Consider the following 57671-nt stretch of genomic DNA (forward strand, 5'->3'; position numbering starts at 1 on the left):
CCCTCGGAACCGGGGGTCACCGGAACGCCCGCCGCAAGAGCCGTCTGGCGGGCCTGTGTCTTGTCGCCCATGGACGAGATGGCGTGGGCGGAAGGCCCCACGAAAGTAATACCGCGCTGCTCGCAGATGGCTGCGAGTTCAGCGTTCTCCGACAGAAAACCGTAGCCGGGATGCAGCGCATCGCAGCCGGTTTCCACCGCCATGTTCACAATATGATGGGGATTGAGGTATCCCGACAGGGGATCCTTGCTGATCTGATAGGCTTCGTCGGCTTTCTTGACGTGCAGGGAGTACTCGTCAGCCTCAGAATGAATGGCAACTGAGCGAATACCCAGTTCACTACAGGCCCGGGCAATCCTGACCGCAATCTCTCCGCGATTGGCGATCAGCAGCTTCCGTATAGCCATGGAATATCCTCCAGGTGGTGGAAGTCGTTCGTTTTCGAGAGGTCGATGTGAGCGGCAATGACGCCACCCGATGACTGGCCGTCAGGCCAGGGGCGGTGCCTGGGGCAGCACCAGAAGTATCACAAACTCTGGCGCAGGGAATCTGGCGTTACTTGGGGCGTCCTGCATGGGCGTCCTACGGTATGACGAAAGTCGTACGTAGTTTCACGTGATCAAGACCAGTCTTCAATACGGTTTTCTGGGTCCAATGCCTCGATTTTTTCGAACTATTGCCAGAGGGAATCTCGGTTTTTATTTCGAAAGAATTGGAAAAAGACTAGAAAAACCCGGCTCGGGGGAGCGTGAGCCGGGGTAAGAAAATGCAAAGCACCTGAGGCATCATCCACCTCAGAGAGGGGTCTTGGCGATCAGAAGCTCAGCTTCGCCGAAGCCATCACCTGCTCATATTGCTCGCTGCCGGTGGTCGCGATTTCCCCGAAGTCCCAATAGGCATACTCGAGGCCCAGAGTCAGGTTCTTATGAGCGGACCACAACAGGTTGGCGTGGACCGAAGTGGAGCTATCGAAATAGCTGAGGGTGCCTTTCGGAGAGAACTCCAGGTCATCCACGATCTCGGTGTGGGAAAGTACCAGGGAAGAGCGCCAGGCTGGCGACCAGAAATGGCGGTAAGCCGCCGTGGCGCCGTAGGTTTTCAGGGGTTCGACTTCTCCGGCGGCCAGTGCGCCGAGGTCTACGTCGGGATAGGTCAGAAGCCCCATATAACGGCCCAGCGCTCCATAGCTGTACTGCAGACGGAGGTCATCCCGACCAATGGTGGGAATGCGTGCGCTCAGTGATACAGCGCCGGCCACTTTGGTCTCGTCGGCGGCGTCGTCCTCGATGTTGCGCAGGACACCCGCAACGGAATAGAAGCCATAGTTTCCACGGATCTGGTAACGGGCGGTAAGGTCCGGGTAGGACTGGTCATCATAGGAGTTGCCGTAGTAACCATCTTCAGGGTTCTCCAGCGCCATCATCAACTTGCCCCCTGGTGCCGCCATGTTGTAACGAAGCATGGGTTGGGTCACATAGATGAACGCGGCCTGTTTGCCCTGGTTCAGGATTTCCGGCATCGCCGCCAGATCCGTAAAGGTGGTGTAGGTCTGGCCGAAATCCCAGCCATTCCATGACGCGTAGGCCTGGCGCAGGCGTGGCGAATAGCTGTTGGAGACGATTTCGTTGCCGGTTTCACTGAAACCGTCGTTCAGGTCCTGGTTGAAGTCCATCTCGATGTAGGTGGTGAGATTATGGCCAACGACATCCTCGGTTTTGGTGCCGATACTGATCCGGGATTCCCGGGCACTGAAGCCGGTCTTCCAGTCACTGCTGCCGTTCGCGGCCGCTTTGGCAAAGGTCCGCGGCAGGCCGATCGAGTAACTGTTGAGGGAGCCATTGCCACCGGAACCGAAGATGGCATCCGCCTTGATGAAACCGCCGAAGGAAATTGTGGTGTCGCCAATCTTGATGCCATCACCATCTCGCAGCAGGTAGGTGTTGTCCTCCTGCAACTCGGGCGCCGTTGATACCGCGCCGGCGAGCTTTTCTTCAAGTTGCTGCACCCGGACTCGCAGCTCCTGCAACTCGCTGTTGTCCTGGGCGGTTGCGGTCGCTGCGGCCATCAGCATCAGGGGGGCACCGGCCAGGGCGACGGCGCGGGCAAGTGGACGGGTGTTGAAGGGTGTTGTTGTTGTCATCTCTTGACCTCGTATCGGAATCGGTTGATGTCGTTGTTGTTGGTCTTTCCGGTGCCGGCCTATACCAGAAGAATTCAAATCTGATTTCGCAGAGCGATATTTATATGATTTATTATTCCGCTGAGCAGTACCAGCTTCCGAGTGAGACAATATAGACAAGCATCTCTGCATCAACAAGGAGCGAAACTAATTTTTATGAAATTGATCGTCCGCTAGGTGTTTTCGTATTTCACTTATCATTGACACAGCCCCGGAAATTGCAGGATCATTGAGTAATTCTGCTATGCGGTATATATTTTCGCTGTAATGCAAAAGAGGCTATCCCATGAACATGAACTACACGGCCGAGGAACTGGCCTTCCGTGACGAAGTGCGCGCGTTCCTGGATGAGAAGTTACCGGCGGATATCGCCGCCAAGGTGAAAGGTTTCCGGCGGCTGTCCAAAGAGGACCATCAGCGCTGGCAGAAAATCCTGAGCGAACAGGGCTGGTACGCCACTCACTGGCCGGAACAATACGGCGGTGTGAAATGGACTCCGGTTCAGAAGCACATCTGGGATGAAGAATCCTGCCGGTACGGGGTACCTCGCTCCATTCCCTTCGGCGTCAACATGGTCGCGCCGGTGATCATCAAGTTCGGCACCGAAGAGCAGAAACAGACGTACCTGCCACGCATCCTGAGTGGCGAAGACTGGTGGTGTCAGGGTTACTCCGAGCCGGGTGCCGGCTCCGATCTGGCGTCCCTTAAAACCCGAGCCGTGCGCGATGGCGACCATTACATCGTCAATGGCCAGAAAACCTGGACCACACTGGGCCAGCACGCCAACATGATTTTCTGCCTGGTGCGCACCAACACCGAGGTGAAAGCCCAGGAAGGCATTTCCTTCCTGCTGATCGACATGAATACACCGGGCATCACCGTGCGGCCGATCATCACCCTGGACGGCGAGCACGAGGTCAATGAGGTGTTCTTCGAGGACGTGAAAGTGCCGGTGGAAAACCTGGTGGGCGAGGAGGACAAGGGCTGGACCTATGCCAAGTTCCTGCTGACCTATGAGCGGACCGGCCTGGCCGGGATCGGGCTGTCCAAAGCCGCCCTGCAGCACCTGAAGGAGCTGGCATCCCGCCGTCTGAAGAACGGCAAGCCACTGATCGAAGATACCGCCTTCAGCCAGCGTATTGCCCAGGTGGAAATTGACCTGATGGCGGCGGCGATCAGTAACCTTCGCATCATTGCCTCCGTCGAAGGTGGCGGTGTTCCGGGAGCGGAGAGCTCCATGCTCAAGGTGCGTGGCACCGAAATTCGCCAGTCCATCAACGACCTGGCCCGCCGCGCAATCGGCCCCTACGCGATTCCTTTCGTGGAGGAGGAACTGGATCTGGACTACGACGGCGACTACCTCTCAGACGAGAACGCCGCACCGCTGGCCGCCCAGTACTTCAATAACCGCAAGCTGTCGATTTTCGGCGGATCAAACGAGATCCAGAAGAACATCGTGTCGAAAATGATTCTCGGGCTTTAAGGAGGCGACCATGGATTTCCGACTCAACGAAGAGCAGCAGATGCTGCAGGACACCGTGGCCCGCCTGGTACGCGGTGAGTACAGTTTTGAAAAACGCCTGGAGTACAGCGAATCCGAGCTGGGCTTCAGTGAGGATTTCTGGAAACAGCTTGGTGAGCTGGGCCTCACCGCCGTGCCCTTCCCCGAGGAGCTGGGCGGCTTTGGCGGCAGCGGCGTGGAAGTGCAGAGTGTGATGACCGAACTCGGTCGTGGCCTGTGTATCGAACCCTACCTGCAATCGGTCGTCCTGGGCGGCGGGCTGATCGCCCAGGCCGGTAATGACCAGCATAAAGAGCAGTGGCTCGGCGGCATTGCCAGCGGTGAAACCCGGGCGGCTGTGGGTTTGCAGGAGCCCCAGAGCTTCTACGATCTGAACGATGTGGAAACCCGCGCCGAAAAATCCGGTGACAACTATGTCCTGAACGGCCGCAAGGCCGTGGTTATCGGCGGTCACTGCGCTGATGTACTGGTGGTCTCGGCCCGCACATCCGGTGACAGCCGGGATGCCGACGGCATCAGCCTGTTCCTCGTACCCGCCGATGCCGAAGGGCTCGAGCGTCGCACCTACCCGACCATCGATGGTGCCAAGGGCTGCGACCTGTTCCTGAACAACGTCACCGTTGGCGCGGATGCACTGCTGGGCGAGGAAGGCCAGGGGGCCGGAGTTATCGAGTACCAGGCCGGTCGCGCGATCGCTGCCCTGTGCGGCGAAGCTGTAGGCGTGATGGAAGTGGCCTGTGATCTGACCCTGGAGTACCTGAAGCAGCGCAAGCAGTTCGGTGTGCCCATTGGCCGGTTCCAGGTTCTGCAGCACCGCATGGTGGACATGATGTCGGAACTGGAGCAGGCCCGTTCCATGGCCATCCTGGCGGCCAGCGTGGCCGATGAACCTCAGAGCGACGAGCGGCGCCGGATTCTGGCCGCAGCCAAGAACGTGATCGGCCGCAGTGGCCAGTTCATTTCCGAGCAGGGCATCCAGTCCCACGGTGGTATCGGCATGACCTGGGAATACAACTTCGCCCATTACGCCAAACGCCTGATCATGATCAACCACCAGCTCGGCGATGACGATTTCCATCTGGAGCGTTACGCCACCCTGTTACAGGCCAGCTAACCCCCTTCTTAAGTGAGCCTGGGGCCTCTTGCCAGTCAGAGGCCTTTTCGGGGGTGGCCCAACAGCCATCCCCTTTTTTGTTTCCGGGCAGCGGCCGGCGTGTCTGCTGTCCTCTTGCAGAGGTGATAACCATGACAACAGACACCGCACCCCAGGACCCCGCAGACCTGAAAAAAGCCGAATGGAAGGTGAGAACCGAACTGGCGGCCGCCTACCGGCTGGTTGCCCTGTTTGGCTGGGATGACCTGGTCTTTACCCACCTGTCGGCTAGGGTACCCGGCCCGGAACACCACTTCCTGATCAACCCCTACGGCCTGCTATTCCATGAAATCACTGCCTCCTCACTGGTGAAAGTCGATCAGAATGGCGAGGTGGTGGAGTCCGGCAGTATCAGCCGAGTCAATCCGGCCGGGTTCACCATTCACAGCGCCGTCCATATGGGGCGGGAGGATGCGGGGGCCGTCATGCACCTGCACGCCGCCGATGGCGTCGCCGTCTCGGCCCACCGGGACGGACTGCTGCCGTTGAGCCAGACCGCCATGCTGTGCCTGGAGCACCTGAGCTATCACGAATACGAGGGCGTTGCCCTGAACCTGGATGAACGGGAGCGCCTGATCCGGGACCTGGGCGACAAATCGATGATGCTCCTGCGCAACCACGGCGTACTGACCGCCGGCAAGGATGTGCCCGAGACCTTCACCTACCTGTATTTCCTGATGAAGGCCTGCGAGATCCAGGTCAAGGCCCAAAGCTGCGGCCCGGTCCATATGCCCTCGGACCAGGCAATCCGGACGACCGCAGATCAGTCCCAGTCCCTGGGTATGGCTGCCAAGCTGACCTGGCCGGCTCTGGTGCGCCTGCTGGACAGCAAGAATCCCGGCTACGGCGTGTGATTCCTTCGCCAACCGACTGTCAGGAGAATCCCATGGTTTCAATCGCGATCAACGACCTGGAGAACTACAAGGGTGTGGTCATCGGCCATAGCCCCTGGACCACCATCAGCCAGGACATGATCAACGCGTTTGCTGATGCCACCGGCGATCACCAGTGGATCCACGTGGATGTCGAGCGGGCGAAGCGTGAGTCACCCTGGAAAAGCCCGGTGGCTCACGGCTACCTCACCGCCTCCCTGATCCCCATGCTCAACAGTCAGGCGCTGAAGGTCACCGGCACTGCCGCCACGATCAACTATGGCCTGGACAAGCTGCGCTTCCCGGCGGCGGTAAAGGCGGGAGCGGAAATCCGCAGCAAGGTGGAGCTGAAGGACCTGACGCGGGTTGACGACAGACGAGTGCTGGCGACCTACCGCACCACCATCGAAATCCGCGGCGAGGGCAAGCCCGCCTGCGTGGCGGATAACCTGGCTATGTACGTCCTGGAACCCCGGAAACAGTAAAAGGAACAGCTAATCCGGGGTCACAGTTCCCCGGGGCCAGAAATTCGGACCAAGCCTGATGTAAAAACGGGGTCAGAAGAAAGCGTTCTTCTGACCCCATGTCTGGACCAATCAAGCGCCGTTAGATTCAGCTGGCCAAAGAGGCCTCGTACTCCCGAATCATTGAGTACAGCTCGTCTTTCAGATGCAGGCGCTGCTTCTTCTTGTCCTCCAGGTATTCATCGGAGGTGTTCTCAGAACCGCTCTCGATGCGATGAATCTCATGATCCAGTTCGTGATACTCATCGAACAGCTTCGCGAAATGCGTGCTGCCGGTTTTCAGCATGTGGATCGCGTCGCGGGACTCAGGCAGCTCGTGGATCAGATCGTGTTTTTCAAGGGACATGGTTGGCTCCTGCCAGGGTGAAAGAGGTTCTTTTATCCAGTCTATGAAACCATGGTCAGTGCCATCTTGATGCCGGTCAACATCACTGTGGCGAAGCCGCTTCCGGCTCATCCCGCCGAACCCGCAGAAAGCTGGCAAAGCGGGGCAAGCCGGTTGCTGTGTAGCCGTGGTGTTTGAAGGTGATCTGCTGCCCCGGTTGCGGCGGGTTGGCCCGCTCCTCGTCCGAAAATCCGGAACCGATACGGAACCTGCGACCATCCGGCAATTCCACCAGCAGCGATCCCAGCAACCCCTCGTATTTGCCCTGCCCTTCGATGTGCTCCACGACCACCGCCTCGGCATCCTGGAAAGTTTTCACTTTCAGCAGGTCATCCGACCGCCCTGCGAGATAGAGGCAAGCCTTGCGTTTGAGCATCAGCCCTTCGCCGCCGGCCGCCACGACTCGGTTCAACTCCACGACCAGGGCCTCGTGACTGGAAATCGGCGTCTGCTCCACCAGCCTGAGATAATCTGACTCAGAGGCCCGGACCAGTCGCTCCAGTTTTTCGTAGCGCTCAAAGAAAGGAGTATCTGTCACAGGGATATCAAACACATGGAAGGCTATCTTTCGCCAGTTCGCCTCGTCCGGCCTGGCGGTGCGCACAATGCCCGAGAGCTCGGCAAACCGTCCCCGCCCCAGCCACAACTCACCGTCGAGCGGATGCGTCGGAAAATCCCCGGTGAACCAACGCGGGGCTTTATACACGTGCCCTCCCCGGGACCACAACTTTTCCCCATCCCAATAGGCCCGAACACCATCAAGCTTTTCACTGACCCAGTAGTCGGCGAGATTTACGCCCTTCTGGTAGACATTCGCCAGTGGCAGGGGGCGAGGTTCCGGATAGGCGTGATCGGCAACAAACACCAGAAGCAGTAACAGGGCCGCGATGCACCTCACACCATGGCTCCGGCGTTCAGATTCGGAACACTGTCCTGCATCCGGTCCCGCAACTGATTCCACGGAAACTCCCGGATGGCATTGAGATGGGCGGGATACCCTTCCTTCTCCCACCACTCAAGGTCCAGCGTGGCCCAGTAGTCTGCCGGGCGGCCACGATTGCCGGCGGCGTCGTGCTCTGCAGTGGTGGGATCCAGGTGCCGATAGGGTTCCAGAGCCGGAATATCAGGCAGCGGCTGGCTCACATCCATATAACGTTGCAGCTCGTCCCAGTGGGCATAGAGTTCATGCTTGAGGGTGGAGTGCACAGACGCCACTGCGGTCTGCCACCCGGTGTACCTGTGTCGCAACTGGAGCTTGCAGCTGGTGGGGCCTTTGGGGTTCACATGAAAGGAAATGTAGGGATCAAACTCGATAAACGGCGCCTCGAAAGTTTCCTCGCGCCAGGTACGGAATTTCACCATCCCGGTCGGGCGAAAGAAACCGCAGCCCAGGTCCTTGACGATAAAGTCGGGGTGGCGTTCGAGGAACCAGATGAAGGGATAGCGAAAGAAGAGGTGTAGACACACAATGGCTATTATCGGAGACGTGGCGTGGATGAACGCAGCCACAATGCCGGCCTGAATCGCCGCAGCTAAAAAAGTGACAATGGCACAGAACATCCAGAACCCGAACATGTAGTAATCAGCGAAACCGCCAGCGAACATCAATAAAAGCTGCCACCGGGTTTTGATGAAGTCCGTTGGCATGGCTTGATGCGTCCACTTTGGGCCTGCCAGGCGCGTTGCTCCGTTACCCTTTGCTCTTTTCTGGTAAATCCCGACTGAGCTGGGCTTGAGATTAATATCCAGTCCAGCGTAATGCCCCCAAGGCAGACGCTCTATGAAATCTCCGCCCTCCAATGCCTTGGCAAAACCGCCAGGATCTTCAAGTGGCTGTTGTAACGGGATGGCATCGGCTCGGAAGGCATTATCGTTATACTCATCCACTCGCTCCGCCAAACTACTTTTGCCACTCGACATCCAGGTCCTCCATGGTGTGGGTCACTCTCCGGGTTGTGTATTTCTGTGTTTCTCGATGCCAGACATCCAGGGTAAAGGTGAGCGACAATCGCTCGACGCGGTAGCGAGTAGTTAGCCGCTCATAACGTCCTCTGGGTCTCAAATCCGACAACTGAGTGCCAGCTATCAGGAAATCGATAGCCTGACGATCAGCGTCGTAACGCTCTTCAATGCCCCGACCGATTAGACCAGAACGGGTGGCCAGGGTCTCGGTTTGCCAGCCACCAGCCGGATTCGGGCCAAGGATGCGATACAGTTTCTGTTCAAAGACGATATCCAGCTCAATGTCGGCGGGCTCACCGGTTATCGTCAGGGCGGGACTGGCAAAGGTCAGAACACTCTGTGCATGCCCCTCCCATGCGTTTAGCCTATGAGCATTCAGCCATTCGGACATTCTCTCGTTTTCAATACGTCGAAACGCCACGGGAGTCATTGCCTTGACCAGTTCGATATAGGCAACTCTCTCATTCTCAAACGCGTCATCCCTTTCCTTCAGGTCGCCCGAAAAGGGGCCGGCCCTGAGCCATTGACTGACAGCATCATCTTTGAGGCGATAGTAGGCGGCCTCTCCCAAGACATAGGCCGCAAACCCCAATGCCGTAACATAACCGGATGCTACCGTGCCTCCCCAGCTCGCAGCCGCGGGTATCAACCGCCCCAATGCTGCTTGAACAGCCTTAACCGATGACCTTTCAACAGCTCTGCGACCTGCAGGAGTTAAAATTCGCGCTGCTATAATATCCGCGCTGGTCGTCGTGGCCACACCAGACGCCTGGATTACCTGAGCCGCTCCGGTTCCCCAGCGCTGATGCAGAAATGAAGTCACGGCGTCACTAAGGATCAGTGCTGTGGTGAACATACCGGCCAGCCAACCGCCGGCTTCGACGTGATTACGCACAACTGAATTGGCCAAACGGTCGTTCGTACCAAATTGCTCTGCAAGATTGGAAAACCATCTCGCTTCCGTTTTCCATTTCGAGACTTCGAGTGCAAGTCTCCGGGGTTGGTTTGGGACCAAAGCAATAAGTTGCGCAGCACTCACTCCCAGATCTGAAGCAGCACTGAGAAAGCCCATTACATTCCGGGAATTCGGAGCATTCAGTGAGGCAAACGCCACCCCCAAATTCCACAAATCAAAAACCACCAGAATCCCCGGCAACCCCACCGGGCTGGTGGTACTCTGATGCAGCCAGTGCCGTACCCTTTGGTCCTTGACGGTACCATCAAAAGCGTCAGCCTCCGCCAGCCTGAGGGACGCTCCCACCGCCGCCCCGGAAGTCAGGGTCTGACCACTTTCATCCACAACCTCGAGCACCACGAACGCACGACCTTCTTCCGTGCCTTCCAGCTGGACCCGGGTGCGGCCTGGAATCGCCGCCTGGGCAAAACCCTCAAAAGCCCCCTGGATCCGGCTGACTTCCGCACTGAATGTGGCGCCTTTCCGCTGGAGTTCTTGCTGGATCGTCCCCAGCCACCATTGGGCTACGCCGCCAGCTATACCTGAAAAAGCACTGCTCGCAGATCTTGTCGCAGCGAGGACCGTGGCGGTATCAGGCCCTCGGGTCTCTGATTGGTGATCAGCCAGTTCCCGGACAACGTTGCCCTCCAGCACGCGCAGGCTCTGGCTTCGGTCCTCCAGGGCAGCAACCATGGCCCGGAGGGTTTCAGCGGTGGCATCGCCAATCCGGCATTCCTGCCGATTGTTGTTGAATGGCAGCAACATTGCCCCCACCGGGTGCTCACCCCGGGCGATGCGGAGCGCCAGCATTTCAGCACTCTGCTCCGCCTCCTCGTCAACTTCCTGGGGCAACAGTAGGGGATCAATGCGACCCGCGGGCAACGACAGCACCTGAAGGATAGACACCGTCTGGTAGAAACCGGCGACAGCATTGCCAGACTCAAGGGCAAACAGGTCACGGAGCACCGCGGTCAAGCTCTCTGGTTGCGTATTCTCCAGCATGCGGACAATCGCCGCCTGTGCCTCTTTCACAAACTCGCGTATCGCCCTTCGTTCAACGTCATACATGGTTCGGCAGAGACGGCCCTCATCGCTGTCATCCAGCCGGTTGTCGAACCAGCCACCGTCGATGTACAGCGGATTGTCTCTGCCGTCGGGAAGCACACTGCGCCGGAAGTTGTTATGGAACAGCTCCGCCGTGATACCGAAAGGCCGTTCCTTGATGTTATCCACCAGGGCCAGCAACAACGCGAGGGAGGCATTGACCTGCCCCACTAGATGCCGGGCAGACTGAAGAGGATCACGGAGGTGTAGAGTGAGCAGATGGCGATTCCGGAGTGATTCGAACCCATCGGTCCCTTCGGTAATGTCCGGGAGCCTGGCGCCGCGGAGATGGGTGTGACGCCAACCCGGAAACAGGGATGGTGTCTCAATAAAATAATCAGCGTCGACGCTCGCGTCGTCTGACTCAATGGCCTCACGTTGTAGCACCAGTGCCTGCTGAGCCGCACGTGCTTCCTTGCCCTCAACATCACGCAACCAGTGTCCGGGGCAGGTGTGATCGCGTTCGATTGCTTGCTCTCTTGAGCGCATCGGAGGCATGTCATCCAACCGGCACCAGTCGCTTCCGGGATGCCCCCGATGCCGCTCCAGGAATGCCCGAACCGCTCGGGCGTCACGGCATCGCTGATTACAAAGTGACTGATCCTTCTCCAGGGCCTGGACATAATCCCAGGACCATTGCGTCTCGCTGAACGCCAGCTGCACCTCATCCCAGACATCACACCCGAGAAGTCGAGCGGGCACATGGATCACGTCGATTTCCGGCCCGACAGGTGCACGGTCGTTCGCTCGATCCGGAGTACTCGCCCGGACTGAAGCGAGATCGGTGTCACGCATGACCGGCGCTCGATCCTCTAGGGTCATGACGGACACTTCACGCCACAGCCGGCCACGGAAAAAGACATAGATCCAGCCGGTGCGCATGGGCGCCGGGATAGCTTCATCAAAGCCGCTAACCGGACGATTCCGGGTCAGCTCGCCGGCATCACAGAACAGCGTCGGATGTACGGCAACCATCAGGTTGTCCTGGTATTCCCGTTGATGCGGTTTCAGAGCCTGCGGGCCAATTTCCTCACTCTCGATTACCGGAATCACGACCTTTTTGCTGTCACCCTGGAGTTCCAGCACAAGTGACCGCTTTTTGGATGCTTCCAGATGACCAGCCAGGATGGGGCCCATTCGGCCGCGCCGGTCCGTGCACGGCTCCATGAGAATCACGTCTTCATGATCGCCGTTCCGCTCATGGAGGCAGTAGTGATGGCCTGCGAGAGACTGCTCTCCGGTCAGTTCCAGCCAGAAGGTACTGGACGGTGAACAGGGTGGTGCCTTGATGGCTGACATTGTTGAAGTTCCTTTTCTTAAGGCCCGCACATCCTGCGCGGGCCGATCCTGACAATTAGCGGGAAAACCCGCGCACCGAGGCCAAGAGCCGTTCAAAGGCGGCATCCTGCTCATAATTCAGGCCACGGAAGTCTTCCTTGATACCGACCGTACTCGACCAATCAACCTCGCCTCCGTGATCAATACTCCACATCAGCAGATCCCCTTTTCCAATCAGGCTGACGACCGCTTCAGGCCGGCACGCGGCCATCATCTCAAGAAAACGGCTGTCATAGGGGCGCAGGAAACACGGCCCGTAATGCTCCAGCTGAACCATCAGACTTTGCCGGAAGCCGGCCAGCGCCTCATCCGGTTCCCGCCCGGACACGAGCACCAGTACTGCTTCATCCGCCGCCCATCCGGTGGCGGCGTGCTGACAGAGCAAGCTGTCGGGAGTGGTCGCCACCACAATGGGACCGGCGTCTCTGTCCTGCTCAAATGGCGTTTGATCAAACAGCCAGCACCAATCCGGATCATCGTCCAGGGTGTAAATCTGCCGGAGCACCTCCCCCTCTTCATACCTCGCGGCATCAATGATCAACAGGCAACCTTGGTCCCGGGCAGTCCGGTGACGATCAAGCATTTGTTGGAAACCCGGCAGCATTTCAGACATGGCTGGTACAGGGGCAGTTGCGGACATCGCAGGTTCCGTCGAGCTTTCTTTGACAGAGTTGCTGCGCTGGCGCTCTTTCCGAAGCTGCCGTCAACAGAGCACTCCTGAAGCCGGGGGAGGCAGCCGCGTCCGATCGCTGGCTGACATCGGCAAGCTGAGCAGGTACCACGACGATCCTTTGCTCCCTGACCACTTCCGGCATCTCCGCCATCCGGACCTTTTGCCCGGAACCTTTACCTGGCGAGCCACCGGCATTCATCCTGATAGCCGCGCCTCCCATGGCAACGCCACCGGGGTCGATCTTCATAAAACTGCCCCCGGCCTTGAGCGTAATCTCGGCACCGGCCTCGATAACCGCCTTCTGACCGGCCCTGATGTGCAGTTCGGTGCCGGACTCACTGAGCCAGGCGGTGCCAGCTCTCAGGTGGAGGGTGCCGGTTACGCTGAAGCTGTGGTCCTTGCCGGTCTGTTCGCGCTTTTCACCGTCCACGGTGTGATGGCTGCTGCCTTTTATGTGGCTGAAAAAGTCTTTCTCTACGGTCAGGTGATTGTCGTTACGGATGACCTCGGTGCGGTTGTGTTCGGTGAGCAGGTCCAGGTCTTTCTGGGCGTGGAGGTAGATCTGTTCTTCTCCGGCCTCGTCTTCAAAGCGCAGTTCGTTGCTGCCCTCGCCCTTGTGAGTTTTGGTTTTCAGGGTGGTGCGGGTCTTGTGCGCCGGTAGTTCGTATGGTGGCTGATTGGTGGCGTGGTAGGTTCGGCCGGTGATGATGGGCTGATCCGGATCGCCGTCCAGGAAGCTGACGATCACCTCGTGGCCGATCCGGGGTAGTGCCATCAAGCCGTATTGGCCACCGGCCCAGGCCTGGCTGACGCGGAGCCAGGCGCTGCTGCGGTCATTGTTGTTGGAATAGCGGTCCCAGGGGAAACGGACCTTCACCCGGCCGTGTTCGTCACAGTGGATTTCCTCGCCCTCCGGACCGGTGACGATGGCGATCTGGGGGCCGTCCATGATTGGCTTGTGGCCTGTTCTCGGTCGCCAGGTTCTGTCCGCGGGCACCACGTTGAAGAAATTGTGGTACGTGGTGGGCTCCTGGCCGCCTTCCTCTTCCAGGGCCTGGGGTTGCTTGCCGGTGTGGGTGACGGCGGTGATTAACCACTCCCGGTTCAGGGCCTCGTTATCGTGGTCGGTGAGCAGCACTTTCGCGCCGGGAGTGAAATCCGGGCGGTTGCTTTCGCCGTCGCCGGTGGCGGCGTCGTTTCTCAGGGCGTCCAGGCAGGCCTTAGTAAAGGGCCGGCCACTGGCGTCGGTCTTGAAGCGGCCGGGGTAGTCGTAGTGCTGGTAGTCTTCGCGATGGTTCAGGTCGGCCACGCCCTGCTCGTGCATCAGGGCGTAGGCGGGGTTCTTGAAGGTGTAGTCCTTGAGCGCGACGGACGCGGCGCGGACCCGTTCCTGGTACTTGAAGCGGAAAATACAGGGCTGGCGAGTACTGCCACCGGCCCGGCCGTTGTACGGTGCCGGCTCCAGTTTCGGGGCATCACCGTGGTGATCGGCAAAGACCAACGCCGGTTGCTCTTCCCCGTCCACGCTGCCGTGCTGGTAGCGGTAATGCCAGCCTTCTTCCGCCGCCAGCCTCTCGATAAAGGCCAGGTCGCTTTCCCGGTGCTGGACGCAGTATTCCCGCTCTTCCGGGGCTCGTTTCAGATCGAAGACCGTATCCACGATGCCTCGCTCTTCCAGCAGGGTGCGGATAATGGCCTCGGGACTCTGGCCCTGGAAGATGCGGCTGTTGTGCATCAGGCCCAGGCGCCACAGGGGGGGCTGGAAGACAACTTCATAGCGGGTGCGGCGATGACCGGTGTCGCCCCGGGCGAATTCGTTGACCACGCCGGTGCAGCGGCGCCGGGGCTGGCCATCCTGCCAGACCACCAGGTCGACGGGTTGTTCCAGCATGGCTTCGGCGGAGATGTCGGGGTCGGTGCTGGCCAGTTCCAGTCGGCCCTGGAACAGCTCGGAGAGGCTCTCGGTCAGCGCGAAGGCGACCACGGCGAAATGATCAGAGGGGAAGTCACCGACACGGGCGGTGAACTGCAATCCGCTTGCCTGGGGCATGTCTTCAGTCCTTGAAGGGTTGATTCGGTCCGTTGAATCGGTGCGGGGAAACTAGCCATCGGATCCTTGATGGGTGGTCCCGCAGAGTTGGGAAAGGTACCAGTGCGTTTGGAGAAAATCCAGAGTTGGGAGATGAGATTGAAGATGGGGTCAGATGAACAAGTTCATCAGACCCCTGAGTATGAGCTGACCCCGGCTTTAGCCGATAGCCTGGGGTCTGAAGAAAGCCTTCTTCTGACCCCGATTTTGACCGAGAGCTTGTGAAGTGAACTTGGGGTCAGATGAAGGTTTTCATCAGACCCCTGAGCAAGATCCCTGAGGCTAAGCGCCCAGGCAGGTTACTCGATTGCCTCGCGCACGATCTTGCCGTCTTTGACCACGGCCAGGGTGGTTTCGGTGACGAAGCCGCCCTTGTCGGTCACGTCGGTGACCTCGTACGGATTCTTGCTGGTCTCCATGTCAGCCAGGGCGTTGCCGATAGCGCCGCGGATCACCTTCGGGTCGGTGGACTCGGTGGCGTCCATGGCTTCCACCAGGCCGTGCAGCGCGAGGTAGTTATAGGCGGCCTCGGAGCCCGGCATCTTGCCGTATTTGTCCTGATAGCGCTCGATGAAGCTCTTGGCTGCTTCGGTCTCGTAGACGCTCAGGGGTACCACGCCGATGGCGCCTTCTACCATCTCCATGCCACCGGCAACTTCCGCCACTTCGTCAATCTTGGCCTGGTCCATGACGATGAAGCCGCCCTGGAAGCCCATCTGGCGCGCCTGCTGAACCACCAGCCCGGTCGGCTCAGAGGCACCGCCAACAAACATCACCTCCGGATTCTCGGCGATGATGCGGCTCACGCCGGTGAAGAAATCGGCGGACTTGTTGTAATCCATCGGGTTGTTGGCTACTACCGTGCCACCCTTGGAGGTCCACTCTTTCTCGATCATTGAGGCCCAGATCTTGGCGTACTCGTGGGTGGCGCCCGCCATACCCAGGGTGGTTCCCAGGTTCTCCAGGGCATAATCGGTGAAGGCACGAACATAGCCGTCAAAGGTGGGCGGAATCCGCAGGGTAAGAGAGTTACCTTTCTCGGTGACCGTCGGCACACTGGTATAAGCCATGACCAGGAAGTTGTCTTCTTCGTTGAAGTCCTGCAGGGCAAAAACGCCGCCGGAGTGGGGAATGAAGATGGCCGGTACGTTGGATTCCTGCGTCAAACGCTTGGCGTTAGTAGCCGCCTGTGCGGGCGAGTACCGGTCGTCCAGGGCCACCAGGTTGATGGTTGTCTTCTCGCCATCCAGGTCAAAGCCCCCGGCAGCATTGATTTCCTCGGCAGCCATGCGCAGGCCGGACAGCGTATTTTCCCCGTACAGGGCGGCACCGCCACTGAGCGGGCCGGTGAAACCGATATTGACCTCACCGGCCATAGCGCCGGCAGTCATAGTCATACCGAGGGTTGCCGCTGCGACAGCCTGACCCAGTGCTTTTACTTTTTTCATTGTTTTCTCCTGGTTTGTTGCGCTCGTCGTTGGTTCCTGTCCGGAGCCATCAAGCTCCGATATAGGCTTTGCGTACTTCTTCATTGCCCAGCATGGCTTCCCGATCGCCTTCCATGACCAGGCGGCCGTTCTCCATCACGTAGGCCCGGTCGGCGATCTTGAGAGCGGCAAAGGCATTCTGTTCCGCCAGCAGCACCGTGGTGCCGAGGCTGTTGATCTGGCGGATGGTCTCGAACATCTGCCGGACCACCAGCGGGGCGAGGCCCAGGGAAGGCTCGTCCAGCATCAGCAGCCGGGGCCGGCTCATCATGGCCCGACCAATGGCCACCATCTGCTGCTGGCCACCGGAGAGGGAGCCGGCCGGCTGGTTGGCCTTGTCTTCGAGAATGGGGAACAGTTCCAGTACTTCGTTCAGGCGTTTCTTGTTGCCCTCACGATCCCGGCGATGGACATAGGCGCCCATCATCAGGTTCTGCTGCACACTCATCTGCGGGAACAGCTTCCGGCCCTCGGCGCATTGCACCACGCCGGAGGAAACCACGGCGCTGGGTTTCATACCATTGAGATGCTTGTCCTCGAAGCGGATATCACCGCCCGCCGGTTTGACCAGACCGCTGATGGCATTGAACAGAGTGGTCTTGCCGGCACCGTTGGCGCCGAGCAGCACCACCAGCTCACCGGTATCGACGGTCATGGAAATGTCGGTGAGGGCCTTGAAGCTGCCGTAGCAGACATCCACGTTCTCAAGCTGCAGCATCTTCATCACCTCCCAGGTAGGCCTCGATCACGACCGGATTGTTACGCACTTCCTCCGGCGTGCCCTCGGCGATCTTCTCGCCGTGGTCCAGCACCATGATCTTGTCCGCCAGGCTCATGATCATGTCCATCTTGTGCTCGATCAGGCAGACGGTCAGGCCGTTATCCACCATCTTGCGCATCAGGGCGGCAAAGCCCTCGGTCTCCTCGGGGTTCACACCCGCCGCCGGCTCATCCAGCAGGACGATCTTGGGATCGGTGGCCAGCGCCAGGGCAAAGGCCACGCGCTTACGTTCTTCCTGGGTAATATCGGCGATGAACTGACCGGCCACGTGGTTCAACCCGACAAAATCCAGGGCCTCCATGGCCTTGTCCCGGGCCGCCTTCTCCTCCCGCTGCAGGCGCTTGCTGTTGATCAGCACGTCCCACAGTCCGGAGCGGGTACGCAGGCGATGGCCGACGATCAGGTTATCCAGCACCGTCGCCTGCTCGAACAGGTTGGTGGTCTGGAAGGTGCGGCCGACGCCCAACCGGGCCACCTGATCGCAGGGCATACAGGTAACATCCACGCCATCCAGCAGGATTCGCCCGGAGGTGGGCTGATGCAGACCGGAAATCAGGTTGAAGAAGGTGCTCTTGCCGGCACCGTTGGGGCCGATGATGGCGTTGATCTTGCCGGCCTCGAAATCGACGGACACATCGTTGACCGCCGCCAGGCCGCCAAACATCTTGGTGAGGTGTTCTACCTTAAGCATTGTTCTCGGCCTCCCGTGCGCTGGCTGTCTGGACCTTGCTCGCCTTCTGTTTCTTGCCCGGAGCAAGGGACTGGGCCTTGTGGTGCATCCAGGTCAGGAACTGCCCGGTAATGCCCCGCGGGAAGAAGATCACCAGAATCACCAGCAGCGGGCCGAAAATGATCATCCGGTACTCCTCCAGGAACTGCAGGGACTGGGTAATCCAGACAATGCCCACGGTGCCCAGCAGCGGACCGGTCAGGGTGCCAATGCCGCCCACCAGCAGGTAGGTAATCATGTCGAAGGTGTGGTTGATGTTGGCCTCTTCCGGCCCGATGAACCGCACCATGCCGGCATACAGGGCACCGGCCAGACCGGCGTAGGTGGTGGACAGCACAAAGGCCAGCACCTTGTTGCGCATCAGGTTGATACCCAGGGACTGGGCCAGCTCATCCCCATTGCGAATGGCAATGAAGGTGCGGCCAAGCAACGACCGGGACAGCCGGCCCATGAACCAGATGGAGAACACCAGGAACGCCAGTACCAGGTAATAGAAGGGCGTGGTCTCGGTGAAATCGACCAGGCCGAAACCGGAGGGCGCGGCAATATCCCGGACCCCGATCGGGCCGTGGGTCAGCTCCTCCCACTTGTCGATCAGCAGGTAGATGATGAAGCCCACGCACAGGGTGAAGATGGCGAAGTAGTGCTCCTTGAGCCGCAGGGAGACAATGCCCACGAAGAAACCGAGCACCGCGGTCATCACCAGTGCGGCCACAAACGCCGGCCAGAAACTCCAGCCGGCATCGGCGGTCAGCAGGCCCAGGGTATAGGCGCCGATGGCAAAGAAACCGCCATGGGCCAGGTTCAGCTGACCGCAGTAACCGGTGATGATGTTGAGGCCATAGACCGCGATCGCCCAGACGAAGGCGGAGGCCATGACATAGACCTGGTATTCGTTAGCCGCCAGGAACGGAAACACAAGTGCGAATGCCAGCAGCGCCATCTTGGCACCGGGCTTCATCAGCAGACTTCCAAGCTTGAACAGCATGATCAGTGCGCCCCCTTCGCAAACAGCCCCTGCGGGCGGACAGACAGAATCAGCACCAGCAACCCGAAGGCGATGATGTCCTTGTAGGCGGTGGAGATGTAGAAGCCACCGAACGCCTCGGCGAAGCCGATGATCATGCCGCCGGCAATGGCACCGGGAATGCTGCCCATGCCACCGAGGATGATGATCACGAAGGCCTTCATGATCACCAGGTGCCCCATGGCCGGGTACACCAGGTTGATGGGTGCGTAGAGGCTGGCTGCCACTGCCGCCAGCACACCGGAGATGGCGAAAGTCATCATGGCGACGCGGTTGGCGTCGATACCCACCAGGAACGCGCCCTCACGGCTCTGGGCCATGGCGATGATGGTGGCGCCGGTCATGGTCTTGCGCAGGAACAGCTGCAGGGCGATCACCAGGGCGAAGGCGCCGACGATGATCAGCAGCCGCTGCTCCGGGATGATCAGGCCGTCGAAGTTCATGATGCCGGTGAACGGCGAAGACAGACGGCGGAAATCGGAACCCCAGAACATCTGCACCACCGCTTCCAGGAACAGCAGGATGCCGATGGCGGCAATCTTGTCGTGGATCGGCGGGGAATTGCGCAGGGGGTGGAAGACCAGGCGTTCACACAGGATGGCGAGCACCGCGACGACCGCGGCCGAGCCTGCCATGGCAATCCAGTAGTGCATACCCAGATCCGTCATGAAGAAGTACGACATGAACGCGCCAACCATGTAGAGCGCGCCATGGGCAAAGTTCGGAATGTGGAGAATTCCGTAGACCAGGGTCAGGCCGAGGGCTACGAGACCGTAGATGCTCCCCAGGGTTAACCCGTTGATGATTTGCTGGAAGAAAAGGTTCAAGTCTGCCCCTCCGGTGTTTGTTGTTATCGGGCGTTATTGAGGCTTCAAACCGCAGGGCCGAATGGCCCTGCCGTCTTGTATGGAACAATTACACTGATCGTCTCAACTGTCAACATTTTAAAATGGTGTTTCGCTGTGCGATCCTCAATTGCTTCAAAGTACCGCTATTGAGACTCCTTCTTCCACTCTTCCTCCTGCAAGGCCCGCCACATCAGCTTGCCGGTGGGTGATTTCGGCAACTCATCGACGAACTCCACGATGGTCGGCACCTTGTAGGCCGCCATCTGCTCCTTGCACCAGGCAGTGATGTCTTCGGCGCTGGTCTTGCCCTCGGCTTCCGGTGTCAGCACGATGCAGGCCTTGACGGTCTCGCCGCGCTTGGGATCAGGAGCTGAGATGATGCACACCTCATGGATCGCCGGGTGACGGTACATCAGCCCCTCAACCTCGGAGGGCCAGACCTTGAAGCCGGACGCGTTGATCATGCGTTTGACCCGGTCGACCATGAAGAAATAGCCGTCGTCGTCGTAGTAGCCCAGATCGCCGGTGCGGAAGAAGCGCTTGCCATCGATCTCGACAAACGCCGCCTCGGTCTCCGCCGGCCGGTTCCAGTAACCGATGGTGACCTGTGGGCCACTGGAGACGATTTCCCCGGTCTCACCCGGGCCTTTCTCCTGCAGGGTGTCCACATCGATGATGCGGCTGTCCACATCAAATACCGGGATGCCCAGGCACTGAGGCTTGGGATGGGCAGTGGGATTGATGTGAGTGGCAGCCATGGTCTCCGACAGGCCATACCCCTCGATGTAGTCCAGCCCGGTCATCCGCTTGAGCTTTTCGGCCACGGCAACAGGCATGGCGGCACCACCGCCCCCGATCATGTTCAGGCTGCTGAGGTCGTACTTGCCGATATCCGGGTTGGAGAGGAAATCCACCGCCATGGTGACGATGTTGGTCCACCCGGTGACCTTGTAGCGCTCGATCAGTCGTGCCGCCGTGGTGCGCTCCCAGCGGGTCATGATCACCGAAGTCGAACCGGTGAAAATCGGGCCGTTCATCGATCCGGTCATGCCGGTGACATGGAAAAAGGGCAGGGTCGCAAGCTGGACACTGTCCGGCGTGGTCAGGTTCCAGAACACCCGGTGGACCGCCGTTGCCATCACCGAGCGATGGGTGTGCATGCAGCCCTTGGGCGCACCGGTGGTGCCGGAGCTGTAGGGAATCACCGCCAGGTCCTCGGGCGTTGCGGTGTGAGGGGCCGGGGTATGACCCGCTGCCATCGCCGCCTCCCAGGTGACCACACCCGGAACCTCTTTGGACCAGGCCGGGGCCGCCACCTCGGCGGGCAAGTCCAGGTCGGTCTCCGGATCGATGTAGGTGTTATAGGAAGCGACCACCACCTGTTCGAGGTTGGTTTCACCGATCATGGGCACGATGAAACCTGCCAGCTCCTGCCCGGCCAGGCACATGGTGGCGCTGGTATCGGCAATAAAGTGCTCCAGTTCCGCCGCCCGGTTCATGGGATTCACCGGAATGACCACGGCATCGGCGCGCAGGATGGCATAGTAGGAAATCACGTACTGCGGGGAGTTCTGCATGTACAGCAGCACCCGGTCACCCTTGCTGATGCCCTGGGCCTGCAGGTAGCCGGCCATGGTTTCCACTTCCTCGTTAAGACGCCGGTAGTTGATGGGCGCATCGTAGAAAATGATGGCGGTGTGGTCGGGATAGCGTCGTGCCGAAATCTCCAGGTTGGTATACACGCTGGTTTTCGGCAGGGTCATGGTTTTGGGCAGTTCCTTGGGCCAGACCTTGTAATGACGTTCAAACATGGTTGTTATTCTCCCCAGGGTGAATCATTCAGCCGCTTCAGCGGACAAATCAAAGGTGTCAGTACCCCCTGGCAGGGGGTCTTCATGTCGTAAGGGTGTGATGGCCACGGCTTTGTCCCGGAGCACGGTGACATCGGCATCCGGGGCCACAATGTGACGGGAGCTGCGCTCAAAGCCGAGCCACCAGTACGGCAGGCTGCGGGCATCACGCCCAGCCAGCAGCTTCGGGCGCTGGATAGAGCCGGTGGACTGCCGGCACCAGCGCGCCGTAGTGATCTCGCCGGCATCGCAGGCCGGGAAATTGACGTTCCAGGCCCGGGCCTCGCCGGGCTGGTAGAGTTTTCGGATCAGGGCTTCGCCGTGGGTCTCCACCGGCGACCAGCGGATGCCGTCCCGGGTCAGGAATGCCTGGCTCAGGGCGATGGCCGGAATATTCATATGCAGGGCACTGAGCACCGCCCCCACGGTGCCGGAGTACTGCACCGAATCGCTGATATTGGCCCCGCAATTGACCCCGGACAGCACCAGATCCGGCGGCGTTTCCCCGAACCACTCGGCCAGGGAATAGAGCACACAATCCGCCGGCGTACCGGAGACGGCATACCGCTTCGCCCCGGTTTCATAGACCCGCAGCGGGCTGTGAATGGAAATGCTCTGGCCGGCGCCACTGCGATCATGTTCCGGCGCGACCACCCAGACCTCCTCCGCCAGTTGTCGGGCGATGTTCTCCAGGATCGCCAGCCCCGGCGCGTTGATGCCGTCGTCGTTGGTGATCAGGATGCGTTCGCAAATCGGACCGTTCATAGTCTTTCCTCAGTTTCGTCCGTTCCGGGGACCATCACTGGCAATCTTCCAGCCGATATCCGCCAGCAGGCTTGCGCGCTTGCCCACCTGCAGGGCATTGGCATTGGCGGCATTCCCATCCAGGGCACGCTTGTAGACTCCCTGCAGGATGGCGGCGAGCCGGAACAGGGAAAACGACAGGAACACGTGCCAGTCGTCGATGCCTTCGCGACCGGTCTTTGCGCAGTAGCGAGCAATGGTCTCCTGCTCATCAGGAATGCCCAGCGCCTCGAGATCCTCGCCCTGCAACCCCCGCATACCCTCCATATCGGAAGGCAGGTAATAAGGAAGGCAGTAATAGGCCAGATCCGCCAGCGGGTGGCCCAGGGTCGAGAGCTCCCAATCGAGGATGGCGATCACCTCCGGTCCGTCCGGCGCCAGCATCAGGTTGCCGAATCGGTAGTCACCGTGGGCAATGGCGGTCTCGTCTTTCGCCGGCAGATTCTCCGGCAGCCAGGCCATGAGCTTGTCCATGGCGGGCAACTCATCGGTCTTGGACGCCAGGTACTGCTTACTCCAGCGGGCCACCTGGCGAGCCACATAGCCCTCGGGCCGGCCGTAATCGCCGAGGCCCACGGCGTTCACATCCACCGCGTGCAGGGCCGCCAGGGTATCGATGGCGGAGTGGTGAGCTGGCAAGCGATCCTGGCGATCCAGCGCGCGGAGCGCAGAGTGGCTGATGATCCGGCCCTCCAGGAAATCCATGACATAGAAGGGCGTGCCAATGACGTCGCTGTCCTCGCACAGTACCCGCACATTGGGTACCGGAACGTCTGTGTGGTCGGAGAGCGCCTTCATGACGCGGTACTCACGCTCGACCATGTGGGCGGACGGGAGGGTCTTTCCGGGCGGTTTCTTGCGCAGGACGTAGCGGCCGCTGTCGGTGTCCAGCAGGAACGTCGGGTTGGACTGGCCGCCCTGGAACTGCTTCACCTCCAGGCGATCGCCTACCCCGGGCAGCTCCCTCTGTAGCCAACCAAGGAGCCTTTTCTCATCAAACTTGTGCGCTGGCAGAACCTCTACCAACTCTGGCGTCATACTCATTATTCGATTCAGCCTTACTTAATCGTTACGTGTCGCCCGCCGGCCACCCACCAATTCATGGAGGCATGCCTCAACAAACTGTTTCGCCGCCATCCGCTACGATGACCTGGCCGGTGATGTAGGCGCTTGCCTTCGTGGACAGGAACACGGCCAGACCGGCGATATCGACCGGGTCACCGATGCGCCGGAGTGGGGTTTTGTCCTCGGCGCGTTTGACGCGGACGGGGTCTTCCCAGAGGGCCTTGGCGAAGTCGGTCTTGATCAGGCCCGGGGCGATGGCGTTGACGCGGATGCCTTTCGGGCCCCATTCCACAGCCAGGTTTCGGGCCAGGGCGGCCTCGGCGGCCTTGGAGACGCCGTAGGTGCCGATCACGGTGTTGCCACGCAGGCCGGCGATGCTGGAAAGCAGCACCACGGCGCCCTCGCCTTTTTCCGCCATCTGCGGCAGCACCATGTTGGTGAGCCAGAAAGTGCCTTTGACGTTGGTGTCCATGATCTTGTCCCAGGCGTCATCGGTCATTTCAGACGTGGGACCATAGACCGGGTTGGTGGCGGCGTTGCACACCAGTACGTCGATGCTGCCCCAGACTTCGTTGGTTTTGTCCACCAGGTTCTGCAGGTCTTCTTTCTTGCCGACGTGGCAGGGAACGGCCATGGCCTCGAAGCCCTGTTCCCTCAATTCACCGGCCACCTGCTCACAGGCATCGGCCTTGCGGCTGGAGATGACGACTCTGGCCCCACATCTGGCCATTTCCTCGGCGATGGAGCGGCCGATGCCCTTGGTGGAGCCGGTGATGACAGCGACCTTGCCGGTCATATCAAAAAGGGGATTACTCATTGTTCGATCCTCATGCTTAATGCTTGGGGAACGAACGGGGAGGCACCTGCCGGGACTGTGCAAAACATGGATGTTTTGCTCAAGCCTACAGGGACGTATTCACGGCGTGTCCCGGCAGGTGCCTCCCCGTTTGTTCATGCACCCGTATTAACGGGCCGGGCAAAATCAGCGGTATTGGCGAAGCTCCATCTTGGCAACGGAATCCAGGTGGACCTCATCCGGTCCGTCGGCCAGGCGCAGCGTACGAACCTTGGCCCAGGCGGAAGCCAGGAAGGTGTCCTGGCTGACGCCGGCACCGCCGTGGACCTGGATCGCCCGGTCGATGACCTTCAACGCCATGCTCGGCGCCACCACCTTGATCATGGCGATTTCCTGACGGGCCACCTTGTTACCGACGGTGTCCATCATGTGCGCCGCCTTCAGGGTCAGCAGGCGCGCCTGCTCGATCTCCAGCCGGCTGCGGGCAATGTCCTTGCGGATGGAATCAAAGTCGGACAGCTTGCGGCCAAAGGCCTCGCGGGCATTGGCACGTTTGCACATGGCTTCCAGCGCCCGCTCGGCCACGCCAATGGTGCGCATGCAGTGGTGAATCCGGCCCGGCCCCAAACGGCCCTGGGCAATCTCGAAGCCACGGCCTTCACCCAGCAGCATGTTGCTGGCAGGAACCCGCACGTTGTCATACTGGATCTCGGCATGGCCGTGAGGCGCATGGTCGTAGCCGAACACGTGCAGCGGGCGGATCATCTTCACGCCGGGGGAATCAAGCGGCACCAGGATCATGGATTGCTGCTTGTGCTTCTCCGCGTTCGGGTCGGTCTTGCCCATGACAATGGCGATCTTCGAAGTGGTGGTCATCGCTCCCGAGGACCACCACTTGCGGCCGTTGATGACGTACTCGTCGCGTTCGCGCCGGATCTCGCAGGCAATGTTGGTGGCATCGGAGGAGGCCACATCCGGCTCGGTCATGGAGAAACAGGAGCGAATTTCGCCAGCCAGCAAAGGTTTCAGCCACTGGTCCTGCTGCTCTTTGTTGCCGTAGCGGGCGATGGTTTCCATGTTGCCGGTGTCCGGCGCAGAGCAGTTGAACACCTCGGGGGCCATCTCGGAGCGGCCCATGATTTCGCACAGGTGGGCGTATTCGAAGTTGGACAGGCCGGCACCGAACTCGCTGTCCGGGAGGAACAGGTTCCACAGACCGGCGGCTTTCGCCTTCTGCTTCAGCTCTTCAATGATGGGAACCGGTGCCCAGCGATCCTCGGCTTCTTCCACCTGATGGTGATGCTTTTCTTCGTTCGGATAGATGTAGGCATCCATGAACTCGGTTAACTCGGCCTGCAGCTTTTTAGCCTTGTCAGAAAGCTCGAACATGTCCGTTTCCTCTCGTTGATTGTGTCCTGACTGCCCCCTCTTGCGCGGCAATCGTGGTGGTTTGAATCCGGCCAATCAGATTGGCACGCCCTCGGGTTTATCGCTCCCGGAGCGGATCCGGAAGGTGCCCTCGCCAATGGCAAGCAGGTTGCCCTGATCGTCATGCACTTCGCCGGTGCTGTTGAAAATGCGGGTACCGCCAGCCCTTTTTCGGCCGGTTACCCGGATCACACCGCCGGAGCACTGGCCGGTGAAGGTGGTGGTCAGGGACAGCGTGATCGCTTTGCGCATGCGGCCGGGGTACGGGCAATAAGTACCGGCCTGGGCCAGGACGATATCCAGCAGGGAGGTCAGAACGCCGCCGTGGATCACGCCCCCCAGGTTCAGGTGCCGGGGCTCCAGCGCCAGCTCGATCACCGCTTCGTTCTCTTCCCAGGACACCTGGCGGTAGCCCAGCAGGCTGTGAAAACCGGGCAGGTCCTGACCTCCGGTAATGTGCAGCTTTTCCTCACTCATCAGACTTTCATTCCTGGCAGGTTAAGGGAGGCGGTATTGCCGCCATCCACCGCCAGGGCCTGGCCGGTGATGTAACTGGCGTCGTCGCTGGCAAGGAACAGGATGGCAGCGGCAATCTCCTCGGGATTGCCGTAACGGCGCAGCTCGCACCGGGAGCCCAGTTTGTGGGCTTTCTCGTGGGCGCGGGCGTAATCGAAGACGGCGCGGGTCATGCCGGTTTCCACCAGGCCGGGACAGACGGCGTTGACCCGGACATTGTCCCCGCCCAGGTCACAGGCGGCGGTCATGGTCAGATTGATCACCCCGGCCTTGGAGGCACTGTAGGCATTGCCCCCGGCACCGGAGCGGATGCCGGCCACCGAGGCGGTGTTGACGATGGCACCGAGCTTGCGGGCCTGCATGTGCGGCGCCACGTACTTGATGAACAGCATGGTGCCGATGAGGTTGACCGCCAGCACCTTGTCCCACTCCTCACGCTCGTTGCCGGTCACCGGAGGGTGCCCACCGGAAGTGCTGGCAATACCGGCGATGTTACAGAGCACATCGATCCGGCCAAAGGTATCCATGGTTTCGGCCACCAGATCCCTGACCTGGCTTTCGTCGGATACGTCCACCAGATGGCGCTGGTAACGGGCGTCCTCGGGCATCGCGCTCTCGGTCTCAAGCAATCCGGCCTCGGACACATCTGCCATTACCACCGAGGCGCCCTCCCGGGCCAGGCGGACGGCGGTTGCACGGCCAATCCCGCTACCGGCTCCGGTGACGATGGCTATGCGCTGGTCAAATCGCGCCATGGAATCGCTCCTAGTTTTCCGTATTTGTTGTTGTGATCGTGTGCTTATCGTTTTGATAATTTGTCACGCCTTCCGGTTTTGAGTCAATATATTCGAAAGGAAATTTCATCTAGCAAAACACAGCAACGCCGGAAGACAGGAAAATGAAAAATACAACTAATGACATGCCGGTCTACGCGCCGGTCACCGCCGGTGAAACCATGGAAGCCATCGGTCACAGGATTCAGGACTATCGGGAGAGCCAGGGGGACAAGACCGCCCTGATCGATGAACGGGAAGAGGTGACCTGGGCGGACCTGATCAACCAGGTAAACCGGATTGCCAACCGCCTGCAGCAGGCCGGTCTCGAGCCGGGCGACTGCGTGGCGGGTCTGTCGGAAAATACCCGGGAATACGTCGCCCTGTATCTCGGCACCCTGGTGGCGGGCGGCTGCATGGTGCCGCTCTCGGGTATGGCCAGCGGCGAGGCCCTGTCGCTGATGATCCGGGATTGCGGTGCCCGATTCCTGTTTGTGTCCGGTAAGAACCGGGAGCTCTGGTCCAGCATCCGCGAGTCCGTGGACCTGCCGGCAGAGAATGTGGTCGGCCTGGATACCGGGGAGGTTGGTCAGACACTGGCGCAATGGCTGGGCGATGTGTCCGATCAGGCCACTCCGGCACCGGTCACCCTGGACGACCCTTTCAACATCATCTACAGCTCGGGCACCACCGGCACGCCCAAGGGCATCCTGCACGACTACCGGTTCCGCCAGCGCCAGATGGTCCGGATGAGCCGGTTCGGCCTGGACGGCGACGCCATCAATCTCGTTTCCACGCCCCTGTATTCCAACACCACCCTGGTCTCGGTCTTACCGACCCTGTTCCACGGCGGCACCCTGGTACTGATGGCGAAATTCGATGCCCACCGGTTCCTGGAGCTGGCAGAACAATATCGGGTGACTCATGCCATGCTGGTGCCGGTGCAGTACCAGCGCATCCTGGCGGTACCGGATTTCGACCGCTTCGACCTGTCCAGTTTCAAGCTCAAGCTGTGTACCAGCGCGCCGCTGCGGGCGGGTGTGATTGCCGAAGCCATGCGGCGCTGGCCGGGCAATATCCGTGAGGTCTACGGCCTGACCGAGGGCGGCATCTCCACCAGCCTGGACTGCGCAGCCCATCCCGACAAATGGGATTCCGTGGGTGTGCCCACCGAAGGCGCCGAAGTCCGGGTGATCGATGACGAGGGCCGGGAGCTACCCCGGGGCGAAACCGGGGAAATCGTCGGCCGGGCCATTTCCATGATGCGCGGTTACGTCAACCGCACCGAACAGACCCGGGAGATGCTCTGGACCAGCCCGGAAGGCCTGGCGTTCTACCGCAGCGGGGATATGGGCAGGATCGATGAAGACGGGTTTATCTACATCCTCGACCGTCGCAAGGACATGATCATCTCCGGCGGCTTCAACATCTATGCGGTGGATCTGGAAAAGACCTTGCTCGGCCACCCCGCCGTCGCCGATGTCGCGGTGATCGGCGTACCCAGCGAGCAATGGGGCGAGACGCCCCTGGCTCTGGTGGTCAAGGCTCGGGGTCACCCGGAGACCGACATGGAGTTGCTGGACTGGGCCAACCATCGGCTGGGCAAGACCCAGCGGCTGGCGGCAATCGAGTTCCGGGAGGAACTGCCCCGCTCCACCATCGGTAAAGTACTGAAGCGGGAACTCAGGGAGCCCTACTGGAACCGCTAGCGGCGCTCCATTCTCGCCAGAGCCTGCCGGCAATCGTCGGAGCGCAGGCGCTCGGAGAACACCGCGCGCTCGCGCTCCAGTGCTTCCCTGACCTGATCCCGCCAGGGAGCCCGGATCAACCGCTTGCTCGCCCTGAGCGCCTCCCGGGGTTTACCGGCCAGCCGCTGCGCCAGTTCCAGCGCGGCGGCCACTGCAGTACCGTCATCCACCACCTTGCTGACCAGGCCACAGTCCCGGGCCTCGATACCGTCCATGACCTCCCCGAACAGCAGCAGTTCTGCCGCCCGGCGGGCACCGAGGTGCAGGGGCATGGTGACCGTGGAGGCCGCCTCGGGCACCAGACCAAGATCGACAAAAGCGGTCTTGAAGGTCGCGGATCTACCGGCAATCACCGAGTCGCAATGCAGAAGCAGAGTCGTGCCGATGCCGATGGCAATCCCTTCCACGGCGGCAATGACCGGCGTATCGCAGTCCATCAGGGTTTCGATAAAGGCCAGGCCCGCCGAGGACTGCGGATTCGGGTCCGTGGCGCGGGCACGGAAATCGTCCAGGTCATTACCGGCGGTGAACACATCGCCATGCCCGGAGATGACGATGGCGTTAACAGTCTCGTCATCAGCGGCTTCGCGAATACGTCGGCTCAGCAGCCCGTACATCTCGCGGGTCAGCGCGTTCTTCTTCTCCGGGCGGTTGATGGTGAGATGGACCACGGCCTCCGCCTGATGCATGTCGATCATTGAGCTATCCTTCCAGAAGATTACGTTGTTGTTTGAGGTAAAAACATCCTATTGCAAAAGCCCGACGTTGTGATAGATTCAGAGAACATAAATTCACCCTGCAGTTAAGAGTTCTGCAGAGTGAAACTAGAAGCAAGGCCAATACAACAACGAAAGAGGCACAGTCATGAACCTCATAATGCAAGCACGCAAGAAGCTGACCGTTTACGCGTCCGCCCTTACCCTTGGCGTTTCTGCCGCCCTTGCTGCCACACCGGCAGCGGCCCAGGACACCGTCACCTGGAAGGTGCAATCCCACTGGCCGGGTTCCAGCAGCTCCTACGAGGACAGCCTGGGCCGGCTGAAACGGGTTCTGGAAGAACGCACCGATGGTCGCCTGAAACTGCAGTTGTTCGAAGCAGGCGCCCTGTTCAAGGCCAAAGACACCTTTGATGCGGTCAGCCGCGGCATCCTGGAAATGGGTACGATTTCACCCTCCTATGCCCAGGACAAGATTTCCCTCGCGGGCATCGCCTCGGGCCTGCCGTTTGCATTCCGCAACGTCTGGGAGGCAGCCTATTTTCACCAGAACATGGGTTTTGAAGCCATGCTCCGGGAAGAAGCAGCGAAACACGGTGTGTACTGGGCCACCGACAAGGTCTATCCCACCGAAATGGTGGTCAAGAAGCCCATCAATAGCTGGGAGGATTTCACCAGCCTGAAGATCCGTTCTTCCGGGGCCCTCCAGAAATTCCTGACCGAAGCCGGTGCCGCCGCCTCGTACATCCCGGGCAGTGAACTGTATTCGGCACTGGACTCCGGCATTGTTGACGGTGCCCATTGGGGCGCATCCCAGGGTGCTCTCAGCATGGGTCTCTATGAAGTGGCCAAATACCACGTCAAACCTGCACTCAACATTGCCGGCACAGACGTGATCATTGTCAGCCAGAAGGCCCTGGACAAACTGCCGGAAGACATGCAGAAGATCGTCAAGGATGCCCTGGCCGAGCAGTTCTGGGTGCGCACCAACGAGTACCTTTACAAGGAACAACTGGCTCTGGCCAAAGCGCAGGCCGAACACGGTGTTGAGGTGAACACCCTGCCCCAGGACGTACAGCAGAAGCTCGCGCAAACCGCCCAGGAAATGTGGGACGAAGAAGGCAAGCGCAGTGAACAGGCCGCGAAGGCACTGGAGATGCTGAAGAGCTTCCTGAGCGACCTCGGCTACCTGTAAGAGCGGCCAGTCGCCAATTCCGAGCCGGGGCACGCCCCGGCTTTCTTTCCTCTGAAAACCAATGAGTTACCGGAGCGTGTCATGAGTGTGCTGACAGCATTCATGAGAGGGGTCACCCGTCTCAATGATCTTATCGGGCGCGGGATTGCGCTACTGGTGTTTGCGATGTTCGGTTTCCTGCTGCTGGAGGTCGGGCTTCGTTACCTTTTCAATTCGCCGACGGTCTGGACCAATGAACTGTCACAGATGCTGTTCGGTATCTATGCGGTGATGTCCGGCGGCTACATTCTCGCCCATCGGGGGCATGTGAATGTGGATCTGCTCCATTCGCATCTGGCGCCCCGAAAGCGCGCAGCACTCGACATCGTCACTTCCACGATTTTTTTCATTTTTACCCTGGCCCTGCTCTGGTTCGGCATTGATGTCGCCAGTGAATCCATCGCCAGCTGGGAAACCTCATACTCTGCCTGGAACCCGCCGGTGTGGCCGGTCAAGCTGGCCATTCCCGTCGGCACTGGCTTGCTGGTGCTGCAGGGCCTGGTGAAATTGCTCGAAGACATCGCCATCGCATTCAATCTGGATTATTACCAACCGGCACAGGAAGAGTCTGAAGGAGATTACCTGTGAGCATTGAAATACTGACTCTTCTGTTCTTTGGTTCGCTGCTGTTTTTCCTGCTCCTGGGCTTGCCCCTGGCTTTTGTCCTGGGCGGTGTATCCGTGGTGTTCCTTTATTTCACCTGGGGTTTCGAATCCTTCTTCATGGTGGTCTCGCAGATCTGGGGCACCATGGGCAGCTTCACCCTGGTGGCCATTCCCCTGTTCGTGTTCATGGCGATGGTGCTGGAGCGCACCGGGGTGGCCAAGGATCTCTACCGCATGATGCACCTGTGGTTCGGTGGCCTGCGGGGCGGCCTGGCTCTGGGAACCCTCGCCATCTGTGCGGTATTTGCCGCCATGGTGGGCATCAGTGGCGCGGCCGTGGTGGCCATGGGCACCATCGCCCTGCCGTCCATGCTGGAGCGGGGCTACGATCGCAAGATGGCCCTCGGCGTCATCAATACCGGGGGCGGCTGGGGCATTCTGATCCCGCCCAGCATCCTGATGATTCTCTATGCCCTGATTACCGGGGTATCTGTTGGCCAGATGTTCGCCGCCGGCATCATGCCCGGGGCGCTGCTGATGGTGCTCACGTTCATCTACATCATCGTGCGCGCCACGCTACAGCCGCACCTGGCACCGGCCCTGCCACCGGAAGAACGCGGCACCTGGCCGGAAAAGCTGCGCGCCCTGCGGGCGGTGTTGCTGCCGATCGGGGTGGTGGTGATGGTTCTGGGCTCGATTATCGGCGGGATCACCACACCCACGGAAGCCGCCGCCATGGGCGTACTGGGCGCGCTGATATCGGCAGCCGTCTACGGTGAATTCAAGTGGTCGGTGATGCAGGAGGCGGCCATCCGCACCTTCAAGCTGACCGGCATGATCATGTGGATCCTGTTCGCCGCCCACGCCTTCAGCGCCGCCTACCAGAGCATGGGGGCCCAGGAACTGATCGAGGGCCTGATGAACATGGTTCCCGGTGGCCCCTGGGGCATCATCATCGCCATGATGGTGATCGTGTTCCTGCTCGCCATGGTGCTCGACCCGGTAGGCATCATGCTGATCACCCTGCCGGTGTTCATGCCCATCGTGAAATCCCTGGGCTTCGATCCTGTCTGGTTCGGCATCCTGTTCGTGATCAACATGGAAATCGGCTACAAGACCCCGCCCTTTGGCTTCAACCTGTTCTACCTCAAGGGCGTGGTACCGCCCGGTATCACCATGAAGGACATTTACACCTCGGTGATTCCGTTTGTATTGATCGAGATTCTGGCCATTGCCATCATCATGGTCTTCCCTGAGATTGCCACCTGGTTGCCGGATCTGTTCTTCTGATCCGATCAGCCTGACAGGCAACAAAAAAGCCCGGCGGATATCCTCCACCGGGCTTTTTCTGTTTCCCGCCCGGCCCGAAGACAGTAATCGGGGCGGGCGTTAAAGCGGGGTCAGATGAAAGCGTTCAACTGACCCCTGGTTTGGCGGCAACTGGGGATCACGCCATCAGGTTGTAGATGAACACGATCACCACGGCAATCGGGGTCACGAACCGGATCAGGTTGTACCACAGGCCGAAGGCGCCGCCGGTCAGGGCCAGGTCGGACTTGAGTGACTCCCGGGCTACGAACCAGCCCACAAACAGGGCCGTGAGCAGGCCGGACAGCGGCAGCATGATGTTGGCTGTGATGTAGTCCAGCAGGTCAAAGATGGTCTTGCCCTCGAACCGTTCGAACATGCCCAGCGGTGTGATATCGGACCACACATTCAGGGACAGGATCGAGGCAATGCCCAGAGCCCAGCACAGCACACCCACCAGCACCGCGCTGCCGGTACGGGCAAGGCTGGTCTTCTCCTCGACCCACTCGACCACCGGCTCCAGCAGGGAAATGCCGGACGTCCACGCCGCGAACAGCAACAGCACGAAGAACAGGGCACCAAACAGGCTGCCAAAGGGCATGTTTCCGAACGCCAGCGGCAGGGTCTGGAAAATCAGGCCGGGGCCGGCACTGGCTTCCAGGCCATTGGCAAACACCACCGGGAAGATGGCCAGGCCCGCCAGCAGGGCAACAGCGGTATCCATGATCGCGACGCTGATGGCGGTACGCCCGATGGACACGTCCCGACCCAGGTAGGAACCGTAGGCCATCATGATCGCCATACCCAAGCTGAGGGTGAAGAAGGCATGACCGAGGGCAACCAGCACACCGCTGACGGTAAGGGCGCCGAAATTCGGACTGAACAGGAAGCTGACCGCCTCACCGAAATGGCCGGTAGTAGTGGCATAGCCCACAGCAACCAGCAGCAGGATGAACAGGGCCGGCATCAGGATGGTGGCCGCACGCTCCAGACCACCTTTCAGGCCCCGGGAGACCACCAGTACAACCAGCGCCATGAACACGGTGTGCCAGATCAGCAGTTGCACCGGGCTGCCGAGCAGGCCGCCGAACAGGTCACCTATGGACTCGGCGGTACCGCCAGTGAAGTCGCCGGCGGCGGCGTGGCCGATGTAGGACGCGGCCCAGCCACCAATCACCGAATAGAAGGAAAGGATGATGAAGGCGGCAAGCATGCCCACGATCGCCGAGATCCGCCAGACGGGAGAGGCAAGGTTACGCTCGGCCACCAGGCGGAAGCTGGTGATCGGGTTGTGCCGGCCGTTCCGGCCGATGAATACCTCGGCCATCATGATGGGAATACCGATGATGGCGATACAGAGCAGGTATACCAGAACAAAGGCACCACCGCCGTTCTCACCGGTGACGTAGGGGAATTTCCAGACGTTGCCGAGGCCAACGGCAGAACCGGTAGCCGCCAGAATGAACGCCAGCCGGGACGACCAGAGGCCACGGGCAGTGTAATCGCCGTTACCCGACACAGAGTTGGATTGAGACATGTTGATTTCCTGTGCTTTTGGCTAAGGAATTGAAAGAGGATCGAGCGCCCGGGGCAGGCCCGGGCTGTTGGGGCGCGATTCTGCCAGCACTGGCGTAACGATGCCAGTGCTGGCGTGTATCAGGCAGTAGCCGCCAGACGGGCCCGGGGATGGAAGCGGGCATTCACCCACAGGGAAAACACGATGACTGCACCACCGATGGCCAGCCGGAGCAAATCGGCATCCCGGTTCCAGATCAACAGGTTGACCAGCAGGCCGGCGGGAACAAGGGCATTGTTCATGATTGCCAGGGTGCCCGCATCCACCTTGCAGGCACCCCGGTTCCACAGGAACAACCCGAGGCCGGAGGCGGCAAAGCCGAGCCAGGCCAGCACGCCCCACTGCAGGCCGGTGGACGGCAACCGCTCGGGATTGCCGAAGATCAGGAACGAAGGCAGAGCAATGATCAGGGCGCCGAAGAAGAAATAGCCGAAGGTCCGGAACGAGCCCAGATCCAGCGGATACCGCTGCATGACATGCTTGTAGCCCACCTGGCCGGCGGCAAAGGTAAAGTTGGCCACCTGCAGCAACAGGAAGCCGGTGACGAAGTCCTGACTCAGGCCGTCATACCGGATGATCCCCGCCCCAACCGTGGCAATCGCCGCCGCCAGCAGAGCCACCGGCGAGAAACGCCGGAAAAGCGCATCATCGAGCAGGGTCACGTACAGGGGCGTGAAAATGGTGAACAACAGGACTTCCGGAACCGTCAGGTAGCTGAACGAGCGGTAGAGACACAGATAGGTCACCCCGAACTGCAGCATACCGGTCACCAGAATACCCAGCTTGAGCCCGGAGGGCACACCGCGCCAGCGGGTAAAGGGCAGGAAAATCAGTGACGCGATCAGTACCCGGGTCAGTACCGCAAAATCACTGTCCACCTGGCCGGCGAGGAACTCTCCGATCAGGCTGAAGGAGAATGCCCAGAGAACCGTAACAAAAATCAGCAAACCCATGTTGATAATCTCTCCCATTAACCGAGGCGCGTACTGTAACCGCTTTTCGGGTAGGATGCAGGCCTGTTTCACATGGAGACCCGGGGACCAAGCGCCACGATGGACGAAACCCACCAGCCATTACCCGAAGCCCGGCAACCGCTACTGAGCCGGGTGTTTACCGAATGGCGCACCCTCGCCATTCTTGGCGGACCGATCCTCATCGCCCAGGTTGCCCAGATGGCGAACGGGGTGATCGATACGGTCATGGCCGGCCATGCCAGTGCCGAGGATCTCGCCGCCGTGGGTATCGGCAGCAGCCTGTGGATGCCGCTGTTCCTGTTCTTCATGGGGGCGCTCAGCGCCCTGCAACCGATCATCTCCGGCTACAACGGCGCGGGCAACCGCGAAAAGATCATGCCGGCCACCTGGCAGGGCCTCTACCTGGCCGCCGGCGGTTCGGTGATCATGATCCTGCTGCTGATCAATGTGAAGCCGGTGCTCACCCTGCTGGAGCTGGACGCCAACACCACCCGCATCACCCAGGGTTACCTGGATGCCTTTGCCTGGGGCGTTCCGGCCATGCTGCTGATGGCCGCCTTGCGCGGCCTGACCGATGGCCTGGGGCACACCCGGGTGATCATGGTGTTCTCGGTGCTCAGCACCCTGATCAATCTGCCCCTGAACTACATCTTCATTTATGGCAAGCTCGGGCTCCCTGCCATGGGTGGTATCGGCTGTGGCTGGGCTACATCGCTGTCCAATGGTTTTGCCGCAGTGGCAATGCTGGTCTACCTGAACCGCAGCCGCGTGTACCGGAGCTTCCACCTGATTGCCGATTGGGCTGCCCCGGACCGGGCAGGCCTGGGTTATATCCTGCGTATCGGCGTGCCGATCGGTTTCACCATTTTCGTCGAAGCCAGCATGTTCGCGGTCATTGCCCTGTTCCTGGCGCCTCTTGGCCCGGTGGTGGTCGCGGGCCACCAGATTGCCCTGAACGTGGTGTCGCTGCTGTTCATGTTGCCGTTGAGCCTGGGCATGGCTCTGACCCTGAGGGTGAGCTTCCTGATCGGGGCCCGGGCGCCGGACAGCGCCCGCCTGATTTCCCGCAGCTCGCTGGTACTGGCGGCGGCCATTGCGCTGGTTTTTGCCACCCTGCTGTACACCTTTTCCCCGGAGATTGCCGCCCTGTATTCGGGCGAGGCCGATGTCCGGGCGGTCACCGTGGCCCTGCTGGGCTTCGCGGCCCTGTTCCAGGTCGCCGATGTGGTGCAGGTGACGTGCATCAGCGCCCTGCGGGGGTACAAGGACACCCGTATCCCCATGTTCATCATGCTGTTTTCATTCTGGGGGATCGGATTGCCGCTGGGTTACGCCCTGACGTTCACCGACTGGATCGTGCCCGCCATGGGGGCTGCGGGATTCTGGGTAGGACTGACCTGTGGCCTTACGTCCGCCAGCCTGCTGCTGGGCTGGCGCCTGTTCTGCTTTACGCCGGATCAGGCTGACTGAAGCAAGGCGCGAATACGGGGCTCCGCAAACACTGCCCGGTCCCGGCCGGTTTCCTTTGCCTGGTACAGGGCGTCGTCGGCTCGGGCAAGCCAGCTGTCCACGCGCTCGCCCCAATCCAGCTCGGCGACACCGAAGGACGCCGTGATGGAACCGCCGGGATGCTTCACATGGTTGCGCAGCAACTGCTGCAGATTACTGATGACGGTCTTGAGTCCCGCCCCGTCGATGGCCGGGACCAGCAGAACAAACTCTTCACCGCCATAGCGGAACAGCTGGTCGGACTTCCGGGTGTTTTTACGAAGCACGTTGACCAGATCGACAAGAACCTCATCCCCGACACTGTGACCGTACTCGTCGTTGATCTGCTTGAAATGATCGATATCCAGCAGGATCAGGGCACAGGAAATTCCGGTCCGGCTGGCATGGGCCTGAGCAATGGCCAGCTCCTCATCCATGGCGCGGCGGTTCTTCACCCCGGTCAATGGATCGATGGTGGCCAGGTGCTCCAGGCGCCGGCGCTGATCCTCATTGCGGCTGGCGAAAACGAAGGCGCAGGCACTGACCACCAGGGCAGTGGAAACGAACGAGCCCATCTGTTCGAGGCTGGAGAAGGCATCGCCAAGGGCAACCATCAGCACCACCGAGGACACATTGATGGCAATGGCGACCCTCGGCGGTGTCAGGAAGAAACTGGTAATCAGGCAGGGGTAGAGCCAGAAGAGCCCGGGGTCACCCACCAGACCCGCCACCACCACGGCCCCGAACGAGGCCACGATGGCCATGACCAGGCCGCTGCGCCGGGTATCCCCGGTCATCCACGCATAGACCACACCACCGCAGACGCCGCAGAGAATCAGGACGTCAACCACGCCGGTCACCAACTCGCCCTGATGAAAGCGCAACACGGCAAACGGCGTGATACCCAGAAAGCCGCTCAGCCCCAGCAGGGTAATGATGGACAGACGAAAATCCGATCTAAGGCGTTGGAACATGGGAAAAGTTTTCCGACAAAGGTCGCATAATGGTCCCAAGCGTAGCCGAACAGGTCCGACAGGTCGTCATGTCTGGCTATTTTTTAACAATGTTTCATGGTGCGTACAGATTAATACGCTGCATCCCTCCAGGCAGACCGTAAAAACCACATAAATAACAGGGAATTGATAACGTAACTCCGCATTCTGGAAACCAAACGTTACCAAGCGGCAAAAACCGGCCATCTATACTGGGATCAGCTGAAATTTCACGGTTACGGTTGTCTATGTCCAACGCCTCTACACCCCAGTCAGACCAGGAATTACTCAACGCCCGCCTGGAACAGGCCAATCAGCAATTGCTGCAGTCGGAAAAACTGGCGGCCATTGGCCAGCTTGCCGCCGGCGTCGCCCACGAGATCAACAATCCCGTGGGTTACGTCTATTCCAACCTGCAAACCCTGGACACCTATCTCAATGACCTGTTCCGGCTGACCGAGGCGGTAGACAGCGCCAGGTCCCTGGATGACCTCCGGGTGATCAAGCAGAACATTGACTACGATTATCTGAGGGACGACCTGCGGGATCTGCTGGCGGAATCTCGGGAGGGCATCGAGCGGGTCAAGACCATCATTGCGGCCATGAAGGACTTCTCCCACATCGAGGAGGAAGAATTCAAGCCGGCGGATATCCATCGGGGCATCGAAACCACCCTGAACGTGGTCAACAACGAACTGAAGTACAAAGCCGAGGTGGTGCGGGAGTTCGGAGAGCTGCCCGAAGTGGAATGCATCATCTCCCAGATCAACCAGGTGGTGATGAACCTGCTGGTCAACGCCGCCCATGCCATCGAAAGTTTTGGCCGGATCACCATTCGCACGCGCCAGCAGGGTGACACTGCCATCATCGAAGTGCAGGACACCGGCAAAGGCATCTCGCCGGAGCACCGGCACCGGATCTTCGAACCGTTCTTTACCACCAAGCCGGTCGGCAAAGGCACGGGCCTGGGCCTCTCCCTGTCCTTCAACATCATCGAAAAGCACCAGGGCAGCCTTGACGTGGACAGCACTCCCGGTGAAGGCACCTGCTTCCGTCTGACCCTGCCCATCACTCAGCCCGACCCCAACAACGAATAACCACGGCGACACGGAGACAAGCCATGATCAAGATCCAGCTGGTGGACGACGAACGCAATATTCTTAGTGCCCTGCGCCGGCTGCTCAAACCGGAGGGCTGGGAGGTGCATACCTACGACAATGTCGAGGAAGCCCTCGGCAGCCTCCTGGAGCACGAGTACGCCGTGATCATCTCGGATTACCGGATGCCCACCGCCGACGGCGTCACCTATCTGCAGTTCGCCAAACAGCGCCAGCCCGATGCCATCCGCCTGGTGCTCAGTGCCTACGGTGACCGGGAGTCCATGATCAAGGCCATCAACCAGGCAGAAGTGCATCGGTACCTGTCCAAACCCTGGGAAGACCATGAGGTGGTGAGTGTCATCCGCTCGGCCATCGACCTGTACCAGCTGAAAAAGGAAAACCAGCGCCTGCGCCAGGAAAACGACCGCCAGAAAGACATGCTCCGGGCCCGTGAGGAAGAATTGTTGCGGCTGGAGGCCGAGAACCCGGGCATCACCCGGGTCCAGCGGGATGCCGATGGCTCGGTGCTGATTGGCAACGATGACTGAAGCGGACCTGCGTAATGCCTGATTTCAGCCCGGAAGACAACAAGCTCGCCCTGAAGGTGGTGTTCTACGGCCCGGCCCTGAGCGGCAAGACCACCAACCTGATGCAGCTGCATTCCCTGCTCAATCCCGAGCGCAAGGGCGAGCTGATGGTGCTCGAGACCCGGGACGACCGCACCCTGTTCTTCGACATGCTGCCCATCGGTCTGCGCAGCCGCTCCGGGCTGGACCTGAGGCTGAAGCTCTATACCGTGCCCGGACAGGTCCAGCACGACAGTACCCGCAAGGCGGTATTGTCCCGGGCCGACGGGGTGGTGTTCGTGGCCGACTCCCAGGTCGCCCAGCAGGACAACAACGCCATCGCCTTCGGCAACCTGGAAGACAACCTGGACAAAGTGGGCCTGGATATCGACGCCCTGCCCATGGTGGTGCAATTCAACAAGCGCGACCTGCCTGCCGTGGTGGACGAGGCCGAACTCCAGGCACGCTGGGCGGGTACGCCCTGGGCGCCACTGGCCATGGCCTCCGCCCTTCAGGGCACGGGAGTCATCGAAACCTTCCGGACTCTGCTCGACCGCCTTTATACAGGCATCGATGCCGAGTTCGACCTTGCCGGCAAGCACGGCATTGACCGGGCCACTTTCATTGGCCGACTGAGCGCCAGCCACGGGGTGGATGATGCGTAACTTCGAGGACGATCCGACACTGTCCGACCTGCTGACCCCGGACCAGCTCCAGAGACTGAGCAACGGGCTGAGCGCCCTGTGCCGGGCGCCGGTGGTGATCAGCGAAAACCGTGCCGGGGACGCCGTTCCGGTGGAATTCAACCTGGAAACCGTCGGCTGGCTGAGCGGTGGCGCCTCGGCCGTGGAACGGGGGGCCGCGGCCGAACTGGTATCCTTCCTGATGCTGTTCGTGGCCAAGTATCGCCTGGCCGCCAATATCCACCATGACACCACCGAAGCCAGCTATGCGGAGCTTCAGCGTCAGAACGAGGCCCTCAGGGCATCCGAGGCCAAATACCGGGAACTGTCCGACCAGTTGCAACAGAAAGTGGATGAACAGGTCGCCGTGATCCGCCAGACCCAGCAGGAACTCTACGAGAGTGCCCGGTTGCGCTCGGTTGGTCATCTGGCCGCCGGTGTCGCCCACGAAATCAACAATCCCGTCGGGTTCATCAGCAGCAACCTGCGGGTGGCCCGGGACTATGTCCAGAATCTGGAGCCCCTGCTGCCTGAAACCGCCGAGAACTGGGAACTGCTGGAGGATTTCCACGATCTGCTGAACGAGTCGATCGATGGAACCGACCGCATTGCCAGCATCGTCGCTGACCTGAAGACCTTCTCCAGCATCGATCAGGCCGACAATGCCCTGTGCGACCTGAACAGCCTGCTGCGCAGCGCCTGTCACCTGGTACAGACCGAGCATGACCACCGACTGAACATCACCGAGAACCTTGCAGAGCTGCCCAGGATCCCGGGCCATCCGTCCAGGCTGTCGCAGACCCTTTTCAATTTGCTGGACAACGCGGCCCGGGCGGTCGGGGAGGATGGCCGCATCCTGGTCAGGACCCTGGCGGACAATACCGGTATCCAGGTGATCATCCAGGACAACGGCTGCGGCATCCCGGAGACGATTCGCAGCCAGGTCTTCGATGCCTTTTTCACCACCCGGCCGGTGGGATCCGGCACCGGGTTGGGACTCACCGTGGCCCGGGATACGGTCCGCGCCCACGGTGGCCAACTGACACTCGACAGCCAGGAGGGGGCGGGTACCCGAGTCGTCCTCTCACTGCCAGTCCAACAAGGTTCCTGAATGGCAAATCGCTACGCATCCCTGTTCTACGGAAACGACACCGACAAACAACCGGCCCCGGAGCCGACCAAGCGCGCCGCGCCCTATCGCCTGCTGCTGGTGGACGACGAGCCCAACATCCTGGCGTCCCTGCGCCGGGTGTTCCAGCGGGAAAACTACGAACTTCTGTTCGCCCGCAGCGGTGCCGAGGCCCTGAAAATCCTGGAAAAGCAGCCGGTCGAGCTGATCATGACCGACTTCATGATGCCGGGCATGAATGGCAGCGAACTGCTCAGGGAAGTCCGGGAGCGCTGGCCCCAGACCATCCGCATCATGCTCACCGGTCACGCCAACACCGACGCGGTGATGGGCTCGATCAAGGACGGTGCGGTCTACCGGTTCATCCTCAAGCCCTGGAACGATGACGACATCCGCCTGACCATCGCCCTGGCGCTGGAACAGTACGAGCTGATGCAGCGCAACCGGAGCCTGGAGCAACAGACCCAGAAACAGGGCCGCGACCTCGAGACCATCAGCAAGCTGACTGCCACCAACCGCAGCCAGCTGGCCATCCTGTTGCACAAGAAAGGCTGGCTCAATCCCCAGCAGATCCAGCAGCTGCACCGGGAAATGCAGAGCCAGAAAACACCGGTGGTGCGCCAGCTGCTCAAGCATGACTGGGTGGACTTCACCAAGGTCTTCGAACTGCTGCGGGACGACATGCTGTTCGAAGAGGTGGACCTGAGGGAGTTCCAGCCGGACCCCAGCCTGCTGTCCCTGGTCCCCCAGAAAATCTGTACCCGCCAGCTGGTGCTGCCGCTGCGGGCCAGTGGCCAGCGCCTGCGCCTGGCCATGGTGGACCCCATGGACATCAACCTGATCGACGAGCTGGGGTTCATGACCGGCTACACCATCCACCCGCTGCTGTGCGAAACCTCGCAGATGCAGAACAAGCTGGCTGAGATCTTCGGCGACACCAACGATCTGGACGATATCACCACCAAGGTGGGCTCCGACGATCCCTACGAGGGCATCGAGATCGTGCTGGACGAGGACGCCGACCAGGAATCCCTGGAACAGTTGCTCGGCAGCTCCGAAGAGCCACCGGCGATCCGGCTGGTGAATGCCATTATCCTCGAGGCCCTGCGCCTGGGCGCCAGCGACATCCACGTTCATCCCCGCACCAAGTCGCTGGTGGTGCGCTACCGCATTGACGGCGTGCTTCAGGACAAGATCCACATCCCGACCAACCTGCTGATGTCGGTGGTCTCGCGCATCAAGGTCATGGCGGAGCTGGACATCACCGAGCGGCGACGCCCCCAGGATGGCCGGATCACCGTCAAGACCCCGATGCGGATCGTCGACCTGCGGATTTCCACCCTGCCCACCATCAACGGGGAGAAGGTGGTCATGCGGGTGCTGGAGCGCCAGTCTTCGGCCCAGTCCCTGGAGGATCTCGGACTGTCACAGCACAACCTGGCCCGGCTCAAGCATGTCATTGCCAAGCCCCAGGGCATCATCCTGGCCACCGGTCCCACCGGTAGCGGCAAGACCACCACCCTGTATGCGCTGCTGCAGCACAATGCCTCGCCGGAGCGCAATTACGTCACCATCGAGGACCCGGTGGAGTTCCATGTCGACATGGCCGGCCAGGTGCCGGTCAAGGACCGGATAGGGCTGGATTTCGCCAGCGTGCTGCGGGCAATCCTGCGCCAGGATCCGGATGTGATCCTGCTGGGCGAGATCCGGGATGAGGAAACCGCCGATGTGGCGTTCCACGCGGCGATGACCGGGCACCTGGTCTATTCTACCCTGCATACCAGTTCTGCCGCGGCCACCGTGGCGCGACTGCTGGATCTCGGCCTGAAGCCATTCGTGCTGGCCTCGGCGCTGGAAGCCATCATCGCCCAGCGTCTGGTGCGGCGGATCTGCACCCACTGCCGGGAAGAAACCGAGCGGCCCACGGAGGTTTTGGAACAGCTGGGGCCACAGTTCCTGAGTGAGGATCTGCGTTTCTATCGCGGCCGGGGCTGCGAGAAATGTCACAAGGGCTACAAGGGCCGGGTCGCCATTCACGAAGTGCTGACCATGAACGAGGAACTCCGGATTGCCATTACCGAAGGGGCCAGCGCCATGCAGATCGAGACCCTCGCCCGGGAGAAGGGCATGATGGTGCTGCTGGACGATGCCCTGGAAAAACTGCGCGACGGTCTGACCACTGCCGACGAAATCCTGCGCCTGCTGGGGCCCCAGGTACTCCATGGTTAACGCGCTCAAGCGACCGGCCTTCTGGTACTGCCTGACCCTCGCCCTGGCCATATCCCTGGGTTCCGTGGGTCTGATAATCCTGATCGACTTCGGTATCAGCGGACCGGAAGGCGTCGGCCGCCTGTCACTGCGTCCCGGTGCCGGGCTGGTAGCACTGACCCTCTGCGCCGCCTTCCTGGCGCTGTTGTTGCGGTACCGCTGGCTCGCGACCGGCCTGGGCTTCATCCTCATTGTCCTTGCCTCGCTGCTGACACTGGCACCCCATTTTCCCGAGAGCGACTGGCTGGACATCGCCGCTCTCAACCCGTTACTGCTGCTGGTGATTCTGCTGATCAGCCTGAGCGGGCTGGCCGCCATGCACCTTTCCCGGGGCTGGTTTGTCGGGCTGGTCTGCGGCCCGATGGTGTTCGGCCTCGGTCTGCTGTCGCTGCTGTCCCACTGGTATCCGGCATTGTCCGCCCTGGGGCAGGGCAATATCACCGAATCCACCCTAGTCCTCAGCCCCCTGGTGATGCTCGCGGGTTTGACCCTGCCGTTCCTGTATTCCATCTATCGCAGTGAAGTGCAGTTTTATTCCAAGGGCCTGCTTGTGCTTGGCATCCTGGGCATCCTGGTCACCACTCTGAGCTGGCACGCCCTGCGTCTGCAATCCGGCGAGCGTCTGATCGAGCGTGCCGAGTCACTGGCGAGTCAGCTCGAGGCTTCGGCCGACTCCGCGTTCGGTGTCAAACTGGCTTTGATCCGCCGTCTGGCTGAACGCTGGGAACTGCTTGATGGCGTTCCACCGGAAAGTTTCTGGGAACAGGAAGTGAGCAGCTACCTCCGTGACTTCCCGGACCTCCGGCTGATCACCATCCTCAACCGGGAGCACAGCCCGGTGCGAACCGAATCCCGCACCCTCGGCTACCGTGGCTGGCTGGAAATCTTCGTGTCAGACCAGCAAAACCGGGATTGGCTCAATCACACCATCGAGTCCCGCAACGCGCATCTCAGTGCACCACTGGTGGACAATCAGAACCGTTATCACGCAGCCGTTGCCGTTCCGATCACTCCGGGCCCGAGTTATTCGTGGTCAGTTCTTGCCGTGGTGGATCTCCAGACCGTCTACGAGAAGTTGACGGCCCACTATGACGGCAACTTGCATATCAAGGTGTACCACCACGACCAGGCCGTCTTCGATAGCGCACCGGATATCCCCCCGACCCAGGAATCACTGCTGGCCTCCCACAGGATCACGCCACACCACGACAGTGAACGCAGGATAGAGGTCTACACCCGCAGAGGCAGCCTTCCCCCGGGTGAACTCTACCTACCGCCGGCGGTATTGTTCACCGGCCTGGGACTAAGCTTCCTGGTTATGCTGTCGCATTTTTTCTGGCGTCAGTCCGAACAACGAGCCCGCAGCCTGGCGGAACTGAACGACGTGCTGAACCAGCACCTGGAAGAGGAGCGGGAGCTGCGGACCACCAACGAAACCCTGTCCCGGGAACGGGACCAGTTTTTCGCACTGTCTCCGGACATGTTCTGCATCGTTGACCTGAACAGCCATTTTTTCGAGCTCAACGAAACCTTTGTCCATACCCTGGGCTACACCCGGGAGCAGCTGCTGGGCAGTTCCTATATGGACCTGATCCATGCCGAAGACCACGAGAAAGTCGTCCGGGCGGTACAAGCACTGACCGAGGGCCATGAGATCAAGGACCTGCTGGTCCGGGCGCTGGACTTTGAAGGCAACCCGCACTGGTTGCAGATCAATGCCATCCTCAGTGCCGACGACCTGATCTACGTGGTTGCCAGGGATACCACCGAACAGCTGGCGATTGAAGAAAAGCTGAGAGAAAACGAGGCCCTGCTCAAACTGGCTGAGCGCCTGGCGCTGCTGGGCGGCTGGGTAGTCGACCTGTCAACCGGCCAATCCGTCTGGTCGGATGGCGTCTGCGATATCCACGAATTACCGCGGGGTCAGGCGCCGGACGTAGAGGACGCCATCAATTTCTATGTCGACGAGCACCGGGAGCAGATTCGGGCAGCGGTGCTGCTCTGCATGGAGACCGGCATTCCCTTCGACGAGGAGCTGCAGATACGCACCGCCAAGGGCAACCTGCGCTGGGTTCGATCCATCGGTCATGCGGTGCAGGACGATGAGGGCAAGGTGGTGAAACTTCAGGGCGCGTTCCAGGACATCACCACCAGCCATCAGGCGATGGAGCAAATAAGGCGCTATGCGGAACGACAGGCGAACATCTTCGAGAGTATCACCGATGCTTTCTTTACCCTCGATGCCGACTGGCGCTTTACCTACGTCAACCGAAAGTCAGAAGAACTCCTGCACCAAAAACGGGAAGATCTGATCGGACACAGTCTGTGGGAAATGTTTCCCGAGGCCATCGGGACAGAATTCGATGACCAGTACAGCCATGCCATGGAAACCGGCGAATCCGTTTCTTTTGAAGCGTATTATGCGCCCCTGGATAACTGGCTCGAAGTCAGCGCCTACCCGTCCGACGAAGGTCTCGCGGTGTACTATCGCAGCATCCGGGAGCGCAAGGAAGCTCAGCAGAAGCTGGAAGCGGCCATGGCCGAACTGGAACGGAGTAACCGCGAACTCCAGGATTTCGCCTTCGTGGCGTCCCACGACCTGCAGGAACCCCTGCGCAAGATCCAGGCTTTCTCCGACCGGCTGATGACCAAATCCGACCAGTTCGGCCCCAGCGAACAGGACTACCTGAAACGCATGCAGTCCGCCGCCGGACGCATGCAGCAGCTGATCGAGGACCTGCTGAGCTACTCCCGGGTCACCACCCGCGCCAAACCGATGGCGCTGTGCCACACCGATGACGTCCTTACCGGCGTGCTTCAGGACCTGGACACCGCCATTGCCCGGGAGCAGGCCCGCATTAACATTCAGCCGCTGCCGGATCTGGTGGGAGACGCGACCCAGCTGCGCCAGGTATTCCAGAACCTGCTCAGCAACGCCATCAAATTCCATACCCCTGGCACACCCCCGGAAATTTCCGTCTATGCTGAGGATGTGAATGACTCGGGCTGGACGCTGGTGGTGCAGGACAGGGGGATCGGATTCGACCCACGCTACACCCAGAAACTGTTCCACCCGTTCCAGCGCCTGCATAGCCGGGAGGGGTATGCGGGTACCGGGATTGGCATGGCCATTGTGAAGAAAATCCTGGATCGCCACGGTGCGGAGATCACCGTGGTTAGCGCACCCGGCGAAGGAACCACGTTCCGGATCCGGTTCACAAGCAGTCCTGCACAGGAGCAGAGCAAGGATGGATAAACCTGTAAAACCCGCCCTGGTGGTGGTTGCCGATGATGACCCGGACGACTGTCTGATGATCCGGGAAGCCTTCGAGGACCAGTGTGCCGACTGCACGCTGTGCTTTGTCCACGATGGCGAAGAACTGATGGATTTCCTCCACGGCCAGCATCCGGACCGCGAGGGCCAGACCTGTCCGATTCCGGACCTGTTGCTGCTGGATCTGAACATGCCGCTCAAGGATGGCCGCCAGTCCCTGCAGGAGATCAAGTCGGATCCCCGGCTACAGGTACTGCCTACGGTCATCATGACCACATCCAGTGATCAGGATGACCGCGACTTCTGCCAGCAGCGGGGAGCCAATGACTATATCGTCAAGCCCCGGAAATACAGCGATCTGCTGGATGTCGTAGAGTCACTCACAAAACAGTGGATCAACAAGGAACATGACTGAGCCGATGCTCCGTGTCCTGCTCATCGAGGACGACGAAGACGATTACCTGATCACACGGGATCTCCTGCACGACGTCAGCCCTTCGGGCGTTGAACTGATCTGGCTGGACACCATGGCTGCCGGGCTCGAAACCCTGGACCACGAGCAAATCGATGTCACCCTCGTCGATCTCCGACTGGGCCCGGATTCCGGCCTGGATGTCATCCGGGAAGCCCAGGACCGGGGGATTACCTCTCCTTTCATCCTGCTCACCGGCCAGGGCGATGCCGATCTGGATGCCCGGGCGGTGGAACTGGGCGCGGCGGATTACCTCGTCAAGGGCCGGCTGGATGGTCATACCCTGATTCGAAGCATCCGCTACGCCGTGGACCGGGCCGCCGCCAACGAAGATCTGGCCAGCAGCGAGGCCCATTACCGACTGTTGTTTGAAAACAATCCGGCGCCCATGTACCTGGTACAGCCTGAGTCGGGACGTATCGAATCCATGAACCGGGCCGCCCTGGCACTCTATGACTTCCGGGCCGAAGAAGTCGCAGACTTGTCACTGTCGGATCTGCGCTGCAATACCAGCCCTGTTCCGCGGGAAGGTGTCATCCTGCGCGAGGGCAGCACCCTGGAAGAACACCGGACCCGGGATGGCGACAGCCTGTATGTCGAACTCCTGACCGAACGCATTGTGCTCGACCATCACCCCCTCGATCTGGTGATGGTTACCGACATGACCCGGCAGATTGATAACAGCCGTCGGCTGCGCCTACTGCAACAGTGCATCGAGTCCAGCTCCAACGGCATTGTCATCGCCGATGCCCAGAGACCGGACATGCCCCTGGTGTACGTGAACCCCACGTTCGAACGTATCACCGGCTTCAGCCCGGAAGAGGCGGTCGGCCGGAACTGCCGGTTCCTGCAGGGCTACAGTGACGATCCGAGCAACGAACAGGCACTCTCGGAGATCCGCAAAGCCCTCGCCACCGGTGGCGAGACCTCCGTGGTGCTACGCAACTTCCGCAAGGATGGCACGCCGTTCTGGAACGACCTGTACCTGTCACCGATCCGCAACGACGAGGGTGAAGTGACCCACTTTGTCGGCGTCCAGAACGATATTTCCGAGCGCAAGGATGTGGAGAACCAGCTGGCCTACAACGCCAGCCACGATGTGCTCACCCAACTTCCCAACCGGGCCCTGCTGGAAGACCGCCTGGAACAGGCCTGCCGCTTCGCACAGCGCCATGGCCGCACCCTGGCCCTGCTGTTCATCGACCTGGACGGCTTCAAGCTGATCAATGACTCCCTCGGCCATCGCACCGGCGACCAGCTGCTGATTGAAGTGGCTCGCCGGCTCATGGAGGTCTGCCGGACCGGTGATACCGTAGCCAGGGTCAGTGGCGACGAGTATGTGATGTTGTTGCCGGATCTGGCCCGCAACGATGACGCCCTGATGGTGGTCGAGCAGATCATGCGCACGCTCTCTGCGCCCTATAAGGTCAACGACGAAAATCTGCACCTGACCGCCAGCGTTGGTATCGCCACCACCGACGGCAGCATCAGCCAGCCCACGGAACTGATCCAGCAAGCCGACCTGGCCATGTACCGGGCCAAACAGATGGGGCGTAACACCTACCAGTGGTTCTCCGAGCAGCTCAACACCGAGGCCAGCTACCGGGTCAAGCTGCGCAACGAGCTGCAGGATGCCATCGACAATGAGCGGCTCACCCTCTATTACCAGCCATTGGTCGATTCCCGCACCGGCAAGGCCCGGGCGGTGGAAGCCCTGGTGCGCTGGGATCATCCGGAACGGGGCCTGGTATCGCCCGGGGATTTCCTGCCCCTGGCGGAGGAGACCGGCCAGATCATCGCCCTGGGCCAGTGGGTGTTGGAGCAGGCCTGCAGAGACATGCTCCGGCTGCATAAGGCCGGGTTCCGGGACTGCACCGTCGCGGTAAACGTGTCACCCATGCAGGTAAGAAAAGCCGGATTTATTGGCGCTGTTGGCGACGCACTGGAAGCCTCCGGTCTGCCCCCGGAAGCGCTGGAACTGGAAATTGTCGAGTCGGCGGTGCTCTACGACGCCGATCAGGTGATCCGGACCCTGCATGATCTGAGAGATCTCGGGGTAGGCATTGCCATTGACGATTTTGGTACCGGCTTTTCCAGCCTCAGCTACATCAAGCTGCTGCCAGCCAGCAAGATCAAGATTGACCGCTCGTTCATCCGGGATGTCATCCAGGACCGCAGCGACGCCGCCATCACCCAGGGGGTGATTTCCATGGCCCACCACCTGTCCCTGGACGTGGTGGCGGAAGGGGTGGAGACCGACGCTCAGGCGGCGTTCCTGCGCCGGAACCAGTGCGACCTGCTGCAGGGATTCCTGTTCGCCCGGCCCATGCCCCTCAATTTGCTGGAAGAGTACATGCACACCCGGGGCGGTTACGCCAACAACACTGCCGATGATCAGGACAGCCCGGAGAAAACCCTGTTGCTGCTGGATGATGAAAGCAACATCCTGCGGGCACTTACCCGGGTATTACGGCGGGATGGCTACCGGATCCTGACCACCAGCAGTGTGCATGAAGCATTCAGCCTGCTGGCAGAGAACGATGTCCAGGTGATCATCTCGGACCAGCGGATGCCGGAAATGTCAGGCACAGAATTTCTCAGCCGGGTGAAGGCGATACACCCGGATACCGTCCGCATCGTGCTATCCGGATACACCGACCTGAAATCGGTGACGGAAGCCATCAACGAGGGCTCTATCTACAAATTCCTGACCAAGCCCTGGGACGACAAACAGATCCGTGAGCACGTGCAGAAGGCGTTCCAGCACCACCAGACCCTTCAGGGCTGATCAGATCAACCCCAGGGCTTTGGCATGGTGGTTCAGGTGATCATCGATGAACGAGGCGATGAAGAAATAGCTGTGGTCGTAGCCCCGGTGCATGCGCAGATTGATGTGGTGGTGGAACTTTTCACAGATATCCGCCAGCGCCTCCGGGTTGAGCTGAGTCTCGAGAAACTCGTCGGCGGTGCCCTGGTCCACCAGCAGCGGCAGACGTTCCCGGGCCGTGGGGATCAGCAAGGTAGCATCCCACTGCTCCCAGCTTGAGCGATCATCGCCCAGGTAACCACTGAACGCCTTCTGGCCCCAGGGGCACTCGGTGGGATTGGCAATCGGCGCAAAGGCGGAAACAGACTGGTAGTGCCCCGGATTCTTCAGGGCACAGATCAGGGCACCGTGCCCACCCATGGAATGGCCACTGACCGATCGCTGGTCCGTCACCGGTAGTTCGTTCTCCACCAGCTGCGGCAACTCCTTCACCACGTAATCGTACATCCGGTAGTGGGGTGCCCAGGGCTGCTGGGTGGCATTGATGTAAAAACCCGCGCCGGTTCCGAAGTCGTAGCTGTCATCCTCGCCCGGCAGGTTGAGTCCCCGTGGGCTGGTGTCCGGGCACACGATGGCCAGGCCCAGTTTCGCGGCCAGTTTCTGGGCACCGGCTTTCTGCATGAAGTTCTGGTCGGTGCAGGTCAGCCCGGACAGCCAGTAGAGCACCGGCGCCGGCCTGGGCGAGCTGCCCACGGCGGAGGGGGGCAGAAACACCGCGAACTCCATATCGCATTCAAGGCTCGCGGAGGTGTGGCGGTAACGGCGGTGCTCGCCACCAAAACAAACGTTTGTGGATAGCAGTTCCATAATTGGTCCCGGTCTGAAAGGTGAACTCAGTCCTCGTCCGCGCTGGCGTATTTCGGCAACTCAAGACCACAACCGGTTCGGGCCAGCTCGGACAGGATAGCTGTACGTGTGACAATGCCGACCAGTTTGCCATGGTCGACCACCGGATACACTTTCGGCTTACCGGCGCCGAGGTTCTGGGCCAGATCCACCACTGACATTTCCGGTGAGATGGTCAGAGGCTGACGGAACATGACATCGTCCACGATCGGGTCACCCTCACAGTGATAGCTGCTCACCAGCAGGGAATGGATGCAGTCCTGCTCGGAAACAAACCCCAGCACACGCCGCTGGTCATCCACTACCGGCAGACCGGTGACATGGTTGGTCAGCAGGGTCTTGACTACCTTGGTCAGGGGTGTGCCGCAGCGAACCGGCTCAATGTGGTTCCACATCACATCGGATACTTTCAGTGACCGCATGGGCAAATCCCTCCACTTCCGTTTTCATTGCAGGCCAAAGCGGCCCGCCTATCCCTAAACATAGGCAATCACCGTGCAAAAGGAAAACCGATTCGGCGAAAACGGTTTACAGGTGAAAATAACTGACTAAACTCAATCAGTTATACCCTGACTAGGGCAAATCCACTTTCTCAATCCATGGCAAACGCAGGGAGATCCCCATGTCAGCCATTGAAAATTTTATTGGTCAGATCAACGGTCTGGTGTGGGGCCCTCCCATGCTGGTCATGATCCTCGGGGTCGGGCTGTTCCTCAGCATCGGCCTCAAGCTGATGCCGGTGCTGAAACTGGGCGCAGGTTTCAGGCTCATGTGGCAGGGGCGCAAGGCCACCGGGGCTGAAACCGAGGGTGAAATTCCGCCATTCCAGGCCCTGATGACCGCACTCTCGGCCACCGTCGGCACCGGCAATATTGCCGGCGTCGCCACCGCGGTGTTCCTGGGCGGGCCGGGCGCCCTGTTCTGGATGTGGCTGACCGCCCTGGTGGGCATGGCCACCAAGTATTCCGAGGCGGTACTGGCGGTGCGTTTCCGCGAAGTGGACGAGCGCGGCAATCACGTCGGTGGCCCCATGTACTACATCCGCAACGGTCTGGGCAGTAAATGGAGCTGGCTGGGTGTCCTGTTTGCCATTTTCGCCGCCATCGCCGGCTTTGGCATCGGTAACACGGTACAGGCCAATTCGGTGGCAGACGTGATGGAGGCCAACTTCGGTCTGCCCCACTGGGCCACCGGCGTCATCCTCATGGTACTGGTAGGCATGGTGCTGATTGGCGGTATCCGTCGGATCGGCCACGTCGCCAGTGCCCTGGTTCCGCTGATGGCCATCTCCTACCTGCTGGCCGGCCTCGCGGTACTCGCCATTAACGCCGCTGAGCTCCCGGCCGCTATCGCGCTGGTGTTCAAGCATGCCTTCAGCCCGATTGCCGCCGAGGGCGGTTTTGCCGGCGCCGCGGTCTGGGCGGCGATCCGATTCGGTGTCGCCCGGGGCATTTTCTCCAACGAGGCGGGCCTCGGCTCCGCGCCAATCGCCCATGCCGCCGCACAGACCCGTGACCCGATCAACCAGGGCATGGTGGCCATGCTGGGCACGTTCATCGACACCATCATCATCTGCACCATTACCGGCCTGGTGATCATCACCTCCGGCGCGTGGACCAACGGCGTTTCCGGAGCCGAACTCACCTCCCTGGCATTTGCCGATGCGCTTCCGGGTGTGGGCAACTATATTGTTGCTATTGCCCTGGCGGTGTTTGCCTTTACCACCATTCTGGGCTGGTCGTTCTATGGCGAGCGCAGCATCGAGTTCCTGTTTGGCGTGAAGGCGATCGTGCCTTACCGGGTTGCCTGGATCATTGCGATCCCCATCGGCGCCACCCTGAACCTGGGATTTGTCTGGCTGGTGGCCGATACCCTTAACGCCATGATGGCGCTGCCCAACCTGGTGGCCCTGTTACTGCTCAGTCCGGTGGTGTTCAAGCTGACCCGTGAGCACTTTGCCCGGGAGAAAGCACTGGGCGTTGATTGATAGGCAGGCTCTCAAGTTCCTGTTATATCGATGTAAAAAAGTGTTTGGATGAGGTGGATCATTGCACCCTTGTATTCACCTCATCCAGCACCAGAATACTTGTATACACTCAAGAAACCGGAACGACCATCAGAGGAGAGAATCTATGAGTTTGCGTCTTGGAGATACCGCACCGGATTTCGAACAGGATTCAACAGAAGGCAAGATCCGTTTCTACGACTGGCTTGGCGACAGCTGGGGAGTTCTGTTCTCCCACCCGGCAGACTTCACCCCGGTGTGCACCACCGAGCTCGGCCTCACCGCCAAGCTGAAGGACCAGTTCGCCAAGCGTAACGTCAAGGCCATTGCCCTGAGTGTCGACCCGGTCGACTCCCACAAGGAATGGGTGAAAGACATCGAGGAAACCCAGGGCTGTTCGGTGAACTTCCCGATCATCGCCGACGAGGACCGCAAGGTTTCCGAGCTGTACGACATGATCCATCCCAATGCCGACAGCAGCCTGACCGTGCGCTCCCTGTTCGTGATCGACCCTAACAAGAAGGTGCGCCTGATCATCACCTATCCGGCCTCCACCGGTCGTAACTTCAACGAAGTGCTGCGAGTCATCGACTCCCTGCAGCTGACCGACGAACACAAGGTTGCGACCCCGGGTAACTGGGAACGTGGCGGTGACGTGGTAATCGTGCCGTCCCTGCAGGACGAGGAAGAGATCAAGGAACGGTTCCCGCAGGGCTACAAGGCGGTGAAGTCCTACCTGCGCATGACACCGGATCCCAAGACCAACTGGGGTGGTGACTGAGGAATGAAGAAGGGGTCAGAAGAAAAGCTTCTTCTGACCCCGGAGCAAGGTTCCAAGATGGGGTCAGATGAAAGCTTTCATCTGACCCCTTTTTTATGAGCCCGGACCAAACCCACCGGGGTCTGAAGAACTCGTTCTTCTGACCCCTCTTTTACATCCCTATCAGAATGCCGGAACCACGGCACCCTCATACTTCTCCAGGATAAAGTCCTTCACCGCCTCGGACTTCAGCACCGCCGCCAGCTTCTGCATGGCTTCGCTGTCCTTGTTGTCCGGACGGGCAACCAGGATGTTCACATACGGAGACTCGGAACCCTCGATCACCAGTGCGTCTTCAGACGGGTTCAGGCCCGCTTCCAGCGCGTAGTTGGTATTGATCAGCGCCAGGTCCACCTGGTTCAGGATACGCGGCAGGGTCGCAGCTTCCAGTTCCTTGAACTCCAGGTTCTTGGGATTTTCCACGATGTCGCTGGCGGTGGAAGTGATCTTGCTCGGGTCCTCAAGCTTGATCAGGCCTGCCTTCTGCAGCAACAACAGGGCACGACCACCGTTGGTCGGATCGTTCGGAATTGCAACTACGGCACCGTCTTCAAGCGCATCCAGCGAATCAATCTTGCTCGAATAAGCGCCGAACGGCTCAACGTGAACACCGGTGACGGTCACCAGGTTGGTACCGCGGCCTTCATTGAATGATTCCAGGTACGGTTTGTGCTGGAAAAAGTTGGCATCCATCCGCTTCTGGTCCACCTGGATGTTGGGCTGGATGTAGTCGGTGAAGACTTTCACGTCCAGCTCCACACCTTGCTCAGCCAGGGTTGGCTTCACGAACTCCAGGATTTCCGCGTGAGGCACGGGAGTTGCTGCCACGGACAGCTCCTCGGCAGAAGCGGCAACGGAAAAAGTGGCGGCGGCTGCAAACGCGGCCAGGGTCTTCTTGAAATTCATAACCTGTTCTCCTGTGTAAGAGACATTGAACTTAGATGGTCCTGTTGGCTCGGGCCGCCGGCGGGCGATGCTTCCCGAAAACGTGGAGCGCCAGGGATGGCGCGACCAAGCCCTACAGGGACGTATTCACGGGCGTTTTTCGGGAAGCATCGCCCGTCGGCGGCTCCCCCCAAAACTCTGACGGCTACTTACGACTGAAATACAAAACCAGACGGTCGCCAACCATCTGGAGTACTTGTACAAAAATCACCAACAGCGCCACAGTAATCACCATGACGTCAGTCTGGAATCGCTGATAACCGAAGCGGATAGCCAGGTCGCCCAGACCACCACCGCCGATAACACCGGACATGGCGGCATAGGACACCAGGGTAATGGCGGTGACGGTAATGCCGGCGATAATGCCCGGCAGGGCCTCCGGCAGTAAAGCCCCGAGGATGATCTGGCGCACGTTGGCACCCATGGCCTGGGTCGCCTCGATGATGCCCCGGTCCACTTCCCGCAGAGAGGTTTCCACGAGGCGGGCGAAGAAGGGCGCACCACCAGCCACCAGCGGGGGAATGGCACCGGCGACACCCAGCGAGGTGCCAATCAGCATCACGGTGAACGGGATCATCACGATCAGAAGAATGATGAACGGAACCGATCGAAGCACGTTCACAACAAACGACAGCACGGCGTAGGCCACCGGCTGCTCCAGCAACTGACGTTTGCCGGTCAGGAACAACAGCACCCCGATGGGCAGGCCGATCAGCACACTGAACAGCAGGGACATACCCACCATCACCAGAGTGTCCCAGCTAGCCCAGCCGATTTCGCTCCAGTCGACGTTACTCAATAAGGCTTCCATCAGCGCAGCACCTCCACATGGACGTCGGCGGCTTCGAATTCCTGCATGGCCACGTTCAGGTCACCACCGACCAGAGACAGGGTCAGCTGGCCGTAGGGGGTATCCTTGATGTGGTCGATGCGGCCGGACAGGATGCTGAAATCCACGCCGGATTTGCGGGCCACGCTGCCCAGCAGCGGCTGGTAGGTGGACTCGCCCTTGAAGGTCAGGCGCAGGATACGGCCATTGGCTTTCTGCAGATCTTCCTGCAGCTCCTGGTGGTCGATGCTCTCGCTCTCGAACACGAAATCCCGGGTAGTGGGATGCTGCGGGTGCAGGAACACGTCGCTCACCGGTCCCATTTCCACCACGCGGCCGGCGTCCATCACTGCCACCCGGTCACAGACCCGGCGCACCACGTCCATCTCGTGGGTGATCAGGACAATGGTCAGGCCCAGCTCGCGGTTGATGTCCGCAAGCAGCTTCAGGACCGATTGGGTGGTCTGCGGATCCAGGGCACTGGTAGCCTCGTCGCACAGCAGGATGGTCGGACGGCAGGCCAGGGCGCGGGCAATGCCCACCCGCTGCTTCTGGCCGCCGGAGAGCTGGGACGGGTACTTGTTGGCATGGTCAGTCAGGCTGACCCGGGCCAGCAGTTCCTCGATCCGCTCCCGGATCTCGGTCTTCGAATAGATGCCTGCCAGCTTCATCGGGAAAGCGATGTTGTCCGCCACGGTCTTGGACGAGAGCAGGTTGAAGTGCTGGAAGATCATGCCCACCTTGCGGCGGAATGCCCGCAACTGGGCCGGGTTGTAGCCGGTGATGTCTTCGTCGTCGATCAGGATGCGGCCACCGGTGGGTGGTTCCAGCAGGTTGATCAGACGCACCAGGGTGGACTTGCCCGCCCCGGAGTGACCGACGATGCCGAAGACCTCGCCGGTTTCAACGGTCATATCCGTGGGGTGCAGCGCAGGGATCGCCCGGCCGCCCACCTGATACGACTTCTGTACCTGGTCAAATACAATCACAGTCAGCGCCTTGTGGGTGCAGCGTTAAAACCGGCGATTATAGCGCAATCCGTGACCAAACCCGAATGGGAATGAATTACCAACCGTGGCCAGGGTATGGGTAAATGCCCTTACAACCACGGTAGCAAGTAGCTTTGCCGGTCTATAGCGAGTAGAGCTTCGTCACGTGCAGGATAGGCCCGGTGGGCGCACCGGTGGGTGAACCGCCGGTCGGCTCCAGACTGATGGCCAGGGTACGGCTTCGGGACAGCGCCTCACGGGCTTCGTCACTCAGCCGGACCCGGTGCACCCCGCCGGCGGGAATCACCCCGAGCGAGAGCGGTTGGCCGTTTTCCGGTACCACCCAGAGCTCATAATCCTTGCCCGCTTCCGCAGCAGAGGCGGCCACCGAGCGCAGTTTCAGCAGGTTCTCGGTCCCGGATTCACTGACCAGCCAGAGCGGGTCTTCCAGGTTCGCCTGCACAATGGCACCGGAGAGCTGCTCCCCGGTCGGTTTTGGCTGCTGAATCAGTACCACCGCCAGGACCAGCACCGCCGCGGTGGCCAGCATGCTCCAGCTGGGCCAGAACCAGCGGCCGATACCACGGGCAGGTTTCCCGGGCTGCTCTTGCGCACCCCAGAGCCGGCGTTCGATGTTGTTCCAGACCGACGCCGGGGGCTGATTCTCGGGGACGTCCCGGGCCAGATCACCCAGTTTTTCTTCCCAGAACCAGACTTCCCGGCGTACCCGGGTCGATTCCATCATCCACTGTTCGAAACGGCGGCGGGCCGCTCCCCTGAGGGACCCGAGGACGTACTCCGCTGCCAGCGCTTCGATTCGTTCCGGTGTCTTTTTCATTGTTCAAGGCACCTTTTCAAAGCCATCAGCCCGCGCCGTATCCAGCTCTTTACGGTACCGATGGGGGAGCTCAGGGCCTGTGCCAGCTCTTCATGGGTAAAGCCACGGTAATAGGACAACAGGATGCTGTCACGCTGAACATCGGACAGCTCATCAAGGCAGCCGGTCAGTTTTTGCGCACCGGACTCGCGCAGGGACAATTCCAGCGGCCCGTCTCGACCGTCGTCCAGTTCGTTCAGATCCTCATCGTTGACCGTTTGTCGCACCTTTCGGGCACGGATGAGGTCCAGGGTGCGGTAGCGGGCAATGGTCATCATCCAGCCCAGGGGCGCGCCCCGGTCACTGTGGTACTCACCGGCACGGTGCCAGATCTGGATGAAGGCGTCCTGCAGCGCTTCCTCCGCCAGCTCCCGCTGCCCCGCTAGCCGGAGGCAAAGCCCGAACATACGCGCCGCAATGTGTTCATACAGCTCCTGGAATGCCCGTCGATCCTGCTGGGAAATCTTCATCAGCAGCCGCATGAGCTGGTCCTGATCGGCATCGGTCTGTGTCATAGCTACCCCTTATTGTCCTCGTTG

Annotated in this window: 50 protein-coding genes (1 of these 50 cut by a window edge); 19 read left to right on the forward strand and 31 right to left on the reverse strand. The window is 60.4% G+C overall.

Annotated features, from left to right (window positions below; all coding sequences use genetic code 11):
• Together DET50_RS05545 and DET50_RS05550 are read right to left on the reverse strand one after the other, a co-directional pair.
• Nucleotides 1–407, reverse strand: the 5' portion of a protein-coding gene (locus DET50_RS05545) for an acetyl-CoA carboxylase biotin carboxylase subunit (protein WP_113861883.1). Its footprint begins 1015 nt before the window's first position; 407 of the gene's 1422 nt are visible here — the first part of the coding sequence; it begins with the start codon at nt 405–407; the stop codon falls past the left edge of the window.
• A gap of 407 nt (nt 408–814) precedes the next feature.
• A complete protein-coding gene (locus DET50_RS05550; RefSeq protein WP_220150127.1) occupies nt 815–2140 on the reverse strand; it encodes a DcaP family trimeric outer membrane transporter in 1326 nt (441 codons plus the stop codon).
• A gap of 325 nt (nt 2141–2465) precedes the next feature.
• Here DET50_RS05550 and DET50_RS05555 point away from each other — a divergent pair, with 325 nt between their 5' ends.
• The 4 genes from DET50_RS05555 to DET50_RS05570 all read left to right on the forward strand — a co-directional run bounded on the left by DET50_RS05555 (nt 2466) and on the right by DET50_RS05570 (nt 6211).
• Nucleotides 2466–3662, forward strand: a complete 1197-nt coding sequence (locus tag DET50_RS05555; RefSeq protein ID WP_113861884.1) for an acyl-CoA dehydrogenase family protein — start codon at nt 2466–2468, stop codon at nt 3660–3662.
• A 10-nt stretch (nt 3663–3672) separates the two neighbouring features.
• Entirely contained in the window at nt 3673–4815 is a 1143-nt protein-coding gene (locus tag DET50_RS05560; protein WP_113861885.1) for an acyl-CoA dehydrogenase family protein, read from the forward strand.
• Nucleotides 4816–4946: 131 nt separating this feature from the next.
• Nucleotides 4947–5708, forward strand: coding sequence for a class II aldolase/adducin family protein (locus DET50_RS05565; protein ID WP_113861886.1), 762 nt, complete (start codon nt 4947–4949; stop codon nt 5706–5708).
• 32 nt (nt 5709–5740) lie between these two features.
• The gene (locus DET50_RS05570; protein WP_113861887.1) at nt 5741–6211 is read left to right on the forward strand and encodes a MaoC family dehydratase; all 471 of its coding nucleotides are present in this window, start codon (nt 5741–5743) and stop codon (nt 6209–6211) included.
• A gap of 127 nt (nt 6212–6338) precedes the next feature.
• On the opposite strand, the gene DET50_RS05575 is transcribed toward DET50_RS05570, so the two are convergent.
• From DET50_RS05575 to DET50_RS05665, 18 genes are all read right to left on the reverse strand, one after another.
• Nucleotides 6339–6596: an HP1242/YdcH family protein gene (locus DET50_RS05575; protein WP_113861888.1), complete on the reverse strand. Its 258-nt coding sequence runs from the start codon at nt 6594–6596 to the stop codon at nt 6339–6341.
• Between the two features lie 82 nt (nt 6597–6678).
• Complete coding sequence (locus DET50_RS05580) at nt 6679–7533, reverse strand: DNA ligase (protein WP_113861889.1); 855 nt, start codon at nt 7531–7533, stop codon at nt 6679–6681.
• Nucleotides 7530–8282, reverse strand: coding sequence for a hypothetical protein (locus DET50_RS05585; protein ID WP_147252196.1), 753 nt, complete (start codon nt 8280–8282; stop codon nt 7530–7532). Before DET50_RS05585 ends, DET50_RS05580 begins: the two co-directional genes overlap by 4 nt.
• Before the next feature lie 253 nt (nt 8283–8535).
• Nucleotides 8536–11955 (reverse strand): hypothetical protein, encoded by a 3420-nt coding sequence (locus tag DET50_RS05590; RefSeq protein ID WP_113861891.1) that lies wholly within the window; start codon nt 11953–11955, stop codon nt 8536–8538.
• Nucleotides 11956–12010: 55 nt separating this feature from the next.
• The gene (locus tag DET50_RS05595; protein WP_181799935.1) at nt 12011–12577 is read right to left on the reverse strand and encodes a DUF4123 domain-containing protein; all 567 of its coding nucleotides are present in this window, start codon (nt 12575–12577) and stop codon (nt 12011–12013) included.
• A gap of 22 nt (nt 12578–12599) precedes the next feature.
• Nucleotides 12600–14717, reverse strand: a complete 2118-nt coding sequence (locus tag DET50_RS05600) for a type VI secretion system Vgr family protein (protein ID WP_113861893.1) — start codon at nt 14715–14717, stop codon at nt 12600–12602.
• Between the two features lie 338 nt (nt 14718–15055).
• Nucleotides 15056–16204 carry an ABC transporter substrate-binding protein gene (locus tag DET50_RS05610; RefSeq protein ID WP_113861895.1) on the reverse strand — a complete coding sequence of 383 codons (1149 nt, stop codon included), beginning with the start codon at nt 16202–16204 and terminating at the stop codon, nt 15056–15058.
• A gap of 49 nt (nt 16205–16253) precedes the next feature.
• A complete protein-coding gene (locus DET50_RS05615; RefSeq protein WP_113861896.1) occupies nt 16254–16961 on the reverse strand; it encodes an ABC transporter ATP-binding protein in 708 nt (235 codons plus the stop codon).
• On the reverse strand, nt 16948–17715 hold the full coding sequence (locus DET50_RS05620; RefSeq protein WP_113861897.1) for an ABC transporter ATP-binding protein: 768 nt from the start codon (nt 17713–17715) through the stop codon (nt 16948–16950). Before DET50_RS05620 ends, DET50_RS05615 begins: the two co-directional genes overlap by 14 nt.
• Nucleotides 17708–18742 (reverse strand): branched-chain amino acid ABC transporter permease, encoded by a 1035-nt coding sequence (locus tag DET50_RS05625; protein WP_113861898.1) that lies wholly within the window; start codon nt 18740–18742, stop codon nt 17708–17710. The genes DET50_RS05620 and DET50_RS05625 overlap by 8 nt, the downstream gene beginning before the upstream one ends.
• Before the next feature lie 2 nt (nt 18743–18744).
• Entirely contained in the window at nt 18745–19608 is an 864-nt protein-coding gene (locus DET50_RS05630; protein ID WP_113861899.1) for a branched-chain amino acid ABC transporter permease, read from the reverse strand.
• Between the two features lie 164 nt (nt 19609–19772).
• Nucleotides 19773–21440 carry a long-chain fatty acid--CoA ligase gene (locus tag DET50_RS05635; protein WP_113861900.1) on the reverse strand — a complete coding sequence of 556 codons (1668 nt, stop codon included), beginning with the start codon at nt 21438–21440 and terminating at the stop codon, nt 19773–19775.
• Between the two features lie 24 nt (nt 21441–21464).
• Nucleotides 21465–22244, reverse strand: a complete 780-nt coding sequence (surE, locus tag DET50_RS05640) for a 5'/3'-nucleotidase SurE (RefSeq protein ID WP_113861901.1) — start codon at nt 22242–22244, stop codon at nt 21465–21467.
• Nucleotides 22245–22253: 9 nt separating this feature from the next.
• On the reverse strand, nt 22254–23327 hold the full coding sequence (locus DET50_RS05645) for a phosphotransferase (protein WP_113861902.1): 1074 nt from the start codon (nt 23325–23327) through the stop codon (nt 22254–22256).
• A 70-nt stretch (nt 23328–23397) separates the two neighbouring features.
• Nucleotides 23398–24165, reverse strand: a complete 768-nt coding sequence (locus DET50_RS05650; RefSeq protein WP_113861903.1) for an SDR family NAD(P)-dependent oxidoreductase — start codon at nt 24163–24165, stop codon at nt 23398–23400.
• A 165-nt stretch (nt 24166–24330) separates the two neighbouring features.
• Nucleotides 24331–25533 (reverse strand): acyl-CoA dehydrogenase family protein, encoded by a 1203-nt coding sequence (locus tag DET50_RS05655; protein WP_113861904.1) that lies wholly within the window; start codon nt 25531–25533, stop codon nt 24331–24333.
• Nucleotides 25534–25608: 75 nt separating this feature from the next.
• Nucleotides 25609–26049, reverse strand: coding sequence for a PaaI family thioesterase (locus tag DET50_RS05660; RefSeq protein ID WP_091998903.1), 441 nt, complete (start codon nt 26047–26049; stop codon nt 25609–25611).
• A complete protein-coding gene (locus DET50_RS05665) occupies nt 26049–26843 on the reverse strand; it encodes an SDR family NAD(P)-dependent oxidoreductase (protein ID WP_113861905.1) in 795 nt (264 codons plus the stop codon). Before DET50_RS05665 ends, DET50_RS05660 begins: the two co-directional genes overlap by 1 nt.
• A 143-nt stretch (nt 26844–26986) precedes the next feature.
• Between DET50_RS05665 and DET50_RS05670 the strand changes: the two genes are divergently transcribed.
• Entirely contained in the window at nt 26987–28570 is a 1584-nt protein-coding gene (locus DET50_RS05670) for a class I adenylate-forming enzyme family protein (protein WP_113861906.1), read from the forward strand.
• On the opposite strand, the gene DET50_RS05675 is transcribed toward DET50_RS05670, so the two are convergent.
• Nucleotides 28567–29307, reverse strand: a complete 741-nt coding sequence (locus DET50_RS05675; protein ID WP_113861907.1) for an enoyl-CoA hydratase/isomerase family protein — start codon at nt 29305–29307, stop codon at nt 28567–28569. The genes DET50_RS05670 and DET50_RS05675 overlap by 4 nt on opposite strands.
• 166 nt (nt 29308–29473) lie before the next feature.
• On the opposite strand from DET50_RS05675, the gene dctP reads away from it, so the two are divergent.
• The 3 genes from dctP (at nt 29474) to DET50_RS05690 (ending at nt 32454) form a co-directional block, all read left to right on the forward strand.
• Nucleotides 29474–30520, forward strand: a complete 1047-nt coding sequence (gene dctP, locus DET50_RS05680; RefSeq protein ID WP_113861908.1) for a TRAP transporter substrate-binding protein DctP — start codon at nt 29474–29476, stop codon at nt 30518–30520.
• 81 nt (nt 30521–30601) lie between these two features.
• The gene (locus DET50_RS05685) at nt 30602–31147 is read left to right on the forward strand and encodes a TRAP transporter small permease subunit (protein ID WP_113861909.1); all 546 of its coding nucleotides are present in this window, start codon (nt 30602–30604) and stop codon (nt 31145–31147) included.
• Nucleotides 31144–32454, forward strand: a complete 1311-nt coding sequence (locus tag DET50_RS05690) for a TRAP transporter large permease (RefSeq protein ID WP_113861910.1) — start codon at nt 31144–31146, stop codon at nt 32452–32454. The genes DET50_RS05685 and DET50_RS05690 overlap by 4 nt, the downstream gene beginning before the upstream one ends.
• Nucleotides 32455–32611: 157 nt before the next feature.
• On the opposite strand, the gene DET50_RS05695 is transcribed toward DET50_RS05690, so the two are convergent.
• Entirely contained in the window at nt 32612–34009 is a 1398-nt protein-coding gene (locus DET50_RS05695; RefSeq protein WP_113861911.1) for a sodium-dependent transporter, read from the reverse strand.
• Between the two features lie 119 nt (nt 34010–34128).
• Complete coding sequence (locus tag DET50_RS05700; protein ID WP_113861980.1) at nt 34129–35001, reverse strand: carboxylate/amino acid/amine transporter; 873 nt, start codon at nt 34999–35001, stop codon at nt 34129–34131.
• Nucleotides 35002–35100: 99 nt separating this feature from the next.
• On the opposite strand from DET50_RS05700, the gene DET50_RS05705 reads away from it, so the two are divergent.
• A complete protein-coding gene (locus DET50_RS05705; protein WP_113861912.1) occupies nt 35101–36492 on the forward strand; it encodes an MATE family efflux transporter in 1392 nt (463 codons plus the stop codon).
• Here DET50_RS05705 and DET50_RS05710 read toward each other — a convergent pair.
• Nucleotides 36480–37484 carry a GGDEF domain-containing protein gene (locus tag DET50_RS05710; RefSeq protein ID WP_113861913.1) on the reverse strand — a complete coding sequence of 335 codons (1005 nt, stop codon included), beginning with the start codon at nt 37482–37484 and terminating at the stop codon, nt 36480–36482. The two genes, DET50_RS05705 and DET50_RS05710, sit on opposite strands and share 13 nt — an antisense overlap.
• Nucleotides 37485–37750: 266 nt before the next feature.
• Here DET50_RS05710 and DET50_RS05715 point away from each other — a divergent pair, with 266 nt between their 5' ends.
• The 8 genes from DET50_RS05715 to DET50_RS05750 are packed head-to-tail and all read left to right on the forward strand — an operon-like array spanning nt 37751 to nt 49782.
• Nucleotides 37751–38599 carry an ATP-binding protein gene (locus tag DET50_RS05715; protein WP_113861914.1) on the forward strand — a complete coding sequence of 283 codons (849 nt, stop codon included), beginning with the start codon at nt 37751–37753 and terminating at the stop codon, nt 38597–38599.
• A 23-nt stretch (nt 38600–38622) separates the two neighbouring features.
• Nucleotides 38623–39150, forward strand: coding sequence for a response regulator (locus DET50_RS05720; protein WP_113861915.1), 528 nt, complete (start codon nt 38623–38625; stop codon nt 39148–39150).
• Nucleotides 39151–39164: 14 nt separating this feature from the next.
• Nucleotides 39165–39833, forward strand: a complete 669-nt coding sequence (locus tag DET50_RS05725) for a GTP-binding protein (RefSeq protein ID WP_113861916.1) — start codon at nt 39165–39167, stop codon at nt 39831–39833.
• Nucleotides 39826–40962 carry a sensor histidine kinase gene (locus DET50_RS05730; protein ID WP_113861917.1) on the forward strand — a complete coding sequence of 379 codons (1137 nt, stop codon included), beginning with the start codon at nt 39826–39828 and terminating at the stop codon, nt 40960–40962. Before DET50_RS05725 ends, DET50_RS05730 begins: the two co-directional genes overlap by 8 nt.
• Complete coding sequence (locus DET50_RS05735; RefSeq protein ID WP_113861918.1) at nt 40963–43209, forward strand: ATPase, T2SS/T4P/T4SS family; 2247 nt, start codon at nt 40963–40965, stop codon at nt 43207–43209. It begins immediately after the preceding gene.
• Nucleotides 43202–46504, forward strand: a complete 3303-nt coding sequence (locus DET50_RS05740; RefSeq protein WP_113861919.1) for a PAS domain-containing protein — start codon at nt 43202–43204, stop codon at nt 46502–46504. Before DET50_RS05735 ends, DET50_RS05740 begins: the two co-directional genes overlap by 8 nt.
• Nucleotides 46497–46937 (forward strand): response regulator, encoded by a 441-nt coding sequence (locus DET50_RS05745; RefSeq protein WP_113861920.1) that lies wholly within the window; start codon nt 46497–46499, stop codon nt 46935–46937. The genes DET50_RS05740 and DET50_RS05745 overlap by 8 nt, the downstream gene beginning before the upstream one ends.
• Entirely contained in the window at nt 46930–49782 is a 2853-nt protein-coding gene (locus DET50_RS05750) for an EAL domain-containing protein (protein WP_113861921.1), read from the forward strand. The genes DET50_RS05745 and DET50_RS05750 overlap by 8 nt, the downstream gene beginning before the upstream one ends.
• Here DET50_RS05750 and fghA read toward each other — a convergent pair whose 3' ends face one another.
• Nucleotides 49783–50628, reverse strand: a complete 846-nt coding sequence (gene fghA, locus DET50_RS05755; RefSeq protein ID WP_113861922.1) for an S-formylglutathione hydrolase — start codon at nt 50626–50628, stop codon at nt 49783–49785.
• Between the two features lie 26 nt (nt 50629–50654).
• Nucleotides 50655–51089 carry a CBS domain-containing protein gene (locus DET50_RS05760; protein WP_113861923.1) on the reverse strand — a complete coding sequence of 145 codons (435 nt, stop codon included), beginning with the start codon at nt 51087–51089 and terminating at the stop codon, nt 50655–50657.
• A gap of 200 nt (nt 51090–51289) precedes the next feature.
• On the opposite strand from DET50_RS05760, the gene DET50_RS05765 reads away from it, so the two are divergent.
• Both DET50_RS05765 and DET50_RS05770 read left to right on the forward strand, forming a co-directional pair.
• Complete coding sequence (locus DET50_RS05765) at nt 51290–52654, forward strand: alanine/glycine:cation symporter family protein (protein ID WP_113861924.1); 1365 nt, start codon at nt 51290–51292, stop codon at nt 52652–52654.
• A 145-nt stretch (nt 52655–52799) separates the two neighbouring features.
• Nucleotides 52800–53453 carry a peroxiredoxin gene (locus DET50_RS05770; RefSeq protein ID WP_113861925.1) on the forward strand — a complete coding sequence of 218 codons (654 nt, stop codon included), beginning with the start codon at nt 52800–52802 and terminating at the stop codon, nt 53451–53453.
• 162 nt (nt 53454–53615) lie between these two features.
• Here the strand turns inward: DET50_RS05770 and DET50_RS05775 are convergent, their stop codons facing one another.
• The 5 genes from DET50_RS05775 to DET50_RS05795 all read right to left on the reverse strand — a co-directional run bounded on the left by DET50_RS05775 (nt 53616) and on the right by DET50_RS05795 (nt 57647).
• Nucleotides 53616–54398: a MetQ/NlpA family ABC transporter substrate-binding protein gene (locus tag DET50_RS05775; protein WP_113861926.1), complete on the reverse strand. Its 783-nt coding sequence runs from the start codon at nt 54396–54398 to the stop codon at nt 53616–53618.
• A gap of 184 nt (nt 54399–54582) precedes the next feature.
• A complete protein-coding gene (locus tag DET50_RS05780) occupies nt 54583–55248 on the reverse strand; it encodes a methionine ABC transporter permease (protein ID WP_091998835.1) in 666 nt (221 codons plus the stop codon).
• Entirely contained in the window at nt 55248–56255 is a 1008-nt protein-coding gene (locus tag DET50_RS05785) for a methionine ABC transporter ATP-binding protein (RefSeq protein WP_113861927.1), read from the reverse strand. The genes DET50_RS05780 and DET50_RS05785 overlap by 1 nt, the downstream gene beginning before the upstream one ends.
• 142 nt (nt 56256–56397) lie before the next feature.
• A complete protein-coding gene (locus DET50_RS05790) occupies nt 56398–57093 on the reverse strand; it encodes an anti-sigma factor (RefSeq protein ID WP_113861928.1) in 696 nt (231 codons plus the stop codon).
• Nucleotides 57090–57647, reverse strand: a complete 558-nt coding sequence (locus DET50_RS05795) for a sigma-70 family RNA polymerase sigma factor (RefSeq protein ID WP_113861929.1) — start codon at nt 57645–57647, stop codon at nt 57090–57092. Before DET50_RS05795 ends, DET50_RS05790 begins: the two co-directional genes overlap by 4 nt.
• Nucleotides 57648–57671: the final 24 nt, after the last annotated feature.

The organism is Marinobacter pelagius (genome assembly GCF_003315345.1).
GTDB classification, from domain to species: domain Bacteria; phylum Pseudomonadota; class Gammaproteobacteria; order Pseudomonadales; family Oleiphilaceae; genus Marinobacter; species Marinobacter pelagius_A.

Excerpts from the sequence above, each read along its gene's own strand:
- DET50_RS05550 (WP_220150127.1), bottom strand. The coding sequence starts at position 2,140 with ATGACAACAACAACACCCTTCAACACCCGTCCACTTGCCCGCGCCGTC.
- DET50_RS05555 (WP_113861884.1), top strand. The coding sequence starts at position 2,466 with ATGAACATGAACTACACGGCCGAGGAACTGGCCTTCCGTGACGAAGTG.
- DET50_RS05560 (WP_113861885.1), top strand. The coding sequence starts at position 3,673 with ATGGATTTCCGACTCAACGAAGAGCAGCAGATGCTGCAGGACACCGTG.
- DET50_RS05565 (WP_113861886.1), top strand. The coding sequence starts at position 4,947 with ATGACAACAGACACCGCACCCCAGGACCCCGCAGACCTGAAAAAAGCC.
- DET50_RS05570 (WP_113861887.1), top strand. The coding sequence starts at position 5,741 with ATGGTTTCAATCGCGATCAACGACCTGGAGAACTACAAGGGTGTGGTC.
- DET50_RS05575 (WP_113861888.1), bottom strand. The coding sequence starts at position 6,596 with ATGTCCCTTGAAAAACACGATCTGATCCACGAGCTGCCTGAGTCCCGC.
- DET50_RS05585 (WP_147252196.1), bottom strand. The coding sequence starts at position 8,282 with ATGCCAACGGACTTCATCAAAACCCGGTGGCAGCTTTTATTGATGTTC.
- DET50_RS05590 (WP_113861891.1), bottom strand. The coding sequence starts at position 11,955 with ATGTCAGCCATCAAGGCACCACCCTGTTCACCGTCCAGTACCTTCTGG.
- DET50_RS05595 (WP_181799935.1), bottom strand. The coding sequence starts at position 12,577 with ATGCTTGATCGTCACCGGACTGCCCGGGACCAAGGTTGCCTGTTGATC.
- DET50_RS05600 (WP_113861893.1), bottom strand. The coding sequence starts at position 14,717 with ATGCCCCAGGCAAGCGGATTGCAGTTCACCGCCCGTGTCGGTGACTTC.
- DET50_RS05610 (WP_113861895.1), bottom strand. The coding sequence starts at position 16,204 with ATGAAAAAAGTAAAAGCACTGGGTCAGGCTGTCGCAGCGGCAACCCTC.
- DET50_RS05615 (WP_113861896.1), bottom strand. The coding sequence starts at position 16,961 with ATGCTGCAGCTTGAGAACGTGGATGTCTGCTACGGCAGCTTCAAGGCC.
- DET50_RS05620 (WP_113861897.1), bottom strand. The coding sequence starts at position 17,715 with ATGCTTAAGGTAGAACACCTCACCAAGATGTTTGGCGGCCTGGCGGCG.
- DET50_RS05625 (WP_113861898.1), bottom strand. The coding sequence starts at position 18,742 with ATGCTGTTCAAGCTTGGAAGTCTGCTGATGAAGCCCGGTGCCAAGATG.
- DET50_RS05635 (WP_113861900.1), bottom strand. The coding sequence starts at position 21,440 with ATGTTTGAACGTCATTACAAGGTCTGGCCCAAGGAACTGCCCAAAACC.
- surE (WP_113861901.1), bottom strand. The coding sequence starts at position 22,244 with ATGAACGGTCCGATTTGCGAACGCATCCTGATCACCAACGACGACGGC.
- DET50_RS05645 (WP_113861902.1), bottom strand. The coding sequence starts at position 23,327 with ATGAGTATGACGCCAGAGTTGGTAGAGGTTCTGCCAGCGCACAAGTTT.
- DET50_RS05650 (WP_113861903.1), bottom strand. The coding sequence starts at position 24,165 with ATGAGTAATCCCCTTTTTGATATGACCGGCAAGGTCGCTGTCATCACC.
- DET50_RS05655 (WP_113861904.1), bottom strand. The coding sequence starts at position 25,533 with ATGTTCGAGCTTTCTGACAAGGCTAAAAAGCTGCAGGCCGAGTTAACC.
- DET50_RS05660 (WP_091998903.1), bottom strand. The coding sequence starts at position 26,049 with ATGAGTGAGGAAAAGCTGCACATTACCGGAGGTCAGGACCTGCCCGGT.
- DET50_RS05665 (WP_113861905.1), bottom strand. The coding sequence starts at position 26,843 with ATGGCGCGATTTGACCAGCGCATAGCCATCGTCACCGGAGCCGGTAGC.
- DET50_RS05670 (WP_113861906.1), top strand. The coding sequence starts at position 26,987 with ATGAAAAATACAACTAATGACATGCCGGTCTACGCGCCGGTCACCGCC.
- DET50_RS05675 (WP_113861907.1), bottom strand. The coding sequence starts at position 29,307 with ATGATCGACATGCATCAGGCGGAGGCCGTGGTCCATCTCACCATCAAC.
- dctP (WP_113861908.1), top strand. The coding sequence starts at position 29,474 with ATGAACCTCATAATGCAAGCACGCAAGAAGCTGACCGTTTACGCGTCC.
- DET50_RS05685 (WP_113861909.1), top strand. The coding sequence starts at position 30,602 with ATGAGTGTGCTGACAGCATTCATGAGAGGGGTCACCCGTCTCAATGAT.
- DET50_RS05695 (WP_113861911.1), bottom strand. The coding sequence starts at position 34,009 with ATGTCTCAATCCAACTCTGTGTCGGGTAACGGCGATTACACTGCCCGT.
- DET50_RS05700 (WP_113861980.1), bottom strand. The coding sequence starts at position 35,001 with ATGGGTTTGCTGATTTTTGTTACGGTTCTCTGGGCATTCTCCTTCAGC.
- DET50_RS05705 (WP_113861912.1), top strand. The coding sequence starts at position 35,101 with ATGGACGAAACCCACCAGCCATTACCCGAAGCCCGGCAACCGCTACTG.
- DET50_RS05710 (WP_113861913.1), bottom strand. The coding sequence starts at position 37,484 with ATGTTCCAACGCCTTAGATCGGATTTTCGTCTGTCCATCATTACCCTG.
- DET50_RS05715 (WP_113861914.1), top strand. The coding sequence starts at position 37,751 with ATGTCCAACGCCTCTACACCCCAGTCAGACCAGGAATTACTCAACGCC.
- DET50_RS05720 (WP_113861915.1), top strand. The coding sequence starts at position 38,623 with ATGATCAAGATCCAGCTGGTGGACGACGAACGCAATATTCTTAGTGCC.
- DET50_RS05725 (WP_113861916.1), top strand. The coding sequence starts at position 39,165 with ATGCCTGATTTCAGCCCGGAAGACAACAAGCTCGCCCTGAAGGTGGTG.
- DET50_RS05730 (WP_113861917.1), top strand. The coding sequence starts at position 39,826 with ATGCGTAACTTCGAGGACGATCCGACACTGTCCGACCTGCTGACCCCG.
- DET50_RS05735 (WP_113861918.1), top strand. The coding sequence starts at position 40,963 with ATGGCAAATCGCTACGCATCCCTGTTCTACGGAAACGACACCGACAAA.
- DET50_RS05740 (WP_113861919.1), top strand. The coding sequence starts at position 43,202 with ATGGTTAACGCGCTCAAGCGACCGGCCTTCTGGTACTGCCTGACCCTC.
- DET50_RS05745 (WP_113861920.1), top strand. The coding sequence starts at position 46,497 with ATGGATAAACCTGTAAAACCCGCCCTGGTGGTGGTTGCCGATGATGAC.
- DET50_RS05750 (WP_113861921.1), top strand. The coding sequence starts at position 46,930 with ATGACTGAGCCGATGCTCCGTGTCCTGCTCATCGAGGACGACGAAGAC.
- fghA (WP_113861922.1), bottom strand. The coding sequence starts at position 50,628 with ATGGAACTGCTATCCACAAACGTTTGTTTTGGTGGCGAGCACCGCCGT.
- DET50_RS05760 (WP_113861923.1), bottom strand. The coding sequence starts at position 51,089 with ATGCGGTCACTGAAAGTATCCGATGTGATGTGGAACCACATTGAGCCG.
- DET50_RS05765 (WP_113861924.1), top strand. The coding sequence starts at position 51,290 with ATGTCAGCCATTGAAAATTTTATTGGTCAGATCAACGGTCTGGTGTGG.
- DET50_RS05770 (WP_113861925.1), top strand. The coding sequence starts at position 52,800 with ATGAGTTTGCGTCTTGGAGATACCGCACCGGATTTCGAACAGGATTCA.
- DET50_RS05775 (WP_113861926.1), bottom strand. The coding sequence starts at position 54,398 with ATGAATTTCAAGAAGACCCTGGCCGCGTTTGCAGCCGCCGCCACTTTT.
- DET50_RS05780 (WP_091998835.1), bottom strand. The coding sequence starts at position 55,248 with ATGGAAGCCTTATTGAGTAACGTCGACTGGAGCGAAATCGGCTGGGCT.
- DET50_RS05790 (WP_113861928.1), bottom strand. The coding sequence starts at position 57,093 with ATGAAAAAGACACCGGAACGAATCGAAGCGCTGGCAGCGGAGTACGTC.
- DET50_RS05795 (WP_113861929.1), bottom strand. The coding sequence starts at position 57,647 with ATGACACAGACCGATGCCGATCAGGACCAGCTCATGCGGCTGCTGATG.